At 74.4% G+C, this 54,559-nt stretch carries 59 protein-coding genes (1 of these 59 running past the window's edge); 17 read left to right on the top strand and 42 right to left on the bottom strand.

Going from position 1 to position 54,559, the window contains the following annotated elements:
* Positions 1 to 402: the 5' end (the start) of a CaiB/BaiF CoA transferase family protein gene (locus tag IEZ31_RS27955; protein ID WP_190252966.1), read on the bottom strand. It extends 762 nt beyond the left edge of the window; 402 of the gene's 1,164 nt are visible here — the first part of the coding sequence; it begins with the start codon at positions 400 to 402; the stop codon falls past the left edge of the window.
* 80 nt (positions 403 to 482) lie between these two features.
* Here IEZ31_RS27955 and IEZ31_RS27950 point away from each other — a divergent pair, with 80 nt between their 5' ends.
* The gene (locus IEZ31_RS27950) at positions 483 to 1,145 is read left to right on the top strand and encodes a GntR family transcriptional regulator (protein WP_190252965.1); all 663 of its coding nucleotides are present in this window, start codon (positions 483 to 485) and stop codon (positions 1,143 to 1,145) included.
* An 8-nt stretch (positions 1,146 to 1,153) separates the two neighbouring features.
* Here IEZ31_RS27950 and IEZ31_RS27945 read toward each other — a convergent pair whose 3' ends face one another.
* Positions 1,154 to 2,647, bottom strand: a complete 1,494-nt coding sequence (locus tag IEZ31_RS27945) for an aldehyde dehydrogenase family protein (RefSeq protein WP_190252964.1) — start codon at positions 2,645 to 2,647, stop codon at positions 1,154 to 1,156.
* A gap of 84 nt (positions 2,648 to 2,731) precedes the next feature.
* On the opposite strand from IEZ31_RS27945, the gene IEZ31_RS27940 reads away from it, so the two are divergent.
* Positions 2,732 to 3,871 (top strand): acyl-CoA dehydrogenase family protein, encoded by a 1,140-nt coding sequence (locus IEZ31_RS27940; protein WP_229835905.1) that lies wholly within the window; start codon positions 2,732 to 2,734, stop codon positions 3,869 to 3,871.
* 97 nt (positions 3,872 to 3,968) lie between these two features.
* Entirely contained in the window at positions 3,969 to 4,655 is a 687-nt protein-coding gene (locus tag IEZ31_RS27935; RefSeq protein WP_190252963.1) for a hypothetical protein, read from the top strand.
* A gap of 6 nt (positions 4,656 to 4,661) precedes the next feature.
* Here the strand turns inward: IEZ31_RS27935 and IEZ31_RS27930 are convergent, their stop codons facing one another.
* Positions 4,662 to 4,820, bottom strand: coding sequence for a hypothetical protein (locus tag IEZ31_RS27930; RefSeq protein WP_190252962.1), 159 nt, complete (start codon positions 4,818 to 4,820; stop codon positions 4,662 to 4,664).
* 76 nt (positions 4,821 to 4,896) lie between these two features.
* Here IEZ31_RS27930 and IEZ31_RS27925 point away from each other — a divergent pair, with 76 nt between their 5' ends.
* Positions 4,897 to 5,511: a TetR/AcrR family transcriptional regulator gene (locus IEZ31_RS27925; protein ID WP_229835904.1), complete on the top strand. Its 615-nt coding sequence runs from the start codon at positions 4,897 to 4,899 to the stop codon at positions 5,509 to 5,511.
* Between the two features lie 69 nt (positions 5,512 to 5,580).
* Here IEZ31_RS27925 and IEZ31_RS27920 read toward each other — a convergent pair whose 3' ends face one another.
* The 5 genes from IEZ31_RS27920 to IEZ31_RS27900 are packed head-to-tail and all read right to left on the bottom strand — an operon-like array spanning position 5,581 to position 8,244.
* Positions 5,581 to 5,988, bottom strand: coding sequence for a nuclear transport factor 2 family protein (locus IEZ31_RS27920; protein WP_190252961.1), 408 nt, complete (start codon positions 5,986 to 5,988; stop codon positions 5,581 to 5,583).
* A gap of 39 nt (positions 5,989 to 6,027) precedes the next feature.
* On the bottom strand, positions 6,028 to 6,489 hold the full coding sequence (locus IEZ31_RS27915) for a MarR family winged helix-turn-helix transcriptional regulator (RefSeq protein WP_190252960.1): 462 nt from the start codon (positions 6,487 to 6,489) through the stop codon (positions 6,028 to 6,030).
* Between the two features lie 37 nt (positions 6,490 to 6,526).
* Complete coding sequence (locus IEZ31_RS27910; RefSeq protein WP_190252959.1) at positions 6,527 to 6,928, bottom strand: (R)-mandelonitrile lyase; 402 nt, start codon at positions 6,926 to 6,928, stop codon at positions 6,527 to 6,529.
* A 10-nt stretch (positions 6,929 to 6,938) separates the two neighbouring features.
* A complete protein-coding gene (locus IEZ31_RS27905; RefSeq protein ID WP_190252958.1) occupies positions 6,939 to 7,961 on the bottom strand; it encodes an aldo/keto reductase in 1,023 nt (340 codons plus the stop codon).
* 28 nt (positions 7,962 to 7,989) lie between these two features.
* Positions 7,990 to 8,244: a hypothetical protein gene (locus IEZ31_RS27900; protein ID WP_229835903.1), complete on the bottom strand. Its 255-nt coding sequence runs from the start codon at positions 8,242 to 8,244 to the stop codon at positions 7,990 to 7,992.
* Between the two features lie 370 nt (positions 8,245 to 8,614).
* Here IEZ31_RS27900 and IEZ31_RS27895 point away from each other — a divergent pair, with 370 nt between their 5' ends.
* Positions 8,615 to 8,764 (top strand): hypothetical protein, encoded by a 150-nt coding sequence (locus IEZ31_RS27895; RefSeq protein ID WP_190252957.1) that lies wholly within the window; start codon positions 8,615 to 8,617, stop codon positions 8,762 to 8,764.
* A gap of 33 nt (positions 8,765 to 8,797) precedes the next feature.
* On the opposite strand, the gene IEZ31_RS27890 is transcribed toward IEZ31_RS27895, so the two are convergent.
* Positions 8,798 to 9,649, bottom strand: coding sequence for an LLM class flavin-dependent oxidoreductase (locus tag IEZ31_RS27890; protein ID WP_190252956.1), 852 nt, complete (start codon positions 9,647 to 9,649; stop codon positions 8,798 to 8,800).
* Between the two features lie 97 nt (positions 9,650 to 9,746).
* Between IEZ31_RS27890 and IEZ31_RS27885 the strand changes: the two genes are divergently transcribed.
* Entirely contained in the window at positions 9,747 to 10,211 is a 465-nt protein-coding gene (locus IEZ31_RS27885) for a MarR family winged helix-turn-helix transcriptional regulator (RefSeq protein WP_190252955.1), read from the top strand.
* 4 nt (positions 10,212 to 10,215) lie between these two features.
* Here IEZ31_RS27885 and IEZ31_RS27880 read toward each other — a convergent pair whose 3' ends face one another.
* The 3 genes from IEZ31_RS27880 to IEZ31_RS27870 are packed head-to-tail and all read right to left on the bottom strand — an operon-like array spanning position 10,216 to position 11,730.
* Positions 10,216 to 10,992 (bottom strand): DUF899 domain-containing protein, encoded by a 777-nt coding sequence (locus IEZ31_RS27880; protein WP_373294705.1) that lies wholly within the window; start codon positions 10,990 to 10,992, stop codon positions 10,216 to 10,218.
* Positions 10,989 to 11,318 carry an ArsR/SmtB family transcription factor gene (locus IEZ31_RS27875; protein ID WP_190252953.1) on the bottom strand — a complete coding sequence of 110 codons (330 nt, stop codon included), beginning with the start codon at positions 11,316 to 11,318 and terminating at the stop codon, positions 10,989 to 10,991. The genes IEZ31_RS27880 and IEZ31_RS27875 overlap by 4 nt, the downstream gene beginning before the upstream one ends.
* Positions 11,305 to 11,730 (bottom strand): SRPBCC domain-containing protein, encoded by a 426-nt coding sequence (locus IEZ31_RS27870; RefSeq protein ID WP_190252952.1) that lies wholly within the window; start codon positions 11,728 to 11,730, stop codon positions 11,305 to 11,307. The genes IEZ31_RS27875 and IEZ31_RS27870 overlap by 14 nt, the downstream gene beginning before the upstream one ends.
* Before the next feature lie 223 nt (positions 11,731 to 11,953).
* Here IEZ31_RS27870 and IEZ31_RS27865 point away from each other — a divergent pair, with 223 nt between their 5' ends.
* A complete protein-coding gene (locus tag IEZ31_RS27865) occupies positions 11,954 to 12,751 on the top strand; it encodes a methyltransferase domain-containing protein (RefSeq protein WP_190252951.1) in 798 nt (265 codons plus the stop codon).
* 108 nt (positions 12,752 to 12,859) lie between these two features.
* Here the strand turns inward: IEZ31_RS27865 and IEZ31_RS27860 are convergent, their stop codons facing one another.
* The 6 genes from IEZ31_RS27860 to IEZ31_RS27835 all read right to left on the bottom strand — a co-directional run bounded on the left by IEZ31_RS27860 (position 12,860) and on the right by IEZ31_RS27835 (position 18,872).
* Positions 12,860 to 14,008: an epoxide hydrolase family protein gene (locus IEZ31_RS27860; RefSeq protein WP_190252950.1), complete on the bottom strand. Its 1,149-nt coding sequence runs from the start codon at positions 14,006 to 14,008 to the stop codon at positions 12,860 to 12,862.
* A 63-nt stretch (positions 14,009 to 14,071) separates the two neighbouring features.
* A complete protein-coding gene (locus IEZ31_RS27855; RefSeq protein WP_190252949.1) occupies positions 14,072 to 15,331 on the bottom strand; it encodes a cytochrome P450 in 1,260 nt (419 codons plus the stop codon).
* Between the two features lie 50 nt (positions 15,332 to 15,381).
* Positions 15,382 to 17,055, bottom strand: coding sequence for an FAD-dependent oxidoreductase (locus IEZ31_RS27850; protein WP_190252948.1), 1,674 nt, complete (start codon positions 17,053 to 17,055; stop codon positions 15,382 to 15,384).
* A gap of 131 nt (positions 17,056 to 17,186) precedes the next feature.
* Complete coding sequence (locus tag IEZ31_RS27845; RefSeq protein ID WP_190252947.1) at positions 17,187 to 17,579, bottom strand: YybH family protein; 393 nt, start codon at positions 17,577 to 17,579, stop codon at positions 17,187 to 17,189.
* Positions 17,580 to 17,608: 29 nt separating this feature from the next.
* Positions 17,609 to 18,220, bottom strand: coding sequence for a phosphotransferase (locus IEZ31_RS27840; protein ID WP_190252946.1), 612 nt, complete (start codon positions 18,218 to 18,220; stop codon positions 17,609 to 17,611).
* A 334-nt stretch (positions 18,221 to 18,554) separates the two neighbouring features.
* Positions 18,555 to 18,872, bottom strand: coding sequence for a hypothetical protein (locus IEZ31_RS27835; protein ID WP_190252945.1), 318 nt, complete (start codon positions 18,870 to 18,872; stop codon positions 18,555 to 18,557).
* Between the two features lie 112 nt (positions 18,873 to 18,984).
* Here IEZ31_RS27835 and IEZ31_RS27830 point away from each other — a divergent pair, with 112 nt between their 5' ends.
* Positions 18,985 to 20,949 (top strand): sensor histidine kinase, encoded by a 1,965-nt coding sequence (locus IEZ31_RS27830; RefSeq protein ID WP_190252944.1) that lies wholly within the window; start codon positions 18,985 to 18,987, stop codon positions 20,947 to 20,949.
* Between the two features lie 2 nt (positions 20,950 to 20,951).
* The gene (locus tag IEZ31_RS27825) at positions 20,952 to 21,578 is read left to right on the top strand and encodes a response regulator transcription factor (protein WP_190252943.1); all 627 of its coding nucleotides are present in this window, start codon (positions 20,952 to 20,954) and stop codon (positions 21,576 to 21,578) included.
* Here the strand turns inward: IEZ31_RS27825 and IEZ31_RS27820 are convergent.
* From IEZ31_RS27820 to IEZ31_RS27800, 5 genes are all read right to left on the bottom strand, one after another.
* Complete coding sequence (locus IEZ31_RS27820) at positions 21,510 to 23,612, bottom strand: MMPL family transporter (protein WP_190252942.1); 2,103 nt, start codon at positions 23,610 to 23,612, stop codon at positions 21,510 to 21,512. The two genes, IEZ31_RS27825 and IEZ31_RS27820, sit on opposite strands and share 69 nt — an antisense overlap.
* A gap of 9 nt (positions 23,613 to 23,621) precedes the next feature.
* Positions 23,622 to 24,494, bottom strand: coding sequence for an RNA polymerase sigma factor SigJ (sigJ, locus tag IEZ31_RS27815; protein ID WP_190252941.1), 873 nt, complete (start codon positions 24,492 to 24,494; stop codon positions 23,622 to 23,624).
* 449 nt (positions 24,495 to 24,943) lie between these two features.
* The gene (locus IEZ31_RS58265; protein ID WP_190252940.1) at positions 24,944 to 27,760 is read right to left on the bottom strand and encodes a tetratricopeptide repeat protein; all 2,817 of its coding nucleotides are present in this window, start codon (positions 27,758 to 27,760) and stop codon (positions 24,944 to 24,946) included.
* Positions 27,761 to 28,072: 312 nt separating this feature from the next.
* A complete protein-coding gene (locus IEZ31_RS27805) occupies positions 28,073 to 28,813 on the bottom strand; it encodes an ABC transporter permease subunit (protein ID WP_190252939.1) in 741 nt (246 codons plus the stop codon).
* Positions 28,810 to 29,511 (bottom strand): ABC transporter ATP-binding protein, encoded by a 702-nt coding sequence (locus tag IEZ31_RS27800; protein WP_190252938.1) that lies wholly within the window; start codon positions 29,509 to 29,511, stop codon positions 28,810 to 28,812. Before IEZ31_RS27800 ends, IEZ31_RS27805 begins: the two co-directional genes overlap by 4 nt.
* A 119-nt stretch (positions 29,512 to 29,630) precedes the next feature.
* Between IEZ31_RS27800 and IEZ31_RS27795 the strand changes: the two genes are divergently transcribed.
* Positions 29,631 to 30,764, top strand: a complete 1,134-nt coding sequence (locus IEZ31_RS27795) for a sensor histidine kinase (RefSeq protein WP_190252982.1) — start codon at positions 29,631 to 29,633, stop codon at positions 30,762 to 30,764.
* Positions 30,765 to 30,828: 64 nt separating this feature from the next.
* Positions 30,829 to 31,494: a response regulator gene (locus IEZ31_RS27790; RefSeq protein ID WP_229835900.1), complete on the top strand. Its 666-nt coding sequence runs from the start codon at positions 30,829 to 30,831 to the stop codon at positions 31,492 to 31,494.
* Here the strand turns inward: IEZ31_RS27790 and IEZ31_RS27785 are convergent.
* Positions 31,491 to 32,714: an MFS transporter gene (locus IEZ31_RS27785; RefSeq protein ID WP_190252936.1), complete on the bottom strand. Its 1,224-nt coding sequence runs from the start codon at positions 32,712 to 32,714 to the stop codon at positions 31,491 to 31,493. The genes IEZ31_RS27790 and IEZ31_RS27785 overlap by 4 nt on opposite strands.
* Before the next feature lie 108 nt (positions 32,715 to 32,822).
* On the opposite strand from IEZ31_RS27785, the gene IEZ31_RS27780 reads away from it, so the two are divergent.
* Positions 32,823 to 33,767: a GlxA family transcriptional regulator gene (locus IEZ31_RS27780; protein ID WP_190252935.1), complete on the top strand. Its 945-nt coding sequence runs from the start codon at positions 32,823 to 32,825 to the stop codon at positions 33,765 to 33,767.
* Here IEZ31_RS27780 and IEZ31_RS58260 read toward each other — a convergent pair.
* The 3 genes from IEZ31_RS58260 to IEZ31_RS27770 form a co-directional block, all read right to left on the bottom strand.
* On the bottom strand, positions 33,764 to 33,892 hold the full coding sequence (locus IEZ31_RS58260; RefSeq protein WP_268241693.1) for a hypothetical protein: 129 nt from the start codon (positions 33,890 to 33,892) through the stop codon (positions 33,764 to 33,766). The genes IEZ31_RS27780 and IEZ31_RS58260 overlap by 4 nt on opposite strands.
* A gap of 95 nt (positions 33,893 to 33,987) precedes the next feature.
* A complete protein-coding gene (locus tag IEZ31_RS27775; protein WP_190252934.1) occupies positions 33,988 to 34,293 on the bottom strand; it encodes a hypothetical protein in 306 nt (101 codons plus the stop codon).
* 9 nt (positions 34,294 to 34,302) lie between these two features.
* Positions 34,303 to 34,611, bottom strand: a complete 309-nt coding sequence (locus tag IEZ31_RS27770) for a hypothetical protein (protein ID WP_190252933.1) — start codon at positions 34,609 to 34,611, stop codon at positions 34,303 to 34,305.
* 214 nt (positions 34,612 to 34,825) lie between these two features.
* Here IEZ31_RS27770 and IEZ31_RS27765 point away from each other — a divergent pair, with 214 nt between their 5' ends.
* Together IEZ31_RS27765 and IEZ31_RS27760 are read left to right on the top strand one after the other, a co-directional pair.
* On the top strand, positions 34,826 to 35,341 hold the full coding sequence (locus IEZ31_RS27765) for a SigE family RNA polymerase sigma factor (protein WP_190252932.1): 516 nt from the start codon (positions 34,826 to 34,828) through the stop codon (positions 35,339 to 35,341).
* Positions 35,341 to 36,048, top strand: a complete 708-nt coding sequence (locus IEZ31_RS27760) for a hypothetical protein (protein ID WP_190252931.1) — start codon at positions 35,341 to 35,343, stop codon at positions 36,046 to 36,048. The genes IEZ31_RS27765 and IEZ31_RS27760 overlap by 1 nt, the downstream gene beginning before the upstream one ends.
* On the opposite strand, the gene IEZ31_RS27755 is transcribed toward IEZ31_RS27760, so the two are convergent.
* The gene (locus IEZ31_RS27755) at positions 36,036 to 36,713 is read right to left on the bottom strand and encodes a GNAT family N-acetyltransferase (protein ID WP_229835899.1); all 678 of its coding nucleotides are present in this window, start codon (positions 36,711 to 36,713) and stop codon (positions 36,036 to 36,038) included. The genes IEZ31_RS27760 and IEZ31_RS27755 overlap by 13 nt on opposite strands.
* 94 nt (positions 36,714 to 36,807) lie before the next feature.
* Between IEZ31_RS27755 and IEZ31_RS27750 the strand changes: the two genes are divergently transcribed.
* The 3 genes from IEZ31_RS27750 to IEZ31_RS27740 are packed head-to-tail and all read left to right on the top strand — an operon-like array spanning position 36,808 to position 39,536.
* A complete protein-coding gene (locus IEZ31_RS27750; protein ID WP_190252929.1) occupies positions 36,808 to 37,770 on the top strand; it encodes an amino acid ABC transporter permease in 963 nt (320 codons plus the stop codon).
* Positions 37,767 to 38,528, top strand: a complete 762-nt coding sequence (locus IEZ31_RS27745) for an amino acid ABC transporter ATP-binding protein (protein ID WP_190252928.1) — start codon at positions 37,767 to 37,769, stop codon at positions 38,526 to 38,528. The genes IEZ31_RS27750 and IEZ31_RS27745 overlap by 4 nt, the downstream gene beginning before the upstream one ends.
* 15 nt (positions 38,529 to 38,543) lie before the next feature.
* On the top strand, positions 38,544 to 39,536 hold the full coding sequence (locus tag IEZ31_RS27740; protein WP_190252927.1) for a transporter substrate-binding domain-containing protein: 993 nt from the start codon (positions 38,544 to 38,546) through the stop codon (positions 39,534 to 39,536).
* 4 nt (positions 39,537 to 39,540) lie between these two features.
* Here the strand turns inward: IEZ31_RS27740 and IEZ31_RS27735 are convergent, their stop codons facing one another.
* From IEZ31_RS27735 to IEZ31_RS27670, 14 genes are all read right to left on the bottom strand, one after another.
* A complete protein-coding gene (locus IEZ31_RS27735) occupies positions 39,541 to 41,316 on the bottom strand; it encodes an AfsR/SARP family transcriptional regulator (RefSeq protein ID WP_190252926.1) in 1,776 nt (591 codons plus the stop codon).
* Between the two features lie 87 nt (positions 41,317 to 41,403).
* Entirely contained in the window at positions 41,404 to 42,339 is a 936-nt protein-coding gene (locus tag IEZ31_RS27730) for a Gfo/Idh/MocA family protein (RefSeq protein WP_190252925.1), read from the bottom strand.
* Positions 42,340 to 42,342: 3 nt separating this feature from the next.
* Positions 42,343 to 43,098 (bottom strand): inositol monophosphatase family protein, encoded by a 756-nt coding sequence (locus IEZ31_RS27725; protein ID WP_190252924.1) that lies wholly within the window; start codon positions 43,096 to 43,098, stop codon positions 42,343 to 42,345.
* Positions 43,095 to 43,610 carry a flavin reductase family protein gene (locus IEZ31_RS27720; RefSeq protein ID WP_190252923.1) on the bottom strand — a complete coding sequence of 172 codons (516 nt, stop codon included), beginning with the start codon at positions 43,608 to 43,610 and terminating at the stop codon, positions 43,095 to 43,097. The genes IEZ31_RS27725 and IEZ31_RS27720 overlap by 4 nt, the downstream gene beginning before the upstream one ends.
* Positions 43,607 to 45,085 (bottom strand): AMP-binding protein, encoded by a 1,479-nt coding sequence (locus IEZ31_RS27715; RefSeq protein WP_190252981.1) that lies wholly within the window; start codon positions 45,083 to 45,085, stop codon positions 43,607 to 43,609. The genes IEZ31_RS27720 and IEZ31_RS27715 overlap by 4 nt, the downstream gene beginning before the upstream one ends.
* Positions 45,086 to 45,087: 2 nt before the next feature.
* Entirely contained in the window at positions 45,088 to 45,684 is a 597-nt protein-coding gene (locus IEZ31_RS27710; RefSeq protein ID WP_229835898.1) for a 4'-phosphopantetheinyl transferase family protein, read from the bottom strand.
* Positions 45,681 to 46,814: an acyl-CoA dehydrogenase family protein gene (locus IEZ31_RS27705; RefSeq protein ID WP_229835897.1), complete on the bottom strand. Its 1,134-nt coding sequence runs from the start codon at positions 46,812 to 46,814 to the stop codon at positions 45,681 to 45,683. The genes IEZ31_RS27710 and IEZ31_RS27705 overlap by 4 nt, the downstream gene beginning before the upstream one ends.
* Entirely contained in the window at positions 46,807 to 47,961 is a 1,155-nt protein-coding gene (locus IEZ31_RS27700) for an acyl-CoA dehydrogenase family protein (protein ID WP_190252922.1), read from the bottom strand. Before IEZ31_RS27700 ends, IEZ31_RS27705 begins: the two co-directional genes overlap by 8 nt.
* On the bottom strand, positions 47,958 to 48,212 hold the full coding sequence (locus IEZ31_RS27695) for an acyl carrier protein (RefSeq protein WP_190252921.1): 255 nt from the start codon (positions 48,210 to 48,212) through the stop codon (positions 47,958 to 47,960). The genes IEZ31_RS27700 and IEZ31_RS27695 overlap by 4 nt, the downstream gene beginning before the upstream one ends.
* A gap of 10 nt (positions 48,213 to 48,222) precedes the next feature.
* Positions 48,223 to 49,425 carry a type III PLP-dependent enzyme domain-containing protein gene (locus IEZ31_RS27690; protein WP_190252920.1) on the bottom strand — a complete coding sequence of 401 codons (1,203 nt, stop codon included), beginning with the start codon at positions 49,423 to 49,425 and terminating at the stop codon, positions 48,223 to 48,225.
* Complete coding sequence (locus IEZ31_RS27685; RefSeq protein ID WP_190252919.1) at positions 49,415 to 50,893, bottom strand: class I adenylate-forming enzyme family protein; 1,479 nt, start codon at positions 50,891 to 50,893, stop codon at positions 49,415 to 49,417. The genes IEZ31_RS27690 and IEZ31_RS27685 overlap by 11 nt, the downstream gene beginning before the upstream one ends.
* On the bottom strand, positions 50,890 to 51,954 hold the full coding sequence (locus tag IEZ31_RS27680; RefSeq protein WP_190252918.1) for an acyl carrier protein: 1,065 nt from the start codon (positions 51,952 to 51,954) through the stop codon (positions 50,890 to 50,892). The genes IEZ31_RS27685 and IEZ31_RS27680 overlap by 4 nt, the downstream gene beginning before the upstream one ends.
* A gap of 59 nt (positions 51,955 to 52,013) precedes the next feature.
* Positions 52,014 to 53,180: an inositol-3-phosphate synthase gene (locus IEZ31_RS27675; protein ID WP_229835896.1), complete on the bottom strand. Its 1,167-nt coding sequence runs from the start codon at positions 53,178 to 53,180 to the stop codon at positions 52,014 to 52,016.
* Between the two features lie 29 nt (positions 53,181 to 53,209).
* Positions 53,210 to 54,487 carry a DegT/DnrJ/EryC1/StrS family aminotransferase gene (locus IEZ31_RS27670; RefSeq protein WP_190252917.1) on the bottom strand — a complete coding sequence of 426 codons (1,278 nt, stop codon included), beginning with the start codon at positions 54,485 to 54,487 and terminating at the stop codon, positions 53,210 to 53,212.
* Positions 54,488 to 54,559: the final 72 nt, after the last annotated feature.

Raw genomic sequence — 54,559 nt, 5'->3', positions numbered from 1 at the left:
GTAGTCGACGTCGTGGCCGGCGGTGGTGGCGAGCGGGCCCTGCTGGCCCCAGCCGGTCATCCGGCCGTAGACGAGCGCGGGGTTGCGGGCCAGGACCGCGTCCGGGCCGACGCCGAGCCGCTCGGCGACGCCGGGGCGCCAGCCCTCGATGAGCGCGTGGGCGCGACCGGCCAGGCCGAGCACGGTCTCGACGCCGCCGGGCCGCTTGAGGTCGACGGCGATCGAGCGTTTGCCCCGGTTCAGCAGGTCGCCGGCGGGGTCGGCACCGATCGGCGAGGCGGCGCCGACCCGGTCGACGCGGACCACGTCCGCACCGAGGTCGGCGAGCAGCATCGCGGCGAACGGGCCCGGCCCGATGCCGGCCAGCTCGACCACTCGGAGCCCGTGCAGCGGGCCAGCCATGCGATCTCCTCTCACGAGCGACAACCAGCGCCCGATAGTTTGATATTTGATACAGTAGGCCGCTTTCGGGAGGAGGCACCATGGCCGTGGAGCGGCCGCAGCTGTCCGACGAGGTGGTCGCGCACCTGCGGGACCGGATCATGTCGGGCGACCTGCGCCCGGGCGAGCGGATCCGGCTGGAGGACGTCGCCGACCAGCTCGGGGTGAGCATCACCCCGGTGCGGGAGGCGCTGCTGACGCTGCGCGGCTTCGACATGGTCGAGCTGCAGCCGCGCCGGGGCTACGTCGTGGCGCCGCTGTCCCGCCAGGACATCGTCGACGTCTTCCAGCTGCAGGCGCACATCGCCGGCGAGCTGGCCGCGCGGGTCGCCCAGCGGGTGACGGCGGCCGAGCTGGCCGAGCTGACCGAGGCGCAGCGGGCGATCCAGCGAGCCGCGCAGGCCCGGCGGGTCGCCGTCGCCGAGCTGGAGCGGCTGGAGTTCGAGTTCCACCGGGCGGGCAACCGGGTGTCCGGCTCCCGCAAGCTGTCGTGGCTGCTGCACTGGGCGACGCGGTACACACCCGCTCGCTTCCTCGCCTCGGACCCGGCCTGGCGCGAGGGGATGCTCACCGACCACGAGGCGGTGCTGGCCGCCCTGGCGGCGCACGACGCCGGCGCCGCGCAGGCGGCGATGGCGCGGCACTTCACCGACGGGGCGGACCGGCTCGTCAAGCACCTCGACGACCTCGGCATCTGGGCCTGAGGTCCCCCTCATCCGCGGGCGTGCCGCAGTTTGAACAGGCGGGACGCGCGCTCCAGCGCGGCCGGGCGGCGGTCGAGCCGCAGCAGGTCGATCGGCGCGGCGAAGCGCTGCCGGGTCACCGACTTCGGCCGGGCGAACTCGCGCAGCCCGTCGGCACCGTGGATGCGGCCGAACCCGGAGTCGCCGACCCCGCCGAACGGCAGCGCCGGCACGGCGGCGAAGCCCAGCACCGCGTTCACCGACACGGCGCCGGCCCGCAGCCGGCCGGCGAGCACGGCCGCCGTGCGTCCGCTGCCGGTGAAGACGGAGGCGGCCAGCCCGTAGCGTGACGCGTTGGCCCGCTCGACCGCCTCGTCCAGGTCGCGGACCGGGTTCACGACCAGCGTCGGGCCGAACGTCTCCTCGGTCACCGCCAGGCTGTCCTCGGGCACCTCGGCCAGCACCACCGGGTCGACGTAGGGCGGGCGCACCGAGGCCGGGCCGCCGACGACCGCCCGGCCGCCCTTGGCGATGGCGTCCGCGATGTGCGCGGCGACGACCGCCGCCTGGGTCGGCGTGGTCATCGGGCCGTACCGCGCGTCGGGCTCGTCGCCGGGCCGGGTCTCCTTCGCCAGCTCGCCCAGCCGGGTCAGGAACGGCTCGTAGGCCGACCGCTCGACGTACACCCGCTCGACACCGGCGCAGGTCTGGCCGGCGTTGCCGAACCCGCCGAAGGCGGCGGCGCGCGCGGCCGCGTCGAGGTCCGCGTCGGCGGCGACGATGAGCGCGTCCTTGCCGCCGGCCTCGACCACGACCGGGGTGAGCGTCTCGGCGCAGGCGGCCATGACCTTGCGGCCGGTCGCCGTCGAGCCGGTGAACGCGAGCTTGTCGACGCCGGCCCGGCACAGCGCCGCGCCGGTCTCGCCGCCGCCGGTGACCGCCTGGAGCACCGCCGGGCCAGGGACCGCCTCGGCCCACCGGTCGGCCAGCCAGCGGCCGACACCGGGGGTGTGCTCGCTAGGCTTGAAGACGACGGCGTTTCCGGCCGCCAGCGCGTATGAGATCGAGCCGAGCGGCGTGTACACCGGGTAGTTCCACGGGCCGATCACGCCGATGACGCCGAGCGGCTCGTAGCCGACGCTGGCCGCCTGGTTCGCGGCGAGCAGGCCGGACGGCACCCGGCGGCGGCGCAGCACGGTCCGGGCGTGCTTGGCGGCCCAGTCGAGGTGCTCGACGGCGAGCATCACCTCGAGGACGGCGTCGCCGTGCGGCTTGCCGGTCTCGGCGCGGATCTGCGCGGCCAGCTCCTCGATGCGGCCGGCGAGGGTGCGCTTCCAGGCGAGCAGGGCCCGGCGGCGGCCGGCGAAGCCCAGCCCGGCCCACCACTCGGCGGCCACGCGAGCCCCGGCCACCGCGGCGGCGACGGCACCCGGGCCCTCCGGTGCGGCGTGGTCGGGTGCCGCCGGGACCGCGGTGCCGACGGCACCCCTCGTCCCCGTCGGCTTCGCGGTCTCCGGTGGCATGGCGGACCCCCTCGCGGCAAGCACTGCAGATTTGATATTTGATATGCTACGTTCGCTGTCAATCCCCAGGCAGGAGTGGGCATCATGCTGGATCTCACCGACGAGCAACGCGCATTCGTCTCCGCCGTCGCCGACTTCTGCCGACGCGAGGCCGGCACCCGCCAGCAGCGCGACGCGCTGACCAACGGCGGCCGCGAGGCGCACAGCCCGGAGCTCTACCGCAAGCTCGCCGACCTCGGCTGGCTCGGCGTCTCGATCCCCGAGGAGCACGGCGGCGCCGGCGGCGGCATGGTCGACACGTGCCTGTTCCTGGAGACGACGGCCCGCGGCCTGGCCCCGATCGGCGGCTTCACGACGTCGATCATCGTCGCCGGGGCCTACGAGCGGTTCGGCTCCCCCGAGCAGCGCAAGACGGTCCTCGGCGGGGTCGCCGCCGGCCGGATCGAGTCGATCGCCATGTCCGAGCCGGAGGCCGGGTCCGACGTGGCGAGCCTGGCCTGCCGGGCCGAGGCCCGCGACGGCGGGTTCGTGATCAACGGACAGAAGACCTGGTGCTCCAACGCGCACCTGGCCGACGGCATCCTGCTGGTCGCCCGCACCTCCGGCGCGCCCGGCGAGCACGCCGGCATGACCATGTTCCAGGTCCCGGCCGACGCGCCCGGCCTGCGGATCAGCGGCATCGACACGATGGGCGGCCGGGAGGTCAACGACCTCTACTTCACCGACTGCCTCCTGCCGGCCGACGCGGTGGTCGGCACCGTCGACCAGGGCTGGAAGCAGCTCATGGCCGGGCTCAACGTCGAGCGGCTGATCCTCGCGGCGGTCATGCTCGGCACCGCGCAGCGCGCCTTCGACGACGTGCTCGGCTACATCAAGCAGCGCCGCCAGTTCGGCCGGCCGATCGGCAGCTTCCAGGTGCTGCGGCACCGGATGGCCGACCTGGCCACCGAGATCGAGTGCACGCGCCTGCTGGTGTACCGCACGGCCGAGCTCGTCGACCGCGACCCCGGCACGGTGCTGCCCCGCGAGACGTCGATGGTCAAGCTCAAGGCCACCGAGACCGCCCGCCGGGTGGCGCTCGACGGCATGCAGATGATGGGTGGCTACGGCTACGCCACCGAGTACGACATGGAGCGCCTGGTCCGCTCGACCATCGTCTCCACGGTGTACGGCGGCACGAGCGAGATCCAGCGCGAGATCATCGGGAAGACCTACGGCCTCTGAGCCGATCAGCCGGCGCAACGGGCCGCATGGCTGAAGCACACCGGTCGGCGGGCTGCCTATCGTGCGAGGGTTGCCCGCCCACCGGAGGTTCGCACTCGTGTCCCGGCTCGTCCGCCTGCTCGTCGTCACCATCCTCGCGGTCGCCGGCGCGGCGGCCTGCGGCGCGGACACGCCGGCGGGGCCTCCGGCGGCTCCGGCCGGCGCCGCGGCGACCGGCGCGACGGCCGCCAGGAGCACCGCGCCCGCGCCGCCGGACCGGCTGCCCACCATCACCGACGCCGACTCGGTCGAGCAGGTCATGCGCGACCTCGTCGCGCTCGCGGCACGGCACGCGGTCGGCGCCCCCGACGACGACCGCCACCCGGACGTCGCGGTCACCTCGGGGTCGGCCTGCGGCGTCAAGGTCAAGGCCACCGTCTGCCCGCCGAGCGGCGCCGACGCCAAGGTCACGGTCATCCTCAACCCCGGCATCACCTGGCAGCAGTACCGCCAGCCGGTCGGGCACGGCGGCGGTGACGAGGTCATGCAGAACAGCGTCCTGGGCGCGTACGCGCAGTACCTCGCCTACCGCGACATCCAGCGCAGCGACCCGTCCCTGCTCGACCTCACGCTGAACGACGCCGCCAAGACGGCCCGCGTCGCCCAGATCATGATGTGCAAGAACGGCGAGGTGTTCGGCGGGCTGCGCACCGCGATGCCGCCGGAGCTGGCCAAGACCTGGCAGGCGAACGCGAACACCAAGCAGGGCGAGTACTTCACCAAGGGCACGACCGGCGCCTGCTGACCGGCCTCAGTCGGGCGGGCCGGTGGGCCGCCGCTCGGCGAGGAGCTGCACGAACACGGTGAGCCCGAAGAACAGCCAGAACTCGGCCTCCCGGCGCAGCAGCAGCGCCACGAGGGCGAGCAGGAAGAGCAGCACCATAGCCACCACGTGCACCGCTTCGGGCATGCCCGGCATTATTCCATATCTCGCAGGTGGGTTTAGTCAAGATTCATTTCTCTAGCGGCCGCTATATCATCGCGCCGTGACCTCGCGACGCGGGCGGCCCCGCCAGTTCGACCGGGACGACGCCCTGCGCACGGCCGTCATGCTCTTCTGGGAGCGCGGCTACGAGGCCACGTCGATCAACGACCTGTCCGCGGCGATGGGCATCGGCGTGCCGAGCCTCTACGCGGCCTTCGGCAGCAAGCGGGAGCTCTTCGACGAGGTGGTGGCCGAGTACACCCGGCGGTACCGCGCCTTCATGGAGACGGCGATCGCCGAGGAGCCCACCCTGACCGCGGGCGTGCGGCGCCTGCTCAACGAGGCCGCCGCGGCCTGCACCCGCCCCGGCCGGCCGCGCGGCTGCCTGGTCGTCAGCGCCGCGACGAACACGACGTCACCCGAGGTCGAGCAGGGCCTGCGCAAGCTGCGCACCGACGGCGTCGACGCCCTGGAGGCCCTGATCCGCCGGGCCGTCGCCGACGGCGAGCTGCCGGCCGGCACCGACGCCCGCGGCCTGTCCCACTACGTATCCGCCACCCTGCAGGGCATCGCGCAGCAGGCCCGCGACGGCGCCGACCGGCCGACCCTGGAGACGATCGCCGCCCTGGCCATGCACGCCTGGCCGACGCCTTCCGTGGCGGTCGCTACCCATTAAGGCGGGTATGTGCCGGGCGTGGACCGCGGAGCAGGGGCGGCCCGGCGGCGGCCCATACCCGGGCGGCGGTCAGGCGGGGGGCTCGACCTGCTGGGAGCGGTCGAGGCCGGCCCGGGCCAGGGCCTCGTCGAGGGCGTCGTGGCGGGCGTAGAGGCTGATCCGGCCGTCGCTGAGCACGTAGCGCGAGGCGACGAGCGCGTCCTCGGTGAGCACCTCGCCGGTCGCGGGGTCGCGCCAGGTCACCAGCTCCTCCACGACCGCGCCGGCATGGCCGTCGGAGAACCAGCGCCGCGGCCGGTAGGACAGGCCGGCCCGGCGCAGCCAGTCGAGCAGGACCGTCCGGCCGTGGCCGGCGCCCCGCGGGCCGGCGACGGTGATGTCCTCGGTCGCCAGCTCGGCGAGGGCGGCCGCGTCGACCGCGTTGACGGCCGCGTGCCAGCGCTGGATCACCGCGAGCGGGTTCGTGGGGGTTGCCATGACCCGACCGTAATGCATGCGATTCGCATACACCACCCCTCAGTCGGCGGTCGCGGCGGCGCAGAAACGCACCAGCAAGCGGCCGAAGCAGGCGCGGTCCTCGTCGGACCAGTCCCGGGTGAACTCCTCGAAGACCTCGTACTGCCACTTGCGCGCCGCGGCCACCAGGGCCTCGCCCTCCCCGGTGAGCAGCAGCGCGGCGTGCCGGGTGTCGTGCGCGGCGGTGCTGCGGATGAGCAGCCCGGCCTGCACGGCGTCGCTGACCATCCGGCTGGCCCCGGAGTGGTCGATGCCCAGCGCCCGCGCGACGGCCGTCACGTCGACCGACCCGGCCTGCTCCCGCGCGGTCGCCACGGCTTCGACGACCAGGATGCGCGGCACGTCCCGGGCCGACCCGGTGGCGACCACGGCGCTGCGCTGCGGCGCCCGCCGGGCCCAGTGCCGGATGAGCCGGAACAGCGCGACTCCCGGGTCGCCGGACACGGGCTGGGTGCTTTCCATCCAGCAAGGATCGCACCCGCGGCGGATCGGCTGCCCGTCAGCCGCCGGACGCGCCGTACTCCTCGTCGGTGACGTGCTCCAGCCAATCGACGGCCCGGCCGTCGCGGATGCCACTGAGGGCGAGGTGGGTCATCGCCGACTCCGGGGCGGCACCGTGCCAGTGCCGGACCCCGGGCGGGCACCAGACCACGTCACCGGGCCGGAGCTCCTCGACCGGCCCGCCCTCCTCCTGCGTCCGGCCGGCCCCGTCGGTGACGACCAGCCGCTGCCCGGCCGGATGGGTGTGCCACGCCGACCGCGCGCCGGGCTGGAAGGTGACGTACGCACCGCTGTACGGCGCCGTCTCCTCCGCGCCGAACAGCGGCTGGACGCGCACGTCGCCGGTGAACTGCTCCGCCGGCCCCCGGCTGGCCGGCTGCGTGCCCTTTCGAATGATCATCTCTGGTACCTCAGCGTCGTCGGGCGGACGGTTGCAGGAACGGGCTGACCCAGCCGTTGTCGGCCGGGTTGAGCGTGACGCCGGGCGGCACGATCGCGTCGATGCGGTCGAGCACGTCGTCGGTGAGCCCGACGTCGGCGGCGGTGAGCTGGGACTCGAGGTGCTCCATGGTCCGCGGGCCGATGATCGCCGAGGTCACGCCCGGGTGACGCAGCACGAACGCGATGGCCGTCTCGATGAGGCTGAGGCCGGCGTCGTCGGCCAGCCGCGCCAGGGCGTCGGCGGCGTCGAGCTTGCGCTGGTTCTCGGGCAGGTCCAGGTCGAACCGGTTGGCCAGGCGCTGTCGCGCGACCGACATCGGGCCGCTCTGGTCGTCCCTGCGGTACCGGCCGGAGAGCCAGCCGCCGGCGAGCGGGCTGTAGGAGAGCACGCCCATGCCGTACCGCTGGGTCAGCGGCAGGACCTCGTGCTCGATGTTGCGGGTGAGGATCGAGTAGGTGGGCTGCTCGGTGACGAAGCGCTCGCGGCCCCGGTCCCGGGCGACGTGCTGCGCCTCGACGATGGCGGAGGCCGGGAATGTGGAGTGGCCGAGGTACCGGACCTTGCCGGCCCGGACCAGGTCGGTGAGCGCGCCGAGGGTCTCGTCGAGGTCGACGGCGGGGTCGTAGCGGTGCATCTGGTAGAGGTCGATATGGTCGGTGCCGAGCCGGCGCAGCGACCGCTCGACCTCGGTCATGATCCAGCGCCGCGAGCCGCCGCGATGGTTCGGGTCGTCGTCGAACGGCATGAAGAACTTCGTCGCGAGCACGACGTCGTCGCGGCGGCCTTTGAGGGCCTTGCCGACGATCTCCTCCGACTCGCCCTGGGAGTAGACGTCGGCGGTGTCGACGAAGTTGATCCCGGCGTCGAGCGCCCGGTGGATGATCCGGACGCTCTCGTCGTGGTCCCTGGTCCCCCAGGCCCCGAACATCATGGTGCCGAGGCACAGCTTGCTGACCGAGACGCCGGTGCGCCCCAGCGGACGGTGTTCCACGCTTCGCTCCCTTGCGCTGCGGGCCGTATCAGGGTCGGATGAGCACCTTGAGCGCGGTGCGGCCGGCCATCGCGCGGTAGCCGCCGGGCACCCCGCCGAGGAACTCGTGGCCGATCCGGTCCCCCTGCGGCGTGGCCGGCCGCGACCCGTGGGGCCACAGATCGCTGCCGCAGACGCACGACCGCACGACCCGGGCCGGCGCGTCCGTCGGTTCGCGCAGCACGGGGTCGGGCACGGTCCCGACCCGGACGTCGCCGGCGCCGTAGATCAGCGTTGCGCGCATCAGCATTTCCCTCCGACCGCCCCGGGCTACCCCGGTCCGCTCCATCCAACCCGGGCCGGGACCGGTGTGGGAGTGGCTGTCCTGCGTTCGCGTGTCCGCCAGGCCCTCGGCCATCAGGCGCCGCACGGTCCGCGCGCCCGGTGAGGGTGGCGGCCGGGCACGGCGCCGATGGCCTTACTCCTATCTTTTGAATAGGATTTCAGTCACCGGCCGTTGACACGGGCGGGCGGGCGCTGCTGCACTGGGCGCATGACTCGCCCGTCCCTGCTGTGGTCGCGCGACCACATCGACTTCGGCCGGGTGTGGTCGGCATCCTGTCGCGGTTGACACACGCCCTCGCCCTCTTTCCCGCGACTCCCGAGGAACCGTGATGTCGATCCCGCACGCCCGCCGCCGTCCGTCCACATCGGACAAACACCGCTACGACACCGCCTACGTGGTGGTCGCGATCCCCATCCCGGAGGCGCGCCCCGACGCCGTGGCGCCACCGCTCGTGTACCGCCTCCGGAAGCGCCCCTGACCGTGCGGCAGCCGGGTCGCCCTCAGCGCAGGCTCAGCGGCCCAGCGCGTCGGCGAGCAGGTCCACCTGGGCCGGGTCGGGGTCGTTGCCGGTGAGGATGAGCTCGTCGCACCCGGCCCGCTCGAACGCCGTGACGGCCGCGGCGAGCCGCGAGGGCGACGTCAGGGTGCCCGCGATGCCCTCGCGCACCCACTCGTCGCCGGCGAAGGCGTAGTACGGGGCGATCGCCCGCGCCGTGGCCGACGCGGCGTGCGGGCCGAGGGCGTACATCGCCGAGACGACGACGCGGGGCGCGCCGGGGCGGCCGGCCCCGGTCCAGGCCGCCCGCAATCCCGGCGTGAAGGCCCGCAGGTCGTCCACGGTCGCGGTGCCGGCCAGCCAGCCGGTGCCGCGGGTGGCGATGCGGCGCAGGGCGGCGCGGGACGTGCCGCCGAACAGCAGCGGCGGGCCGCCGGGCGTGGCGGGGCGCAGCCCTCCGGGGTCGTGCGCGGCCTCCGCCAGGGTCTCCAGCAGCGCCGCGAACGCCCGGCCCCGGTCGGCGTGGTCGACCCCGCTCGCGGTGAAGTCGTCCTCCCGGAAGCCGGCGGCCAGCCCGAGCCGCAGCCGGTCGGGGCCGGCGAGGTGGTCGAGCGTCGCCACGGTCTTGGCGAACAGCACGTGGTTCGTGCGCAGCGGGGCCAGCAGCACGCTGGTCAGCAGCCGGACCCGGTCGGTGGCGCCGGCGGCGGCCGCCAGGGTCATCAGCGGCTCCGGCGTCGTCCAGCGCAGCCGGTCGCTGACCGCGACGGTGGCGAAGCCGCGGGCCTCGGCGCGCCGCGCCCACTCCACGAGGTGCCGCCCGTCCGTCCAGGGCGCGTGACCGGGCAGCCCGATGCCGATGTCCACGGTTGACCTCCGCATAATTCACACGTGAACTGTTGATGTGTGCACGCTAGCGAGCGCGGAGTTCACTCGTCAACCGTTCGCCCGTACACTCCGCAGCATGGCGGGCGAGGAGCAGCTCGGGGCGTGGCGCGCGGTCTGGCGGGCCGACTCGCTGCTGTTCGCGCACCTGAACAACGCGCTGCGAGCGAGCGCCGGGATGACGTACTTCGAGCACGAGGTGCTCGCCGCGCTGGAGCGGGCCGGCGGGCGGCTGCGGATGGCGCCCCTCGCGGACGAGCTCATGATCTCGCGCAGCGGGGCCACCCGGCTCGTGGGCAAGCTGGAGACCAAGGACGCGTGGGTGGCCCGGGTGACGCCGCCGAGCGACCGGCGGGCCACCTGGGCCGAGCTCACGCCGGCCGGGCGGGAGGCGCTGGCCGCCGCGCGGCCGGTCGTCGAGCGCGTCGTGTCGGCCTTCTTCGCCGACCACCTGAGCCCGGGCGAGCTGGGGACGGTCGCCCGGGCGCTCAACCGCCTCGCCGACGCCAACCCCGGCAGCGCCGACAGCGAGTGCGGGCTCTGAGGCGTCAGGCGTCGTACTCGTCCGGCAGGCGCATCCCCGGGCCGCCGACCTGGCGGCCGAGCGGCTCGGCGCGGCCCTTCGGCTCCTCCCACGCCTCCTGGCGGCCCAACGCCGTCAGGTCGAGGTACCGGTAGCCGTTGTGGAACTCCTCGATGCCGCGCCCGTACGTGGAGTACGTGTGGAAGACCTCGTCGCCGACCCGCAGGAAGGCGCTGATCCCCGGCATCTCGGCGCCGTTCATGTCCGGCGTCCACGGGCCGCCGGTCCACGGCACGCCCGCGTCGCGCAGCTCGGCCTCGGTGCGGAAGTGCAGCTGCACCGGGGCCACGCGGTTGTCGAGGGTGGCGTGGTAGTCGTAGTTGAAGTCGCTGCCATACGACGAGTACCACGGGAACGTCCACCCCATCCGCTCCCGGAACGCGGCGAGCTTCGCATACGGCGCGCGGGACACCGCGACGAGCGTGGTGTTGCGCGCGTGCAGCTGCCGCAGGCCGGCGATGCCGTCGGCGGCCGACGAGCAGCTCGCGCAGGCCGCGTCCCAGTCCGGGGCGAACATGAAGTGGTGCACGACCAGCTGCGGCCGGCCGCCGAACAGGTCCGCCAGGCTCACCGTGCCGTCGGGGCCCTCGAACGCGTAGGGCTTGTCGACGCGGACCATCGGCAGCCGCCGCCGGTCGGCGTTCAGCTCGTCGCGGGCCCGGGTCAGCGCCTTCTCCTTGGCCAGCAGCGCCTTGCGGGCCGCGAGCCACTCTTCTCGTGTCACGACGGGTGGAGGATTCACCATGCTCCCTTCTGCAGGACGGCCAGCGGGCCGTCCCAGTCACGGGCCAGCGCGGCGAGGAACCGCTGCGCGACCCTCATCGGCCCGGACTCCAGCCGGTAGCGGACCCGGCGCCGCTCCCCCGGCTCGGCCACCACCAGGCCCGCCTCGGCGAGCAGGGCCAGGTGCTTGGCGATGGCCTGCCGCGTGATCGGCAGCCGGGCGGCCAGGTCGGTCGCGGTGGCCGGGCCGCCGGCCGCGAGCGCGGCGAGGATCGCCCGCCGGGTCGGGTCGGCCAGCGCGGCGAAGACCTCCTGCGCCACCAGCTCCGGATCACGCTCGTCCATCGAGGTAGGCGACCAGCTCGCCGAGCTCGTGCGTCCAGCCGCTGACGTTGCCCTTGTACGCCGTGTCGTCGGCCACCTGGGCGAAGCCGCTCTCGACCACGGTCAGCGTGGTGCCGTCACCGCTCGCTTCCAGTGTGAACTCCACGTAGGTGCGGCGCGGGTCGTCCTCGGGCAGGCCGTAGATCCGCCAGGTGTAGCCGAAGACGTGCGGCGGCTCGAGGCGCTCGATGGTGAGCGTGGCCGTGTCGCCGCTGTCCCAGGCGAGCTGAACCAGGCCGCCGACGCGCAGGTCGACCTCGGCCGCGTTGCCGAACCAGGTGCCCAGCCCCTCGGCCGTGGTGAGCGCGGTCCAGACCCGCTCCGGCGACTGGGAGAGCTCGACCGTCCGCTCGATCCGATCCGGGAATGCCATGTCCGCCTCCTAATAGCAACCACTTGGTTGCTACTCACGCTATCGCAACCAAACGGTTGCGCCAAGCCGGCGGCGGTACGGGCAGGTGGCGACGAACGCGTGAAACTCCTCATCGATGCCAGCCAAGGCCCCTCCCGTCCTCTCTCACCCGGTACGACCGCGGCACCCGGCCCGGAGGGTTGCATGCGATCGTGAACTCCCTGGTCGAGCGGACCCTGAGATGATGCGGGGTGTGACTGACGACGGCGGGTACCTGCTCGACAACCGGCAGGCCGAGGCAGGCGAGCGCTTCGACGCCCTCGCGGCGCTGTTCAACGCGTCCACCTTCCGGCACGTCGAGGCGCTCGGCATCGGGCCGGGCCGGCGCTGCTGGGAGGTCGGCGCGGGCGGCCCGAGCGTGCCGTCCTGGCTCGCCGCCCGGGTCGGGCCGGCCGGCCACGTGCTCGCCACCGACATCGACGTGTCGTGGATGACGGCGGGCGCCGGCTACACGGTCCGCCGCCACGACGTGGGCACCGACCCGGCACCGGACACCGGTTTCGATCTCGTGCATGCCCGGCTGGTACTGGTGCACGTCCCGCAACGCGCGAAAGCCCTCGCCACCATGGTGTCGGCGCTGCGCCCGGGCGGCTGGCTGCTGATCGAGGAGGCCGACCCGGCCCTGCAGCCGCTGGCCTGCCCGGACGAGCACGGCCCGGCCCAACGCCTGGCGAACAAGCTCAAGCACGACTTCCGCGCGCTGATGGCCGGGCGCGGGGTGGACCTGGCCTACGGCCGCACCCTTCCGCGCCTGCTCCGCGAGGCGGGCCTGACCGAGGTCGGGGCCGACGCCTCGTTCCCGCTCTCGGGCCCGGCCTGCACGACGCTGGAGGAGGCCACGGTCCGCCAGATCCGCGGGCGCCTCCTGGACGCCGGCCTGGCCACGCGGGAGGAGATCGACGAGCACCTGGCCAACCTGGCCGCGGGAAAGCTGGACGTGGCGACGTCCCCGATGGTGTCGGCGTGGGGCCGCCGCCCCTGACCGGCGCCGCGGATCCCGTCGCGGGGCTCCCTCAGCGGTAGGCGAGGATGGCGGTCAGGCCGTCGTCGAAGAGGTCGTCGTCGCTCCAGCGGGTCTCGTCCAGGTGCTTCAATGCATCACCCGGAACGCGCGGCGCAGCTGGTCGACGAACAGCTCCGGCTGCTCGAACGCGGCGAAGTGGCCGCCCCGGTCGAGCTGTTCGTAGAAGCGCAGGTCGGCGAACAGCCGCTCGCACCAGCGCCGCGAGGGCCGCGCGATCTCCTTCGGGAACACCGAGACACCGACCGGCACGCTCAGCTGCGGCACCTGCCGCCAGCCGCGGCGCGCGAACCCGTCCTCCCAGTAGATGCGCGCCGAGGAGGCGCCGGTCCCGGTGTGCCAGTAGACGCTGACGTCGTCGAGAATCTGGTCACGGGTCAGGGCGGTGAGCGGGTCGCCGGCGTGGTCGGTCCACGCCCAGAACTTCTCGGCGATCCAGGCGCACTGGCCGACCGGCGAGTCGACCAGCGCGTAGCCGATCGTCTGCGGGCGGGTCGCCTGCTCCACGGCGTAGCCGGTGCCCCATTCCCGGTGGTACGCCAGGTCGGCGAGGCTGTCGCGCTCGAAGTCGGTCAACTCCTCGGCGGTGTCCGCCGCGGAGGGTGGGACGGCCCCCGGCGCGAAGTTGAGGTGGATGCCGACGACCCGGTCGGGACACTGCGCCGCCAGTTCGGTCGTCACCGCCGCACCCCAGTCGCCGCCCTGCGCGCCGAAGCGGTCATACCCGAGCCGGCTCATCAGCACGGCCCACGCCGCGGCGATGCGGCGCGGTCCCCAGCCCGGCTCGACCGGCTTGCCGCTGAACGCGAACCCGGGCAGCGACGGGCACACCACGTGGAAGGCGTCGGCCGCGTCGCCGCCGTGCGCGACCGGGTCGGTGAGCGGGCCGAGGACGTCGAGGAACTCCACGACCGAGCCGGGCCAGCCGTGCGTCAGCACCAGCGGGAGCGCCTCCGGGTGCGGCGACCGGACGTGGAGCAGGTGGATGTCGAGCCCGTCCACCTCGGTGACGAACTGCGGCACGGAGTTGATCCGGTGCTCGAAGCGGCGCCAGTCGTAGCCGTCGGCCCAGTACTCGCACAGCTCCCGCAGCCAGCCGGCGGGCACGCCCTGGCTCCAGTCCGGCGCCGTCGCCGCCTCGGGCCAGCGGGCCAGGGACAGCCGCCGCCGCAGTTCGCCGAGTGCCTCGTCGGGGACGTTCACGGTGAACTCCTCCACGCCGCCACCGTAGGCCCCGGCGGGCGCCGCCGCCGGTTCGTTGCGGACCGCTCACCCGCCGGTCTATCCGGGTGCCGGTCGCAGGACGCGTTCGCGGGCCGCGGCGCCGGTCGCCGGGGCGACGCCGTCGATGTCGACGAGCAGGTGGCGGGGGCCGCGCAGCGTCGGGTTGGGCCGGTACGGCGGCGGATCGGCGACGAGGCGGGGGTTCACCAGCCGGTGCGCGAGCGCGGGCAGGGCGACCTGTGTCTCGACCCGGGCGAGCGGGGCGCCGTAGCAGTAGTGGATGCCGCTGCCGAAGCCGAGATGCACGTTGTCGGCGCGGTCGGGGTCGAAGCGGTCCGGGTCGGGGAAGCGGCCGGGATCACGGCTGCCGGCGGCGAGCATCAGCGTGACCGGTGAGCCCCGGGGGATGGTGGTGCCGGCGATGTCGATGTCCGCGAGGGCGCTGCGGCTGCTCAGGAGTTGCACCGGCGGCTCGTAGCGCAGCAGCTCCTCGACCAGCGCGACGATGACGTCGGGTTCGCGGCGCAGCCGGTCGAGGACGCCGGGGTGGCGCAGCAGGGTGAGCATGCCGTTGGCGATGAGGTTGACGGTGGTCTCGTGGCCGGCGACCAGCAGCAGCGCGCAGGTGCTGAGCAGGTCGGCGCGGGCCATCGGCGCGTATGGGCCGGTGTCGGTGAGCAGCCCGGAGATCAGGTCGTCGCCGGGCTGGCGGGCGTCGGCGGCGGCCAGCCCGTCGAGGTATGCGCCGAGCTCGGCGCTGATCCGGTCCCGCCGGTGCTGGCGCTCGGCGAACGTGCCGGTGGTCGGGTCGGCGGTCTCGACCTGCGCGTCGGCCCAGCGGTGGAAGCGCGGCTGGTCTTCGCGGGGGACGCCGAGCAGCCGGCAGATCGCGGTGACCGGCAGCGGGTAGGCGAAGTCGTCGACGATGTCGATGCGGTGCCGGCCGGCGAGGTTGTCGATCAGCTCGTCGGTGGTCTCGGTCAGCCAGGGGCGCATGCCCTCCACGCGGCCGGGGGTGCAGGGCGGCCCGAACGGCTGGGTGGCCAGGTCCCGCAGCCGGTCGTGCTCGGGCGGGTCGCGGGAGATGAAGGGCAGCGGCAGGCTGCGCGCGGCGCCGGCCAGTTCGGGCCGGCTGCGGGGGTCGGAGCTCACCCTGCGGTCGTGCAACAGCGCGACGATCTCGTCGTAGGTGCTGACGACGTAACTGCCGTCGGGCTGGCGCGCCACCGGAGTCTTGCGCAGCTCGGCGTACAGCGGGTAGGGGTCGGCCCGGTTGGCGGGGTCGAGGATCTGCTCGAAGATGCTGGCCTGTGCCATGGCGGTTACTTCCTGGGTGTTGCGACGCCGGCGGGCCGCCGGCCGGCACGTCAGTGGTGGTGGAGCAGCTCGGCTCGGCGCTCGCTGGGGTCGTGGCCGGTCACCGCGACGGTGGCGTGGCGGGTGCGGGTGCGGTCGTCGGGCAGCTGCGCCGCGACCGGCTGGCCGTCGGCCGGCTCGTCGACCCCGCGAAGCTCGGGCGGGAACGGTGCGCCGGCCTCGATCAGGCCCTGGTAGGACTCCAGCCACTTGGCCTGGTTGAACCCGACCGCGGCGGTGAGGCGGCCCCGGTAGCCGTAGGCGGCCACGAACCGGCGCTGGGCGACCGAGCCCTGGGCGATGACGACCTGGTCGGCGAGGGTCGGTACCCCGACGGACTTGATGTTGGTGTCGAACTGCGCCGACCAGAACACCGGGACGGCCAGGTGCGGCCAGCGCTCGGCCGGGACGCTGACCATGTTGTGCGCGGCGACCTGGGCCTGGGCGACGGCGTTGCCCCAGTGTTCGAGGGCCAGGAACTGGTAGTCGTACAGCGGATGCGGGAAGCGCGCCACGTCCCCCGCGACGAAGACGTCGTCGGTGACCACGCCGGCCGCGTCGAAGGCCCGGCAACCGGCGTCGCAGCCGACGCCCCAGTCGCCGACGGCCAGGCCGCAGTCGTACAGCCATTCGGTGTTGCGGACCGCGCCCAGCGCCACGACGGCCACCTCCGCGTCCACGGTGCTGCCGTCGGACAGGTGCGCGCGACGCAGCCGCCCGGCGGTGTCGCCCTCCAGACGGGTGACGGTGACCCCGCAGCGCAGGTCGACGCCGTGCTCACGGTGCAGGTCGGCGGCCACCGCGCCGATCACCCCGCCCAACGCTCCGACCAGGGGTGCGGGTCCGCGCTCGACGAGGGTGACTGCCAGGTCCCGGTCCCGGCAGGCCGAGGCGACCTCGGAGCCGGTGAAGCCGCCACCGATGATCAGCACCCGGCGGGGCCGGTCGGCCAGCCGGTGCTCCAGCCCGGCGGCGTCGTCCCGGGTCCGCAGCACGAACACGCCGTCGAGGGCTGCCTCGTCCGGGTTGAACCAGGGCCGGGCCCGGGTGCCGGTGGCGATCAGCAGGCGGTCGTAGTTGATCCTGCCACCGTCGCCGAGGTGTACCCGCTTGCCCGCCGGGTCCAGCCGGGTGGCGGGCACGCCGAGCAGCCAGCGAATGTCCAGCGCGTCGGCGCGGGGCAGCTCGGTGTGGCCGGCGGGCACCCATCCGCCGAGGACCTGCTTGGACAGCGGCGGCCGGTCGTAGGGGCGGTGCGGCTCGTCGCCGATCATCGTCAGGGAGCCGGTGAAGCCCTCCCGGCGCAGGGTCGCCGCGGCGGCCAGACCGGCGAGCGACGCGCCCACGATCACGATCCGGCCGTGCCGGCGCAGCGCCTCGATCGCCGCGTCGTGCCCGGCGGTTCGCGGCCACCCGGCCGGCGGCGAGGGTGCGGCCGTCCTCGCGGACACGGCCGGTCCGGTCGTCGCGGACTCCACGGCGGCCTTCTTGTCGTCGACGTGGTCGACCAGGATGGCCTGCACCGGGCAGGCTGCCGCCGCGCGCAGCACCCGCTCCCGCTGCGCGTCGTCGGGCCCCGGGTCGTACATCAACGCCTCGGCGCCGCGCATCCGGAACACCTCCGGCGCGAGGAAGGCGCACTGCGCGTAGCCCTGGCAGCGCGTAAGGTTCACCACGACGCGCATAGCCGCACCTCCCGACTCCGGGCGTCCGTGGTCTCCTGCCCGGCGGTCCTGCCGGCAAACCAGCAGGCTCGCCGAGCCGAGGTTGTCTGATCCGCGGACGCTGATCGGGTCGTTCGGCGCGCTGATCCTGCTCACTGCGCTGCTGCTGGCGCCTTTCGGGTGTTCTGGTCGGCCACGACCAGCCAGCGACCGTCGACGTGCGCGTACGTCAGCGTGAAGTAGGCGTTGGTGTCGGAGACGATCCGCCCGTCGGCGTCGACGGTGAAGAAGCGGTACTCGATGAGGACCCACCCGGTGCTGCCGACCGTCGTCACCGTGCGCACGGTGCGCTCCTGCGTCCAGCTGCCGTCGGCGAACAGCTGCCGGTGCAGCTCGACGACCGCCGGCTTCCCGGCCAGCACCTGCCCGTCGGGCAGGATGAGCACCACCTCGTCGGCGAGCGTCGCCGCATACGCCTCGAGGTCCTTCCGGTCCAGCGCCGCGAGATGCTCCGCGAGCGCCTCGTCCAGTCCGCTCTCCGCCACTGATCGTCCCCCTTCGGTATTGACGAGGATCATAGCGTGAAGAGCCATTCGAGACTGCGCCGGGCCGCCTGGGCATGCGCACCCCCGTAGGCGAGATCTTCGAGCGCCGCACAGCGTGCGAAGAACGCGATCCGGTCCATTCCGGGCCGTTGGTCACCGTATGCGTCGAGTACTTCGGCGAGCAAGCCGGGCCCGAAGTCGCGATAGAGCCGCGCGAAGTCGAGCGCGGGGTCGGTGATCGCGGCGTCGGTCCAGTCAATGACCCCGGTGATTTCCCCGTCGTGTTCCAGAATGTGTTCCGCCCCGAGATCGGCGTGCGCGAGCACCCGCCGTTGTGCCGGCTCAGGGATGGTTCGCAGCAGTACTGCGAGCAGTTCCTCCGGCCCTTCGAGGTCCGCCAGCCAATCGACCGGACGGGCGTCCTCTTCCGGCACCGCGGTGGTCTCGACGGCGTGCAGTTCGCGCAGGAAGCGCCCTATGCGCCGGCCCGCCCCGGCGGGCGCGGCCCGGCCCAGCAGCGGGCGCCCGGGGAGCATCGGATAGGCCAGCACGCCGATGCCGGGATCGGCGAAGCGCACCACGGGAACGGGCAACGAAACGTGCGGTCCGACGACGGCGAGAAGGGCGGACTCCTGCAGCACCGTAGCCCTTCCGCGACGCGGAGCACCAGATCACCGGCGAGAAATGCGGTGTTGTCCAGGCCACGGCCGAGCTCCCGGACCTCAGCCCGGGCCAACTCGGGCGCATGTTCTCGAAGCGCCCGAACGGCACGCGAACGCGCATCCACCGGGCGAGCCTAGCCTCCCCCGGGCGCCGCCGAGACCGGCCGGTTTGCGGTCCGCGCGTCGTTCCGGCGGCTGGCCGGGACCGGCGCCGGGATCGCGTGCTTCGGTCACGGCGCGCCGCTGTTGCGGGGCGACGAGTGAACGCCACCGTCACCCCGGTCAACAGCCGGCTTCGAGCCGGACGCCCGGCTCAGGCCTCCAGCGCGACCGGGCCGGCGGCCTTCGCGCGGCGGCGGGCGGCCAGGCGGCCGCCCAGCCACACCAGGCCCAGCCCGGCGCCGAAGATCACCGCGTTGACCACCAGGTAGGCGAGGACGTCGCCGCTCGACGCCCTCGGATACGGGCCGAACGCCTCGGCCGAGCCGCCCACCCACTCCACCAGCAGGTTCAGGGTCTGGGCCGTGAACACGAAGCCGTGCACGGCGATGTACGTGACGAAGGCCGCCAGCCGGCTGCGGACGAAGAAGCCGACCGGGAACGGCACGAGCACCATGAGGATGAGTTCCATGCGGTACAGCGTGGGCGCCGGCCGGTCGCCCGCCATCCGTGCCAGCGCCGGTCCCGGGTCTGTGTGCTGGCACTGATGCGTGCGGCGGGCCCGGTCCGGCAGCATGGTCGGCGTGACCGTCAGGCGCTGGCTCGGGCCGGCCGTGCTCGCGTACCTCGCGGGCGTGGCCCTGCTGTTCGCCGTCGCGTACGCCGGTCGCGCGCCGGACGCGGCGGTCGCGGCGGTGCCCGCGCTGGTCGCGCTGACCCCGACCGTCCTGCTCGGCCTGCTGGTGGCCTGGCGGCGGCCGGACAGCCCGGCCGGGCCGGCGCTCGTCGGGCTGGGTGCCGCGCCGGCCCTCACCTGGGCGCTTGAGGACTGGGGCGGGACCTACGCGACGGCGCACCCGCTGCCCGGCTCGCACGCCGGCGCGTTCCTCGGCGGCGGGGGCTGGGTGTTCAACTTCGCCGGGTTCGTCGGGCTGTGCCTGGTGTTCCCGAACGGCCGGCTGCCGAGCCGGCTGTGGCGGGCGGTGCCGTGGTGCTTCCTCGGGGCGGCCGCGCTCGTCATCGTCGTGATCGGGCTGGAGCCGACGGCGTACCAGGACCGGGGCGGGCCGCTGCCCGGCTCGGCGCCGCTGCCGCTCGGGATCCCGGCGTTCCGGGTGCTCGACGTCGTCGCCGGGCTCGCGCTGCTCGCGGTGCTGGGCTCGGCGGTCGCCGCGCTCGTCACGCGGTACCGCAGCGGCGACGACCTCACCCGGGTGCAGCTGCGGTGGCTGATGCTCGGCGCGATCTCGGTGCCGGTGCTGCTCGCCGCCGGCTGGGCCGCCGAGTTCGCCGGCGCCCCGATCGAGGTCGCGTACTCCGGGTTCCTCGCCGCGATGGTGCTCCTGGTGCCGGCGACCGTGGCGATCGCGATCCTGCGCCACGACCTGCTCGACGTCGACCGGCTGCTCAACGAGACCGTGTCCTGGCTCGTCACGTCGATCGTGTCGGCCGGGGTGTTCGCGCTCGTCGTGCTCGGCGTCGCGCAGGTGAGCGCGCGGGCCGACGACCGGGTCGGCATCACGGCGGCCGCGTTCGTCACCGCGCTGGCGCTGCTGCCGCTGCACCGGCGGGTGCACGGCGCGGCCGGGCGCCTGCTCGACCGGGAGCGGACCGTCATGGTGGCGTCGGTCCGGCGGTTCGTCGGCGCGGTGCGGGACGGGCGGGCCCAGCCGGAGGAGGTCGAGGCGGCGCTGCGGGCCGGTCTCGGCGACCCGGGGCTGCGGGTGCTGCTGCGGCTGCCCGGCGCCGACGGGTACGTCGACCTGGCCGGCGCGCCGGTGGCGGTACCACCGGAGCATCTGCTGCCGCTGGCGGCGCGGGACGCCGACGTCGGCGCGCTCGTGCTGGGCCGGTCGACCGCGCGCCGGCGGCGGCAGGCCCGCGAGCTCGCCGTGGAGGCGCGGCTGCCGATCGAGGTGAGCCGGCTGCGCGTCGAGCTGCGGCAGGCGCTGCAGGACGCGCGGACCAGCCGCGCGCGGCTGGTGGAGGCGGTCACCGAGGAGCGGCAGCGGCTGGAGCGCGACCTGCACGACGGGGCGCAGCAGCGGATCCTCGCCGTCGGCATGCGGCTGCGGTCGGTGCAGCGGACGCTGGCGGCGGACGGGCCGATCCAGGCCGAGCTGGACGCGGCGGTGGCCGCCCTCGAGGCGACGGTCGCCGAGCTGCGCCGCATCGCCCACGGCATGCGGCCGAGCCGGCTCGACGAGGGCCTCGCCGCGGCGGTCGGCGACCTGGTGCGCGACTCCCCCGTGCCGGTCGACCTGCGGGTCGACGGCGCCGACGTGAGCGAGGCGGCCGCCACCACGGCGTACTACGTGATCGCCGAGTGCCTCGCCAACGCGCTCAAGCACGCCGGGGCGACGCGCATCGGTGTCTCGGTGCGCCAGGAAGCCACGCGACTGCACGTCCAGGTCGACGACGACGGGCGCGGCGGGGCGGTGGCCGGGTTCGGGCTGACCGCGCTCGGCGACCGGGTCGCGGCGCTCGGCGGCCGCATCGAGATCGTCAGCCCGGCCGGGGCGGGCACCGTCGTGCGGGCCGAGGTGTAGCCGTGCGCATCGTCGTCGCCGAGGACTCGGTGCTGTTCCGCGAGGGCCTGACCCGGCTGCTGACCGAGGCCGGGCACGAGATCGCGGCCGCGGTCGGCGACGCCGGCGCGCTCGTCGACGCCGTGCGGGCCGAGCGGCCCGACCTCATCGTGGTCGACGTCCGGATGCCGCCGCAGATGACCGACGACGGCGCCCGGGCCGCCCGGCAGCTGCGCGCCGAGCACCCGGCGCTGCCGATCCTGCTGCTGTCCCAGCACGTCGTCCGGCAGCACGCGGTGGAGCTGGTGCCGACGGGCGCGTTCGGGTACCTGCTGAAGGACCGGGTGCTGCGCGTCGACGACTTCCTCGACGCGGTGCGCCGGGTCGGCGCGGGCGGCTCCGCGCTCGACCCGGCGCTGGTCGGAGCCCTGCTGCGCGACGACGGGCTCGCCGCGCTCACCGCCCGCGAGCGGGAGGTGCTCGGCCTGGTCGCCGAGGGCTGGTCCAACGCGGCGCTCGCCGCGCGGCTCGTGGTCACCGAGCGGACCGTCGAGACGCACATGCGGGCGATCTTCCAGAAGCTAGGGCTGGTGGACTCCGACGACACCCACCGCCGGGTGCTCGCGGTGCTCGCGTACCTCACCCGGTGAGGCCAGCCGGCTGGGCCACCACATGCGGTGGCCCACGTCGAGGGTCAGCGCGGTGACGAGGACCGAGCGGACGACCAGCGTGTCCAGCAGTACACCGAACGCCACCGCGAAACCGAGCTCCGCCGCGAACACCAGGGGCAGCGAGCCCATGGCCGCGAACGTGCCCGCCAGCACCAGCCCGGCCGAGGTGATCACCCCGCCCGTCGCCGAGAGGCCGGTCAGCGCGCCGCGGCGGGTGCCGTGCCGCTGAGCCTCCTCGCGCACCCGCGTCACCAGGAAGATGTTGTAGTCGATCCCGAGCGCGACCAGGAACACGAACGTCAGCAGCGGGAACGACGCCTCCGCGCCGCCGAAGTGGAACACGTGCGTGAACACCAGTCCGCTCACGCCCAGGGCGGCCGCGAACGACAGCACCACCGTCGCCATGAGCAGCAGCGGGGCGACGATCGCCCGCAGCAGCACGGCGAGGATGAGGAACACCGTCACCAGGACGATCGGGATGATGACCCGGGAGTCGCGGGCGGCGGCCGTCTGGGTGTCGAGCATGACGGCCGTGTTGCCGCCGACCTGCGCGTGCGCCCCGTCGACGCGGTGCACGGCAGCACGGGCTTGTTCGACCGTTTTCGATGCAGCGGTACTGCTGGGATCGTCCCGCAGCTCCGCGAGCAGCAACGCGGCGCCGTCCTTCACCACCGGCGGGGCGACCGCGGCGATCCCGGGCACGGAGGCCAGCGCGGCCCGCACCTGCTCCGCCTGCGCGGCGTTCGCGACCACGTACACCGGGTCGCCCGAGCCGGCCGGGAAGTGCCTCGCCTGGATCTCCCCGCCGACGACCGTCGACGGCCGGCCGGTGAACTGGTCGGCGGCGGACAGGCCGTCGGCCTTGAGCGCCGTCATGCCGAGCGCCATGGCGCCGAGGACGACGGCGGTGCCGATCCACACGGTGCGCGGCCGGCGTTCGATCGCGGCGCCGATGCGCGTCCATCTCCTGGCGGTTCCGTCCACCGGCTCCGTCGGCTCCGCCGGGTTCATTGGCTTCGCCGGCTTCATCGGCCAGAAGATCCAGCGGCCGCAGCTGACCAGCAGCGCCGGCATGAGCGTCACCATGGCGACCAGCCCGACGAGGATGCCGATCGCGCAGGCCGGGCCGAGCCCCTGCGTCGAGTTGAGCGAGGCGAGCAGCAACAGCAGCAGGCTCACGGCGACGGTCGCGGCGCTGGCGACGATCGCCGGACCGGAGCGGCGCAGCGCCTTGGCCATCGCCTCGTGGCGGTCCTCGTGGTGGCGGAGCTCCTCGCGGTACCGCGAGATGAGCAGCAACGCGTAGTCCGTCGCGGCGCCGAAGACGAGCACGGTCAGGATGAAGCTCGTCTGCGTGTTCACGGTCAGGCCGGCGTGCTCGGCCAGCAGGTAGATCACCGCCTCCGACGTCACCAGCGCGGCGCCGGCGGTGAGCAGCGGCAGCAGCGGTAGGAGCGGGCTGCGGTACGTGAGCAGCAGGATCGCCACGACGACCACCGCGGTGATGGCGGTGAGCCCGCCGCCCCCGCTGAACGCCTTGATCGAGTCGGACGCCTGGCCGGCCGGCCCGGTGACGTGGAAGCCGAGCCCGTTCGCGTCCGCCTCGCCGACCTCGGTGATCGCGTCGACGATCCGGCCGATGCCGGCCCAGCCCTCGCTGTCCTTGTGCACCTGCACGACGGTCTGGATGGCCTTGCCGTCGTCGGACGCGACCGGGCCCTGCGGCTGCCCCACGACGCCGTCGAGGCGGGTGAACGCCTCGGCATCGGCGCGGGCCTTGGCGAGGTCGGCGCCGGTCACCCCCGACTGCCGGTCGTAGACGACGATGGCCGGCACGGTGTCGGCCGGCTGGAACCGCGCGGCCCGCTCGACGACCGCGGTCGACTCGGCGTCGCCGGGCAGCCACGCCGCGTTGTCGTTCTCCTCCACGTCGCCGAGCCGGCCGGCCAGCAGCAGCGCCGGCACCAGCACGGCGACCCAGACGGCGACGACGACCCACTTTGCGATGCGCATGGACGGCTCCTAGTCGGCGTTGGTGAGTTTGTCGGGGTTGGCGACGACATAGATGCCGTTGACGTGCCGGCCGTCCGGCGTGAGGTCGAGGGTGACGACCGCGTAGGGCAGGTCCCCCGCGAACAGCAGCGCCGACGGTTCGCCGTTGACGCTGCGGTACCGCACGTCGAGCCCCTCGCCGGAGCGGGACGCGAGCCCCGCGATCAGCCGGGCGACCCTGTCCCGCCCCTGCAGCGGCCGCTGCCCGCCGGCCCCCTGCCCGTGACCGCCGCCGTCGCCCCAGAGGGTCACCTCGGGCGCGAGGATCTCCATGAGCGCGTCGAGGTCCCCGCCGAGCGCCGCGGCCAGGAACCGCTCGGTCGCCTCCTGCTGCACCCGCGGATCGGGCTCGAACCGGGGTCGCCGCGCCTGCACGTGCTCCCGCGCCCGGTGCGCCACCTGCCGCACGGCGGCGGCGCTGCGCCCGAGGATGTCGGCGACCTCGGTGTGCGGGTACCCGAACACCTCGTGCAGCACGAACACGGCCCGCTCGAGCGGCGTGAGCGTCTCGAGTACCACGAGCATGGCCATCGACACCGACTCCTGCTCGTCGATGCGCTGGTCCAGCGGCCGCACGATAGGCTCGGGCAGCCACGGCCCGACGTAGGTCTCGCGCCGCCGGCTGATGGCCGCCTGCTGAGCGAGCGCCCGGTTGACGGCGACGCGCACCAGGTAGGCACGGGGGTTCTCGACGGGTTCGCCCCCTGGGCTCCGCCCGGTCCAGGCCAGCCAGGTCTCCTGCAGGACGTCCTCGGTGTCGGCGACACTGCCGAGGATGTTGTAGACCACGGAGAACAACAGCTCCCGATGGTCACTGAACACCTGCGTGGTGGGTTCGCTCATGGCCCTGAGAGCGATCCAGCCCGGCCGAACGTGACGCGCCACCCCCCGGCTGTGACCGGCGTCTCACGGCTCGGCCCCCGGTGGGCCGGCTGCTGTGGGGCCTGGCCTACCAGCGCGTGCCCGGGACGATCGTGCTCATCGACCGGCCGCACCTTCACACCAACCCGTTCGACGCCGAGGCCGCGCCGGCCCTGCTCACGCCGTTCACCTACAAGGCCGCGCGCGAGCTGCGACGGCAGTTGCCGTTGCGCGGCGCCCCCGACGGGACCGTCCGTTGGCACACCCACGGCCTGGACGCCGCCGTCGCCGCCGAGCGCGCCCGGCGGGACGAGCCCGTGGGCAGCTGGCGGGCACCCTGGATCGGACGCCGTCAACCGGCTCGTCTGGGACCGCGGGACCGAGGTCCGCAAGCGCCGCCGCCCGGCCGCCGCCGGAGCCTAGGCTCGGTCCTACGCTCCGGCCAGCTCGCGCCGGATACGTTCGAGGCCCTCGGCGGCCTCGTTCGCCATGCCACGGTGCTCGGACGCCACCGCCCGCTCGTACCAGCGGACCGCCTCGGCCGCCCGGCCGTGCCCGTACTCCAGGTTGCCGAGAATGACCGCGGCCTGCGCCGCGATCAGCGTCGAACCGGACTGCTCGGCCGCCGTCACCAGCCACCGGTAGGCCTCGTCCGCGTCGCCCTGTTCGACCTCAAGCGCGCTGAGCTGCAGCATTGCTCTGGCGGCCAGTTCGGGGTGGTTGCCGCCGGCGGCCCGGGTCAGCCAGTGCCGGACCGCCCCGGGGTTGCCCTGTTCGCCCTCGAGGACGGCGAGGTTGAGCATGGCGATCGCGGCTGCCTCCGCGTGGTCGGTCCCGGCGGCGCGGGTCCACCACCGGCGGGCTTCGGGCACGTTCGCCCGCTGGTGCCAGACGGCGCCGAGATTCAGCATCGCCTTGGCGCCGAACTCCGGGTGCTCGGTGGCCGCGGCACGCAGCCAGCACTGCTCCGCCTCGAGAAGGTCCCGCCGCGCCCGCTCCAGGACACCGAGGTTGTACAGGGCGTGCGGCGCGTGCTCGGGGTCGCCGGTCTCCGCCGCACGAAGGAACCAGCGGCGGGCCTCGTCCGGGTCGTGCTCGTCCGACTCCAGGCCACCGAGGCTGATCATGGCCTTCGGCCCCTGCTCCGGGTGGCCGGTGCCGACGGCGGCCATGAACCAGCGGCGGGCCGCGCCCGCGTCGCCCCGGTCCCGTTCCAGCACACCCAGGTTGAACATGCACACCGGCGCCTGCTCCGCATCGCCGGTGTCGACGGCTCGCTCCCACCAGTGGCGGGCCTGGGCCGCGTTCCCACGCGCCTTCCACCAGTTGCCCAGATTGCGCATCGCGCGGGGTGCCACGTCCGGGTAACCGGTGCCGGCGGTGCGCTCCCACCAACGCCGGGCCTCGTCGTCATTGCCCTGCTCCCTCTCCAGGACGGCGAGGTCGCTCATGGCGATCGATGCCGCGGCCCGGTGCCCGGACTCGGCGGCCCGCCGGAACCAGCGACGAGTCTCATCGATCTGCCCCTGGTCCGAGGCGAGACCGCCCAACCGGACCATGGCCATCGGCGCGTAGTCCGGGTGACCGGTGTCGAGCGTGCGCAGCCACCAGCGGCGAGCGTCGGCGGGCCGGCCCTGCGCCTGCTCCAGGTTCGCGCGCTGGAACATGGCCTTGGGCGCGTATTCGCGATGCCGGGTCTCGATCGCGGCGGTGAACCATCGACGAGCCTCGTCGGTGGTGCCTGCGACGCGTTCCAGTTCGCCGAGGTTGGCCATGGCCGCGGGTGCGATGTCCGGGTGCCCGGTGCCGGCGGCGCGAGTCCACCAAGGACGGGCGCCGGCCAGGTCGCCGGCGAGGTACAGCTCGACGCCGAGGGTGAAGAACACGTTGGCCAGAGTGTTGCGGTCGGCCGGGTCGAGGCCGGTGTCGTCGACACCCGCCAGCAGCTCGCGGGTGTGCCGGTGGTCGCCGCGGTCGTAGGCGCCGAGCGCCACGCGGACCCGCTCGGCGCCGGCGAGGGTCTCGACGGCGTACTCCCAGACGGCGTCGGTCGTCTCCCAGCCGTCGCCGGGCGCGTCGGCGAGCACGCCGAGCAGGGGATGCGGCCTGGTGTGCCCGCCGGCGACCTCGTCGATCAGCCACGGGCGGCTGTCGGTGGGCCGCTCGGCCCAGGCGCGGGCGGCGCGGAACCGGCTTCGGGAGACCTGGGCGGCCGGGCCGGCGCCGGTCAGCTGCCGCCAGCAGCGGCCGTACAGGTCGAACAGGACCTTCCGGTCGAGGCTGCCGGGCAGGCCGATGCGCTGCCAGTCGGTCACCACCCGGATCAGCGCCTGCCGGTGCCGGCTGTCCTCGCTCCCGGTCAGCAGATCGTCGCCCATGGAGTCGAGAGCGACGAGCAGGCGGCCGAGCGGCGGCGGGTCCGGCTCGTCGAGGGCCGGACCGATCGACTGGTACGCCAGCAGGTCCCGCACCACTTGGCGTTCCGTCTCCGACAGCGGCGCCAGCCGGATCAGCGTCGCGTGCTCGCGCAGCGCCGCGGCGACGCGGGCCGGGACCTGCGTGCCGGTCACCAGGGTCGACTCGGCGGTCGCGCAGATCCGCAGCCCGCTTGGGAGCGTGCTCAGCACGGCGGCGTCCAGCTGGGCGACCTGGGCGGGGTCGAGCGCGTCGAGCCACAGCACCGCCCCGGGCGCGTCGGCGGCCCAGCGGGAGGCGTGCGCCACCAGCTGCGGGACGGTGACGTCGGGGTCGGGCCGATACACCAGCACCCGATGGCCAGGCAGCAGCCGCCGGGCGTGGTGGGCCAGGCTCCGGCTGGCCCCGGCGAGCCGGACCCCGTGCACGAGCACCACCGTGACCGCCGAACTGAGCGCGGCAACGATCTCCTCATCGACGTCACGTGCCGCGTACGGCGCCGCTTCCGGACCGACGTCGCGGGCCACGTCCCTGACGGCGTCGAAACGGTTGGGGTGCACGCCGAGCTCGGCGAGGCTCGCCTCGGACAGCAGGCGGGGGCGGCCACGCTCGTCGACGACGGCGAGCGCCGCCCGGGGCGGCACCCGCTGCTGCAGGGCGGCGATCCACACGCTGGCCGCGGCTGACACTGCCGCCCCGGCCAGCCACAGCCACTGGAGGCGGCCGTTGTCGTACGCCTGGTTGCCGAAGATCGCCATCGCGACCATGCCGGCCGCGGCGCCGCCGCCGGTCAGCAGCACCGTCCACCGTCGAGCCGTCCACCTGCGACGCACCGTGGCCCGCTCCCTCCCCGTGGCCGCGGCGAACCGCGGCGGGTCTGTCCACCATGGTGGGGATCGGCGGCACCGCCGGGCTCATCCGTCCGGCCCGCTTCCCGTGCCGCCCGGGCCACGCGTTCCGCGTCAGCGCCAGCGTTCCGCGTCAGCGCCAGCGTTCCGCGTCAGCGCCAGCGTTCCGCGTCAGCGCCAGCGTTCCGCGTCAGCGTCCGCGTTCCACGCCAGCATCAGCGTCCGGCATCGGCGTCAGCGCCAGCTTCCGCGTCGGCGTCGGCATCGGCATCGGCGGTGGCGGGGTTCCGCGTCGGCTCAGGCGTCGCGGTGGCGCACCAGTGCGTAGCCCGCGCCCGCCGCGGCCGCCGTCCAGGCCGTCAGGACCAGCGCGTCCGGTAACGGGTTCGTGGTGTCCATCATGCGCTGGCCCGCCTGGTCGGGCAGGTAGCGGGCGACCGCGGACACGCCCGGGATGCGGCTCAGGATGGGGCCGACGATGAAGAACAGCGGGATCAGGATGCCCAGCGTCAGCGCGCTGCTGCGCAGGATCGCGGCCACGCCCGCCGAGAACGCGCAGATCAGGGTGAGATAGACAGCCGCACCGGCCAGCGCGCGGGGCACGCCCGGCGCGGCCATCGAGGTGCCGTAGGGGCCCAGGCCGGCCTGGTTGACCGGCCAGGACACGAGCGCCGTGGCCACGGCGACCACCAGCGCGGCGGCGCACCCGACGAGCAGTTTGCCCGCGTATGCCCGGCCCCGCTGCGGGACCGCGGCCAGCGTCGCCCGCATGGTCCCGGTGCCGTACTCGCTCGTCACCAGCAGGGCGCCGAAGGCGATGAGCGCCAGCTGGCCGTACAACAGGCCCACGAAGCCGGAATAGACCGGGTCGAAGTCGGGGCGGACCATCGCCGCGTTGCCGCTCTCATACGCGTTGCGGACGGAGAACCCGCTGGCGGCCGCGAGACCGACACTGATCAGGAAGGTGAGCGCCAGGGTCCACACCGTGGAGCGGATCGTGCGCAGCTTCGTCCACTCGGACAGCAGCACGGCGGTCATCGGGCACGCTCCTGCAGCCGAAGGTATGCATCCTCGAGGGACGTCCCGTCACCGACGAACGACGCGAGCGGCGCGTCGGCCAGCAGACGGCCTTGACCGATAACGATCAGGTGGTCGGCGGTGATCGCCATCTCGCTCATGAGGTGGCTGGACACGAAGACCGTGCGGCCCTCAGCGGCGAGGGAGCGCGTCAGCTGGCGCAGCCAGCGCACGCCCTCCGGGTCGAGGCCGTTGACCGGCTCGTCGAGCAGCAGGACGGGTGGGTCGCCGAGCAGCGCCGCCGCGAGGCCCAGGCGCTGGCGCATGCCGAGGGAGAAGCCGCGGACCCGCCGCCGGGCCACCCCGTCGAGGCCGAGCTGGCCGAGCACCTGGCGGACCCTGGTGCGGCCGATGCCGTTGCTCTGGGCCAGCCACAGCAGATGGTCCGACGCGGTGCGGCCGGGGTGCAGGGCGTCGGCCTCCAGCAGCGCGCCGACGTGGGTGAGCGGGTGCGTGAGCCCCTCATACGGCCGGCCGCCGACGCGGGTCTCGCCGGCGCTCGGCCGGGCCAGGCCGACGATCATGCGCATGGTCGTGGACTTGCCGGCGCCGTTCGGGCCGAGAAACCCCGTCACGCGTCCCGGGCGGACGGTGAAGGTGAGCGCGTCGACGGCCTGAATCCGGCCATACCACTTGGAAACCTCGCGGACCTCAATCACGGGCCCAAGGCTGCCCGGCGGCGCCGCCCGGCACATCCAACCGTGGTCCGATTTCCGAAGTCCTACCGTGGTCCGACGCGCGGCCCGACCGCCCCGCATACGGTGAAGCGGTGGACGAGATGCACCGCCGCCTCCTGATCGCGCTCGACGGCCTGGCCGCCGCGATCGCGGCGGTCGCGTTCGTCCTGACCGCGGTCGCCGGTCAGCACGGCGCGGCGGCGTGGGCCCGGGGGCTGCTGGCGGCCGCCGCCGCGCTGCCGATCGCGGCCGTCCGGATCCGGCCGCGGCTGGTGTTCGGCGTCGTGCTCGCCGCGTCGCTGGGCTGGTCGATGCTGGACCTGGCGCAGCTGCCGTTCGCCGCCGCCGGATATGCGATGTTCCACTGCTCGTCCGTCACCCCGCGGCCGCGCCGCGTGCGCACCGTCACCGCGGTGCTGGCGAGCCTGGGCGGGCTGGGCCTGCTCACCGCGGTCGGCAGCCCGCGCGGCGTGCCCGGCTGGTGGATCGGCCGGCCGCAGGCGCTGGCCCTGCTCGCGGCGGTGCTGGCCTGCGCCTGGACGGCCGGGCAGATCGTCCGCGACCGGCGGCTGTCCGCGCAGCGGGCCGCGGAGCAGGCGGCTCGCGGCGCGGTCGCCGAGGAGCGGTTGCGGATCGCCCGCGAGCTGCACGACAGCGTCGCGCACAGCATGGGCGTCATCGCGATCAAGGCGGCCGTGGCCGGGCACGTGGCCGACCGGCGGCCCGACGAGGTGCGGGACGCGCTGCGGGTCATCGAGACCACCAGCAAGGGTGCGCTGGCCGAGATGCGATACCTGCTCGGGGTGCTCCGCAGGGAAGGCGAGCCCGAGACGGCACCGCCCGGGATGGCCGCCCTGCCCGCGCTGACCCGGCGGGCCGCGACCGCCGGCGTGACGGTCGACGTCACGCTGCGGGACACCGAGCGATTACCCGCCGCGCTGGAGCTTCCGGTGTACCGCATCGTGCAGGAGGCGCTGACCAACGTGGTGAAGCACGCGGCGCCGACGCGTTGCCGGGTGGGTGTGACGGCGGAGGAGCGGGAGGTGAGCGTCGAGGTGTGCGACGACGGCCGGCCGGAGGGCGGCGTGCCGCCTGGCCCGCGCCTCGGTGGGCACGGACTGGTCGGCATGCGGGAGCGGATCGCCGCGTATGGCGGCACGTTCAGCGCCGGTCCCCGGCCGGAGGGTGGTTTCCGGGTGCTGGCGACGATTCCGTACCACGAGGAGCCCGCGTGACGGCGTCGATGCACGCACTCACGGACGGTGGCCGGGCGCTGCTGCCCGTCGCCCGGGAGGTCGCGTGACGGCGTCGATCCGCGTGCTCGTGGCCGACGACCAGGCGTTGCTGCGGGGCAGTTTCCGGGTGCTGCTGGAGACGTCCGGCATGGACGTGGTCGGCGAGGCCGGCACCGGTGTCGAGGCCGTGCGGCTTGCCGAGCAGACGCGGCCCGATGTCATTCTGATGGACGTCCGCATGCCTGACATGGACGGAATCGAGGCTACCCGGGAGATCACCGCCACCTCGGCCGTCCGCGTGATCATGTTGACCATGTTCGATCTGGATGCGTACGTGTTCGCGGCGCTGCGGGCCGGAGCGAGCGGGTTCCTGCTCAAGGACGCTGCGCCCGCCGAGGTGCTGCGGGCGGTCGAGGTCGTGGCGGCCGGTGAGGCCCTGCTGGCGCCGGCGGTGACGCGCCGGCTCATCGACGAGTTCGCTCGGGCCGCCCCCGCCGTGCTCGCGCCGCCGGTCGAGTTGGCCGGGGTCACCGCCCGCGAACGTGAGGTGCTGGTGCTCATCGCTCGCGGGCTGTCGAACTCGGAGATCGGCGAGCGGCTGCACGTCGGGCAGACGACCGTGAAGACCCACATCGGGCACCTGCTGACGAAGCTGGGTGCGGCGACCCGGGCGCAGCTGGTGATGCTTGCGTACGAGTCCGGGCTTGTCGAACGGCAGGTGCGCCGCTAGGCGCGGCGGAGGCGGCGGACCGGGCGGATCAGCAGGAGGGCGGCGCATACGGCCGCGGTCACCAAGGTGGCCACCAGCAGGAGGTCGCGCGGAGCCACCACCGTCGATACCGGGCCGACCAGAGCCTGGCCGGCCGCGACGCCCGACACCGAGCCGGCCACCTCGTACGCGGTGACGCGGTTGAGCACCTCCGGGGCCACCAGGGTCTGGACGCTCGTCGACCACATCACCGACCAGAACGCCCAGGCGGCGCCGCCCAGGAGGTGGCCGGCGACCAGCGCGGGCAGCGGGGGTTCCAGGACGATGGTCAGCGGGATGGCCACGAAGCCGGTCAGGGCCAGCGCCCCGGCCGCGAGCGGGCGGGCCGGGCGGAAGCGGATCGCGACCAGGCCGCCGATCACCGTGCCGGCGCCCAGGCCGGCCATGGTCCAGCCGTAGGCGGCGTCGCCGAGACGGTCGCTGATGAGCGTGGAGCCCAGGGGGATGTACGGGCCGAAGACGAACAGGCCGAAGAAGACCCACACGACGATCACCGACCACATCCAGCTGCGGGAGCGGAACTCCTGCCAGCCGCGGCGCAGGTCGCGCAGCACCGTCGAGTCCCCGCGGTGACGGGCGGCGCAAGCGCGGCGGATCAGGGCGAGGCACAGGCCGCTCAGCAGGAACGTCCCCGCGTCGACGGCGTACACGGGGCCCGCGCCGGCGAAGGCCATCAGGAGGCCGGCCAGGACCGGGCCGGCGAGCTGGGTCACCGCGTCGGCGATCTTCAGGGTGCCGTTGGCTCGCTGCGGGTCGCGGGCGACCTGCGGGACCATGCCGTTGACGCCCGGCTGGAACATGGCGGCAGCGGTACCGGCGAGGGCCGAAGCGACCAGCAGCAGCCACATCGGCGGGGTGCCGGCGAAGAACGCCACGGCCAGGGCACCCTGCGTGACCACGCGGACGACGTCGGCGCCGACCATCATCGCCTGCGCGCCGATGCGGTCGGAGAAGACGCCGCCGAACACAACGAACAGGACATACGGGGCGGTCCAGACGGCAAGAACGTACCCAACGCCCGAGACCCCGTAGACGGCGCCGACCGCCAGCGCCGCCGCGACCGGCATCATCGCGTCGCCCAGCAGCGAGACCACGCGGGCGGTGAAGTACAACGTGAAATCCCTGGTCCAGAGCGCCTTCGGGGCGCGCGTGACCGGGCCGCGGTCGACGACAGCGGTCATCGGACGAACTCCATGATCAGCGATTCTCGTCGCGGTGGCCGAAAAGCACAGGCGCCGGGAGGGCCATCATTGGGTACATTCACGCCATGAGGAAGCCGTGACGAAGCCATGAGGAAACATCGGGTCGTGGCGCTGGTCGGCCGGGGCCAGGAGATGTACCCGGTGACCTGCGCGTCGGCCGTGTTCGGGTACCACGGGGAGGAGATCCCGCAGCACTACACGTTCCGGCTGTGTGCCGAGCGGCCGGGGCTGCTGCCGACGACGATCGGCGCCGACATCCTCGTCGGGGCCGGGCTGGAGGCGCTCGCCGCGGCCGACACGATCCTCATCGCGAGCTGGTGCCACGGGCCGCGGATCTCGCCCGAGCTCGGCGACGCCGTCCTGGCCGCGCACACCCGCGGCGCCCGCATCGTCGCGGTCTGCTCGGGCGTGTTCGTCCCGGCCAGCCTGGGCCTGCTCGACGGGCGCAAGGCCGCGGTGCACTGGGAGCTCACCGGCGAGCTGGCCCGGCACTACCCGCGGGTCCGCGCCGACGCGACGGTGCTCTACGTCGACCACGGCGACGTGGCGACGGCCGGCGCCTCGGCCACGACCGTGGACCTGTGCCTCAACCAGGTGCGGCGCGAGCACGGCGCGGCCCTGGCCATGCGCATCGGCCGCCAGCTGTCCGCGGCGCCGCACCGGGAGGGCCGCCAGCGCCAGTTCCCGGCGCTGCCGACGACCGGCCCGGTCCCCGACTCGCTCGCCCCGCTGCTCGACTGGATGATCGCGAACCTCGACCGGCCGCTGACGCTGCAGGACCTGGCGGCCCGGTCGGGCCTGTCACCGCGCACCCTCAACCGTCACTTCGCCGAGCAGCTCGGCACCTCGCCGGGCCGTTGGCTGCTCGACCGGCGCCTGGCGAGCACCCGGGCCCTGCTGGAGGAGACCGACCTGCCGGTCGAGACGATCGCCAAGCGCGTAGGCCTGTCCTCCGCGGTGAACCTGCGCCGCCGCTTCCGCGACGCCCTCGACACGACGCCGGCCGCGTACCGCCACGCGTTCCGAAGCTAGGCAGACGCCACGGCCGGGCGGCTCGGCGCGCGCCGCGGCACGGCCACGACGACCGGCCGGCCGTGGACCGTCACCGTCGCCGCGACGACCTCCTCGTCCGGCTCCGGCGCGGGCAGCGCGGCCACCCGGGAGCACCGCAGGACACCCGTCCGTTCAGGAGAACATCGCCGCGGCCGCACGGTCACCGGGATGTGCGCGGTGGCCGTGCGGCCCGATTCGGTCAGCAGGCCTGGATGGACCAGTTGTAGTCGAAATAAATGGTCGTCCAGGCGGCGTAACCCTTGGCCGGAATGGATTGGCAATACAGTTTGTGGCCCTGCACGACGATGCGCATCGACCACTTCTTAGCGCATTTGTTGCGCACGACGTAGTAGAAGCTGGTGTTGTTGTTGACGGCCGGCCCGGTGTCGCGCACCCCGCAGAAGCCGGAGTCCGCCTGAGCGGGCGAGCCCGGTGCCGCCACGCTCATCGCCAGACCGGTGGCGGCGACCGCCAGACCGGTGAGCACTTTCCTCGACAGGTTCACGGGCTCCCCCTAACAGTTGACGCCGGACCAGTAGGAATAGACCCTGCGAGAGGCGTACCAGCGGTGGTAGAGCCCGCTGATACTCAGGCACGACCCCTTCGATCCGTCGGAGAACACGATCTTGATCTTGATGGCCGAGCTGCAGATGTTCTTGATCTGGTACAGGTAGCCGTTCGGGACGTTGGAGATCGGCCCGGCGCCCGCCCGCCAGCAGTGACCGGGGTCTGCGCCGGCGGGCGTCGCACCGGGAACGATGAGTGCGCCGGCGATGAGGAGTGGGGTGATTGTCCTGATGAGCCATTGTCTCGACTTGGGCACAGCGCCCTCCATTGGCATCAAGAACCTGGAGTTGCCTTACTGGTCCGCGGATTGCGAGCAATCTATCGGACATCGTCGAGACAACGTTTTACGTCAATGCCGGGATTGACGAAATCTTGAGGCATCAGGAGAACCTTGCCGCCGGTGGGCGCTCCGGCGGGCCGGCGTCGCGGAGGATGACAACCATTGCGGCCGCCGGCACGTGGTGGATGGTATGAGCATGCCTCGCGTCGAGGTGCAGTGGTCCGGTGGGCGGGACGCGCAGTTCGCGGCGTTCGTCGCCGATGCCGGGCCGTACCTGCTCCGGGTCGCGCTGCTGCTGTCCGGCGACCGCGGCCACGCGGAGGACCTGGTGCAGACCGCGTTCGAGCGGACCTACCGGGCCTGGGACCGGGCCGTCGCCGCCGACCCGCGGGCGTATGCCCGCAAGGTCCTCGTCAACCTGCGCATCGACCGCTGGCGAAGCACGCGACGCGAGGTGCTGACCGAAGCGCCGCCCGAGCGCGCGGCGCCCGACCACGCCGGCGCGGCGGACGACCGCAACGAGGTGGTCGTGGCCCTCGCCGAGCTGCCGCTCGCGCAGCGGCGGGTCGTCGTGCTGCGGCACCTGCTCGACCTCACCGAGGCCGAGACCGCGTCCGAGCTCGGCATCTCGGTCGGCACCGTCAAGTCCCACAACGCCCGCGCCCTGGCCCGGCTGCGTTCCCTTCTCCAGACAGGGCGGCCGTGATGGAACCCACCGCCGACGACGCCGTCGTCGCGCACCTGCGTGCCCGCGCCCCGGGCCTGCCGGCCGTCCGGTTCGACGGCTGGGCCGTCACCGCCCGCGCCCGCCGCGCCGTGCGCCGCCGGCGCCGGCTGCGCACCACCGCGGCCGCCGCGGTGAGCGGGTCGCTCGCCTACCTCGTGCTGGCGGTCCTCGGCCCGATCCCGGTGCCCGGCGGCGCCACGGTGACCCTGCCCGGCAGCGCCACCGTGCGGGAGATGGTCGCCCGGCTGGTCCCGGGCGTGCCGCCCGAGCCCGGGCAGTGGCCGGGGGACGTGGACCGGCTCGACCGGACCGTCCGGCCGGTGGTGCAGCAGCTGCGGGTCTACTCCTGGCTGCAGGCCGGGGCGTGCCGAATCCTGGAGTACCCCCGCGGCGCCTTCAACGACGGGCCCGCGCAGTGCGGGCCCGGCATCGTGCCGTTCGACGCCCAGGCCAGGGCCGACTTCGACCGGGTGACGGACGCCGTCGAGCGCTCCGGGCTGCCGGTCGACCGCGTCCGCACCAGCGGCGGCGTCATCTACGTCCAGCTCCGGGACGCCTCGTGGCAGTACAACTACGAGTACGCGTACCTGGCCGATACGCCCCAGCCGCCCCCGGCCCGGTTCCCCGAGGAGCGGTGGACCCACATCCGCGGCGACTGGTGGTTCCACCGCGCTCACGACGACTGAGCGGGCGTTCGGTAGACGGCGAACGTCGTCTCACGGCGCAGCCGGAAGCCGAGCTGACGGTACAGGCGGATGGCGTTGGTGTTGCTCGCGGCCGCGTGCAGCAGCACCTGGTCGCCGCGCGAGCGGATGTTGTGGGCGACGGCGCGGACCAGCCGTCCGGCCAACCCTTGGCCGCGATGTCCGGCGTCGGTGCAGACCGCGCTGATCTCGGTCCAGCCCGGCGGGTGCAGCCGCTCGCCGGCCATCGCGACGAGCCGGCCGTCGCGGCGGATCCCGAGGTACGTGCCGAGCTCGAACGTGCGCGGGCGCCACGGGCCGGGGTTGGTCCGCGCCACCAACCGCGCCATCTCGGCGGCGTCCGCGGCGCCGAGCACGACGGCCTCCGGGTCGGGGCGGGCGTCGATGCCGTCGTCGACCATCTGCACGCCGGTGCCCTTGGCCACCGGCTCCCAGTCGGGCGGCGGCGCGACCTCGGCGCCGGTGAGCGGGATCTCGGCGCCGGGGCCGACGAGACCCGCGAGGTCGGCCCAGACACGCTCGTCGCGGTCGTCGGGGAGACCGACGAACACCGATACGTCCGGGTGGTAGCGGCGGGCCGAGCCGTTGGCCTGCGCGAAGTGCGCGTGGGGACCGGTCAGCGAGTACCAGGCGGGGTTGTCGAGCACGGCTGCCTCAAATGCTAGTTTTCCGATAGGGATTGACAACTTACCGCAGGGCTCCCTACTTTCCCAACAAGCCCCCAGTCGATGGAGCCCTCGCATGAGCGAACAAACGCTGCAACGTCCACCGATCAGCCAGGAGCGTGACCCGGAGCTCGCGCGGCGCCGGGTCACGCCGCGGCTGCGCCCGTGGCGCTGGATCGTCAGCGCGGCCGCGCTGGTGGTGCTCGCCCAGTTCGTCACCGGCATCTTCACCAACGAGCACTACGAGTGGCACAAGTTCGGGGCGTTCTTCACCCGCGAGTCGATCCTCGACGGCGTCGTCGTCACGCTGCAGGTCGTCGCCCTGAGCGCCCTGTTCGGGCTGCTGCTCGGCGTGGTCGTCGCGCTCGGGCGGCTGTCGACCAATCCGCTGATCGGCGGCCTCGCGTGGGCCTACGTGTGGTTCTTCCGGGCGCTGCCGCTGCCGTTGCTGCTCATCATCACGTTCAACTTCTCGTACTTCTACCCGAGCCTCGGCGTCGGCATCCCCTGGGGCCCGGTCTTTGCCCAGGTCCAGACGAGCAGCCTCACCCCGCTCGCGATCGGCGTCATCGCGCTGGGCCTCAACGAGGCGGCGTACGCGGCCGAGGTGATCCGCGGCGGCATCCTCTCCGTCGAGCCCGGCCAGATCGAGGCCGCGAACGCGCTCGGCCTGTCCAGGGCCCGCCAGCTGCGCCGCATCGTGCTGCCGCAGGCGCTGCGCTCGATCGTCCCGGCGTACGGCAACCAGCTCGTCGGCCTCGTCAAGGCCAGCTCGCTGGTGTACTACGTGTCGCTGCTCGACCTGTTCGGCGCGGTGTTCGTGCTGGAGTCGCGGCATCCCGAGTCGCTGGTGCCGATCCTCATCGTCGGCGCGACCTGGTACCTCATCCTGACCGCGGCGCTGTCGACCGTGCAGTTCTACGTCGAGCGGTACTTCGCCCGCGGCTCCGTCCACGCGCTGCCCCCGACGCCCGTCCAGCGGCTGCGCCGCCTCGCCGTCGACTCCTGGGGCCGTCTCGTCCGGAGGGCACACGCATGAGCACGGCGCTGGAGATCCGCAACGTCCACAAGTCCTTCGGCCTCCGCGAGGTGCTCAAGGGCGTCGACCTGACGGTCCGGCCCGGCGACGTCGTGGCCGTCCTCGGCCCGTCGGGCTCCGGCAAGTCGACCCTGCTGCGCACCATCAACCACCTCGAACGCCCCGATCTCGGCTACGTCGCCGTGCACGGCGAGCTGATCGGCGTCGAGGTCCGCGGCCACCACCTGCACGAGCTGCCCGAGCGCGCGGTGCGCCGGCAACGGACCCGGATCGGCTTCGTCGCCCAGAGCTTCAACCTGTTCCCCAACCTCACCGCCCAGGACAACGTCGCCGAGCCGCTGGTCGCCCACCAGCGGCTGGCGCGGCCGGAGGCGCGCGAGCGGGCCGTCGGGCTGCTGGCCGAGGTCGGCCTCGGCGACCGCGGCGACGCCTACCCGCGCCAGCTCTCCGGCGGCCAGCAGCAGCGTGTCGCGATCGCCCGCGCCCTGGCGCTGGAGCCGGGCCTGCTGCTGTTCGACGAGCCGACCTCGGCCCTGGACCCCGAACTCGTCGGCGAGGTGCTGTCGGTGATCCGGCGGCTCGCCGACAGCGGCACCACCCTCCTCATCGTCACCCACGAGATCGGCTTCGCCCGCGAGGTCGCCGACACCGTGGTGTTCATCGACGGCGGCGTGATCGTCGAACAGGGCCCGCCGGCCCGGGTCCTCGACCATCCGCAACAGGCCCGCACCCGGGAATTCCTCTCGAAGGTGTTGTAGAAACCAAGGAGATCCATGCGTACCGTCAGGACGTTCGCGGCCGCCGTCGTACTCGTCGCGGGACTCGCCGCCTGCGGCAACGGCGACGAGGCACAAGCAGAGGCAGGGGCAGGCAGCGGCACGGTGACCATCGGCGCCCAGGCGAAGGGCGTCGCCAAGCCGACCGAGCTCAAGGTCGAGCAGCAGCAGCGCATCGCCGACCTGGTCCCCGAGGCGATCAAGGAGGACGGCAAGCTCACCATCGGTCTCGGCGCGCTGCCGACCGGCTTCCCGCCGCTGGCCTTCGTCGGCGACGACGACAAGACGATCACCGGGGCGGAGCCCGACCTCGGCCGGCTCGTCGCCGCGGTCCTCGGCCTCACGCCCGAGTTCAACAACGACACCTGGGACAACCTCTTCGTCGGCATCGACTCCGGCAAGAACGAGGTCGGCTTCTCGAACATCACCGACACCGAGCAGCGCAAGGAGAAGTACGACTTCGCCTCGTACCGCCAGGACAACCTGGGCTTCGCGGTGAAGGCCGGCAACACCTGGAACTTCGACAAGGACTATACGAAGCTCGCCGGGCTCAAGGTCGCCGTCGGCGCCGGCACCAACCAGGAGAAGATCCTGGTCGCGTGGCAGGAGAAGCTCAAGGGCGAGGGCAAGACCCTCGACATCAGGTACTTCGCCGACACGCCCAGCACGTTCAAGGCCATCGTCTCCGGGCAGCTCGACGCCTACTTCGGTCCCAACCCCGGCATCGCCTTCCAGATCAGCCAGACGCAGGGCACCCCGGACGCGGTGCGCAACGCGGGCGTCTACTCCGGCGCCGGCGAGACCCTGCAGGGCCTCATCGCGGCCACCACGAAGAAGGACAACGGCCTGGTGAAGGCGCTCGCCGAGGCGATCAACCACCTCATCGAGACCGGCGTCTACCAGCAGTGGCTGGCGGCCTACAACCTCGACACCGAGGCGGTGCAGACCTCCCAGGTGAACCCGCCGGGCCTGCCGAAGTCGAACAAGTAGGCGGCTAGCGGGACTGCTCGCGGGCGACCAGCCGGAGCAGGTCCGACATCTCGTAGCGCTCCTCGTCGACCGGGGTGAGCAGGTTGTACTGCACGAGGCGCTCGACCACCCGGTCCGCCTGCGCCGAGGGAACGCCGAGCACGTCCGACGCCGTCGTGCCGGTGATCGGCCGGTCGGCCGTCCCGAGGGCGCGCAGGGCGGCGCGGGCCTCCGGGTCGAGCGCCTCGTAGCTGTCCAGGATGCTGCGGCGCACCGACATCGCCCCGACCGCCAGCTCCTCGAGCCGCCGCTCCTCGTCCTCCAGGCGCTCGGCCAGGTGCGGCAGCGCCATCCCCGGATGGCCGGCGAGGCGGGCCCCGACGATGCGGATCGCGAGCGGCAGCTCCTCGCAGGCGGCGGCGATGCGGTCGGAGGCGTCCGGGGCCGCCTGGACCCGCTGCTCGCCGGCGGTGCTGGCGAGCAGGGCCACGGCGTCGCGGTGTTCCAGCGGGCCCAGGTTGAGCCGCCAGCCGACCTCCAGATCGAGCAGGCGGGAGCGGCTGGTCACCAGCACCAGGCACCGGCCGGCGCCCGGCAGCAGCGGGCTGAGCTGCGCGCCGCCGGCCGCGTCGTCGAGCACGAGCAGCAGCCGCCGCCCGGCGACCAGGCAGCGGAACAGCGCGGCCCGCTCGCGGTAGCCCGCCGGGACGGCGGCCGGGTCGGTGCCCAGCTCCATGAGCAGCTCGCCGAGCAGGTCGGCCGGGGTGCGCGGGGCGGTGGTGCCGTCGAGGCAGGCGAACAGCTGCCCGTCGGGGAACAGGTCGGTGAGGTGGTAGCCGGCCGCCACGGCCAGGGTCGACTTGCCGACGCCCGGCGAGCCGGAGACGAGCACGACCGTGGCGTGGCCGGTGTCCCCGGTGTCCCCGGGGTCCCCGGAGGCGCCGGCGACGGACGCGGCGATCGAGCGGAGCTGGCCGAGCACGGCCTCCCGGCCGACGAACCGTGGCGGCTTCATCGGCAGGCCCTTCGGGCGGTGGGCCGGGGCCGCCGCGGGCGCGCCGCCGGCGAGCACCGCCTGCTGGGCCGCCTGCAGCGTCGGGCCCGGCTCGACGCCCAGCTCGTCGACGATGAGCCGGCGGGCCGCGCGGTACGCCTCCAGGGCATCAGCGGCCCGGCCCGCCTGGGCCAGGGCGGTGACCAGCTGGGCCTGGGTGCGCTCGTCGAGCGGCCGCTCGGCGACCAGCTGCCGCAGCCCGGGCAGCAGGTCGCCGTGCTGGCCGAGCCGCAGCCGGGCGTCGACGAGGGCCGACGCGGCCGCCCAGCGGTGCTCCTCCAGCGCCGTCGCCGTGGCGGTCACGGTCGCGCCGAGGCCGGGCAGGTCCTCCAGCGGGGTGCCGCGCCACAGCCCCAGCGCGCGGCTGAGCCGGTCCGCGGCCTGGCGCGGCTCGTCGAACCGCATGGCCCGCCGCCCGTCCTCGGCGAGCTGCTCGAAGCGCAGCAGGTCGAGCTCGCCCGGCTCGACCCGCAGCTGGTACCCGGTCGCCTCGTGCGCCAGCCGGGCCGGCGTGTCGCCGGCGCCGGCCAGGATGCGGCGCAGGCCGTGGACGTAGGTGCGGATGTTGTAGACGGCGGACGCGGGCGGCTCGTCGGGCCAGATCCCGTCGACGAGCCGGGCGAGCGGGACGGGCCGGCCGGCGTGGAAGAGCAGGATCGCCAGCAGCGCGCGGCGGCGGGAGCCGCTGATGGCGACCGGACCCGACTCCCCCACGACCTCCAGCGGCCCCAGCACCTTGAACTGCACCCTGCCTCCGTTCCCGAACCGTCCGCGAACCGGCGTAGAGCAAGCCGTCGATGTCTTGCCCAGATCGACGGATTCTGATCCAGGCCTTCAGATGGCGAGAGATTCCATCGAACCGGTAGACAATTCGGCGGCCTCCAGGGCAGCGACCGCGTCGGCGACCCCGGCGCCCGCCCCCCGGCCGGTGCGGACCAGCTCGGCGAACGCCGCGGCCTGCCGGACCAGCGCCGCGGTCATCGCCGCGTCGCCCTCGGCCGGGTCGAGGAACGGCAGCCGCACGTGGCCCTTCGTGCCGTACACCTCGATCCCGGCGAAGTCGCCGCCCGGGAAGTGCCGGCCGAGCGACACCAGCGCGGTCGCCCCGCCGGAGAGCGTCAGCAGGGCCTGCGCGCTGTCGACGTCGCTGCCGGCCGCCCGCACCTCGGGGTCGGTCACCGGCCCGGCGGCCACCGCGGACACCGACGTGATGTCCTGACCGGTGAGCCAGCGCAGCTCGTCGAACTCGTGCACGCCCATGTCGACGAAGATGCCGCCGCTGCCGGCCCGGAACGCGACGGCGGGCGGCGCGCCGTCCCACTGCGCGGCGGACGCGAACAGCACCTCCCCGAGCTCACCGGCGGCGATACGCTCGCGGAGGCACTGCAGCGCGGGGACGAACCGGCGCCAGTACGCGACCTGGAACGCCACCCCGGCCGCGGCGGCGGCCTCGCCGGACGCGCGGATCTGGGCCGGGGTGAGCCCCGCCGGCTTCTCGCACAGCACGGGCAGGCCGGCCTTCACGGCGGCGCCGACGACCTCGGCGTGGTAGCCGGTCGGCGCGGCGACGAGCAGGCCCTCGACGTCCGGCGGCAGGTCCCCGACCGCGGGACACACCGGGAGGCCGCACTGCGCGGCGGCCGCGGCGACCGGCTCGACGACGTGGGTCACGGTGACCTCGGGGTGGCCGGCGAGGGCGCGCAGGTGCGTGCGCCCCATGCGGCCGGCCCCGGCCAGGGCGAGACGGAACGGTGCGGACGGTGCGGACATGGGTCAGTTCCCTTCGAGGACGAGCCAGTCGGTGAGGGCGGCGACGACCGCGGGAGCGCCGGTGGCGAGCACGTCGACGCCGTCGGCCCGGCGCCGCCGGCAGGTCTGCCCGCCCGCGGCCTCGACGAGCGCGACCCCGGCGGCCACGTCCCACGGTGCCGGGTCGAAGCTCACGAACGCGTCGAGCTCGCCGGTGGCCACGGCGGCCAGGTCGCAGACGGTGGAGCCGTGGTTGCGCAGGTCCTGCACGCGCGGCGCGACACCGGTGAGCAGCCGGTAGGCGTGCTCGCGCGGACCGGCCGCGTTCGGCACCGCGAATGCGACGAGGGCCCGGTCGGGCCGGGCCGGCCGGGGCGGGGCGGACGGGAGCGGCAGGCCGAGCACGGCGCCGGTCGCCGGCTGCAGGATGGTCGCGGCGACGACCTGCCCGGCGCGCTCGTCGGCGACGGCGACGCTCACCGCGTAGCGGGGCAGGCCGTGGGAGAAGTTGACGGTGCCGTCGAGCGGGTCGACGATCCAGCGCAGCCCGGACCGGCCGGGCGTCAGGCCGTCCTCCTCCCCGAGGAAGGCGTCCTCGCCACGGTACCGCGTGACGAGCGCCCGGATGGCCCGCTCGCTCTCCCGGTCGGCGGCCGTCACCGGGTCCTGCGCCCGGCCGTCCTTGAAGGCGACGCCGGTGCGCCGCTCGGCGAGCACCCGCCCGATGGCCGAGCTCCCGGCCTGCGCGGCGAGCAGCGTGAGCTGCTGCAGATCGGTCACAGTTGCTCCCCCAGCCCGGCGTAGTGCCCGTCGACGAACAGCAGCGGCGGCTCCCGGCGCAGCAGCCCGGCGGTGCGCACGGCGCCGATGAGCACGAGGTGGTCGCCGGCCTCGACGACCCGTTCGGTGCCGCAGCCGAAGTACGCGACCCCGCCGGTGAGCAGCGGGCAGCCGGTCTCCCCGTCCGGGCGCACCGGCATGCCGGCGAACTCGGCCGGGCCGCTCGGGCGGCGCGGGTCGGCGAACCAGGCGGCGCAGTGGCGCTGGTCGGCGGCGAGGACGGTGACCGCGAAGCAGCCCGAGCGGTCGACCGCGCCGAGCAGCCGGCAGTCCCGCTTGAGACAGACGAGCAGCAGCTGCGGGTCGAGCGACACGGTCGTGAACGAGTTCACCGTCATGCCGATCGGCCCGCCGTCGCCGCAGGAGGTGACCACGGCGACGCCGGTGGCGAACCGCCCGGCGATCGAGCGGAACCGGCGGCTGTCGGCCGCTTGCGCGGCCACGGCGCTCACCGGGCCTCCCCCGCGCCGACCAGCTCGGCCAGCCGGCGCCGGTCGGTCTTGCCGTTGGCGTTGGTCGGCAGCGCGTCGAGGTGGCGCACCTGCGCCGGGACCATGTACGCCGGCAGCCGCCGCGCGCAGTCGCCGGGCAGGTCCGCCGCGGCGGCCGGGTCGCCGGTGTACACCGCCCGCAGTACTGTCGAATCCCCCGCCTCCACGGCGAGCACGACGGCGTCGAGGACGCCCGGGTGCGCGCGCAGCACGGTCTCCACCTCGCCCAGCTCGATCCGGTAGCCGTGGACCTTCACCTGGTCGTCGAGGCGGCCGCAGTGCAGCAGCCCGCCCTGTCCCGGCTGTCCGCGGCGCACCCGGTCGCCGGTGCGGTAGTAGCGCACGCCGCCGCGGGTGACGAACCGGCCCGCGTCGTGGGCCGGGTCGAGGTAGCCGGCGAAGCACTGCGGTCCCCCGACGCACAGCTCGTCGTCGAGGACCCACGCGTCGAGGTGCGGGTGGACCTCGCCGATCGGCACGGTGCCGTTGGCGGTGTCCGGCCAGTCCGCGCGGCGGGCCGGCAGGCGGTAGCCGGTGCAGGTGACGGTCAGCTCGGTCGGACCGTAGAGGTTCTCCACGATGCTGGCGGGCGCCGCGTCGGCCCACGCGCCGGCCTGGTCGAGGGTGAGCGGCTCGCCCGCGAAGAGGCTGTACCGCAGCGACGGCATCGCCCCGGGCGACAGCATCCGCAGCCGCCGGGCCAGCGACACGACCGACGGCACGGAGAACCAGTGCGTGATGCGCCGCTCCCGCACCCAGCGCACCGGGGTCAGGATCTCGTCGGGCTGCGGCACCACCAGGGTCGCGCCGCTGCCCCAGGCGACGAACATGTCGAACACCGACGGGTCGAAGGTGAGGTCGAACGTCTGCGAGATCCGGTCGCCCGGCCCGGCCTCGTACCGGTCCAGGCAGTACGCGAGGTAGGCGTCGGCGTTGCGGTGCCGGATCGGCACGCCCTTGGGCCGGCCGGTCGACCCGGACGTGAACAGCGTGTAGGCGACGTCGTCGGGCTGGGCCGACCCGGCCGGCGGCGGGGCCGCGCGCAGCGGGGCCGAGCGGGTCCAGCCGCCGGCCAGGTACAGCGTGCCGGCACCCAGGTCCAGCCGCACGTCGTCGGCCCGCTCGGCGCCGCGCTCGTCGACGACGATCAGCGACACCCCGGCCGCGCGGCACATCTGGGCGTTGCGCACCGGCGGGAACGCGGGGTTGAGCGGCACCACGACCGCGCCCGCGCGCAGGGCGGCGAGGTAGCCGGCGTAGGCGGCGAGGCTGCGGGCGGCGAGCAGGCCGACGGCCGCGGGACCGGCGCTGCTGATCGCGCCGGCGAGGCGTTCGACGATGTCGTGCAGCTGCGCGTAGGTGTACGTCTGCCCGCCGACGTCGAGCGCGGTCGCGTCGGGCGACCGCTCGACGGAGCGGCGGAACCAGTGGTACATGGTCACGGCGATCCCTTCCGGTTCGGTTCGGCGTAGGCACAACTGAGGGGCAGCCGGCAGTGGCCGCGCAGGGTGCGCCAGCGCAGGCCCCGCCAGGCGCCGGCGGTGGCGCCGGGCGGGACGGGGATGGTCCAGGGCCGGGCCGCCAGGCCGGTGCCGGTCGCCTTCGCGCAGGCCTCCTGCACGGTCCAGACCCAGGCGAGCTCCTCGGCCCGGTCGGCCGGCGGGAGGCGCAGCAGGGCGGGGCAGCAGCGGCGGGCCAGGCGGTCCCCGGCCGGGTACGGCGCCTGCACGTCCACGCCGACCATCCCGCCGCCCGTGTGGACGGCGGCGGCGACGAGGCCGCCCGAGTGCGAGAGGCTGACGGTGACCGTTTCGCCGATGAGGTACGGCTGGCCGCGTACCCGGGTGCCGAGGTCCGCCCGGGCCGCGTCGGGGCCGGCGACCGCGGCCAGGAGGCGGCGCAGGACGGCCCGGGCGGCCGCCCGCTCGGCCGCCCGCCACCGGCGCACCGCCCCCGGCCCCGCCGTCCGGGGCGGCTCCACCGGCCCGGCCCCGACGGCGACGAAGACGCCCGGCGCGACGGCGAGGGCGTTCACGACCCCGCCCCCGACGACAGCAGCTCGTCGGCGTGGTCGGCGAGGCCGGCCAGCATCGCGCCGGTGGCACCGCCGGCGATGGCGAACATGGCCGCCTCGGTGCGCAGCTGGGCCTCGCCGCCGTCACGGAACGCGTCCGCGCCGCGCAGGTGCACGCACTCGGCGAGCACCCGCTCGACGGTCTCGCCGGCGGCCGCCTTCAGCAGCATCCCGGTGGCCGGGGCGACCGGCCCGGCGCCCGGCGCCAGCAGCGGCTCGCTGATCGCGTCGAGCTGGGCCAGGGCGAGCACGCAGCGGGCGAACCGCTCGCGCACGGCCGGGTTGTCCCAGAGCCGCCCGCCGCCGGCCGGCCGGTCGCGCAGCCACGCGTGCAGGCCGGTGAGCTGCCGCCGGCACAGCGCCCGGGCCCACAGCGCGCCGGCCAGGCGTTCGGTGCCGATCTGGCGGGCGAACGCGGCCATCGCCCGGCCCGGGCGCCCGGCGAGGTGCCCGGCGTCGAGGGCCACGCCGGTGAACCGCAGGTGCCCGGTGCCCGCCCCGGCGAACGCCGTGCGGGACGCCGGGTGCACGACCACGCCGGCCGCGGCCATCGGCACGAGGACCCAGCAGAAGCTGGTGAAGTGCCGGGCCGGGCGGTGGCGGGCGAGCACGAGCGCGTGGTCGCACAGGGTGGCGTTGGTGATCCAGTCCTTGCCGCCGTCGAGCCGCACCGCGTCCCCGGTCAGGGTGGCGCCGGTGGCGGCGTCGAGCAGGTCGGAGCCGGACCCGGCGGCGTCGGTGACGGCGAGCGCGACGACGGTCTCGCCGCGCAGCAGCTCGCCGAGGATCCGTTCGGCGCGCGGCCCGGCGGCCTCGGACATCAGCGGTACCACCGTGGCCACCTGGACGCAGACGGACAGGACCACGCCGAGGGGGAACCGGGCGTCGAGCTCGCGCAGCAGCAGCGCGAGCCGGCGGCGGTCCGGTTCGAGCCGGCCGCCGGGCGGGTAGAGCGCGGCGAGCACGCCGTTGGCACCGAGGGCCCGCCAGACCGCGTGCGGGTGGTCGTGGTGGACGCAGTCCAGGGCGATCCGCAGCGCGGCGTCGAAGTCGTCCGCGACGGGCGCCTCCCGGTCCAGGGTCTCAAGCAAGGCGCACCCCCTGGTCCAGGGCGGTCAGCGCGCCGTTGGCCAGCCGCAGCCGGTCGTTGCCGTAGTTCAGCGACGCCGAGCGCAGGTCGCGGAACGCCTGCTCCAGGCCGAGCGGCGACCCGGTGAGGTAGCCGTGCCGCAGCCCGGCCAGCTCGACGGTCTCGTGGACGGCGGCGAAGCACTCGTCGGCCGCCCGCACCTTGAGGGTGTTGAGCACGAGTTGTACCGGCGGGGCCGAGCGGTCCGGCGCCGCCCGCACGACGGCGAGGGTGTGCCGCAGCAGGGCGTTGACGACGTCGAGCCGCTCGCGGACGCCGGCCAGCCGCAGCCGCACCAGCTCCGAGGTGAGGTCGAACTGGCGGCGCCCGGCCGGGCCGCGGGCGTGGCGCAGCAGCCGCGAGTACGCACCCGCGGCGGTGCCGAGCCAGGCGGCCGACCAGCCGAGGTGCGCGAGCGGGCCGAAGACCGCGGTCGTGATGTCGCGGAACGCGCCGTGGCCGCCGATGACCTGCCACTGCGGTGCCGCGCCGCGCAGCCGCATCGGCACGCTGTGCGTGGCCCGCATGCCGAGCGGCTGCCAGTCGCCGAGCACCTCCAGGTCGAGCTGGTCGCGGCCGGCGTAGACGAGGTCGACCTGGCTGGGGGCGGTGGCGCCCGGCGAGCGGGTGGTGACGAGGAACCCGTCGGCGTGGAGGCCGCCGGTGACGATCGGGGCGTCGCGGTCGATCCGCAGCACGCCCTCGTCCTCGGTCACCTCCGACTCGCTGGTGAGCAGGTGGCCGCCCTTGCCCGGCTCGGTGGTGACCGAGGCGAGGTACACGTCCCCGGCGGCGACCGCCGGCAGCACCTCCTCGCGCAGCTTGTCGCCGCCGTAGCCGTCGAGCGCGGCGACCTGCTGGCAGTGCATGGTGAAGACGAGCGCGACCGACAGGTCGGTGCGGCCGAGCCGCTCGGTGACGTCGACGAGGTCGTCGAGGCTCGCGCCGAAGCCGCCGTACCGCTGGGGCACGGTCAGCCCGAGCAGCCCCGAGCGGCGCATGGCGGCCAGCGCCTCGACCGGGAACTGCGCGGACCGGTCGGTGTCGGCGCGCCCGGCCTCGGCCGCGGCCTCGACCCGCTCGACGGCGTCCACCCATTCGGCGGTCATCGGCGCTCACCCCCGACCGGCGTGCGCAGCTCCTCGATGACCGCCCACAGGCCGCCGCCCGTCTCGAACGTGCTGTCGACGAGCTTGTCGTCGGGCACCTGCACGCCGAACGTGTCCTCGACGGCGAACAGCAGCTCGATCTCGCGCATCGAGTCGAGGCCGAGGTCGCGCAGCCGGGACTCGGGGCGGATCTCCTGGTCACCGGCGAACTTCAGGAACGGCCGGAGCATGGCGACGAAGTCGGGGTTCACGGGGTACCTCCTAGATGGACTCACGGACGATGCAGAGGCGGGAGGCGGCGACGACGCGGTCCCCGTCGACCACGACCTCGCTGGGGGCGGGGTGACCGAGGAAGGCGAGGAGGCTGGCGGTGAGGCCGTAGGCGCCGACGTTGGGCACGCACAGCAGGTCGCCCGGCCGCACGGCGGGCAGGTTCGCCGCTCTCGCCCACGTGTCCAGGGGCGTGCACAGCGGACCGGCGACGATCGCCGTGGTGAGGCCGTCGGCGTGGCCATCGGTTTCGGCGACCAGGTCGGGCACCAGCGGCGGGAGGCGGCGCAGGCCGGACATGCCGCCGAGGTGGTTGATCCCGGACTCGAGGACGACGACCGGGGTGCCGTGCGACGTCTTCACGTCGAGCACGCGGGTGTAGAGGCGGCCGGCGGTGGCGGTGAGGTACCGCCCGGACTCGAACGCCACGAGGGGCTCCTCGTGCCGCCAGCCGGGGAAGGCCGCGTCGAGGCGGGGCTCGACGAGCGCGGCGAGCCCGTCGAGGGCGGCCCGCTCGCCGTGCCGGCCGAACGGCGCGCCGAACCCGCCGCCGAGGTTGAGCAGCCGCAGCTCGCCGCCGAGCAGTCCGTGCAGCCGGTGTGCGGTGCCGATCGCGGTGGCGAACTGGGCGGCGAGGGCGTCGACGCCGTCGATATTGCTGCCCATGTACAGGTGGAAGCCGCCGATCCGGGCGTGCGGGCGGGACCGGAACCGTTCGGGCTCGGCCTCGACCCACTCGGCGTCGGCGCCGAACTGCGACGCGACCCCGGTCATGGTGAGGCCCTGCCCGGCGGCCGGGACCTTGTCGTTGACCCGCAGCAGGACGTCGACGGTCGCGCCAAGCCCGGCGGCGACCCGGTCGAGCTGGTCGAGGGCGTGCGGCGAGTCGGCGGAGAACCAGGTGACGCCGGCCTTGACCGCCTCGGCCAGCTCGTCGGTGCGGCGGCCGGGGCCGGTGTACAGCATCCGCTCGGGCGGCACGCCGGCGCTCAGGGCGGCGGCCAGCTCGCCGGTGGAGCACACCTCGGCGCCTTGCCGGGCCAGCTCGGCGACGATCGCCGGGTGGGGGTTGGCCTTGAGCGAGTAGTACAGCCGGCTCGGCACCGGCAGCGCGGCCCGCAGCGCGGCGTGGTTGTCGCGCACGACCGCCAGGTCGTAGACGTAGGCGGGCGTCGTCAGGTCGTCAGGCCGCATCGCGATCACCCGCCACGGCGGCGGCGAGGGCCGCCCGGTCGACCTTGCCGTTGGTGGTCAGCGGCAGGCTCGCCACGACCAGGCAGCGGGACGGGACCTTGAGCGCGTCGAGCTGGTCGCGCAGGCCGCTCAGCACCTCGCCGGGCGCGAGGTCGCTCACCACGACGAGCGTGGCGCCGGCGGTGCCGGTCGCGGCGGGTGGCAGTACACCTGCCGCATGCACGCCCGGAACGCGGTATGCGGCGGCCTCGACCTCGGTCGCGCTGACCCGGGTGCCGTTCTCCTTGTACTGGTCGTCGCGGCGGCCCTCGAAGTAGACATAGCCGTCGGCGTCGACCCGGCCGTGGTCGCCGGTGCGCAGCTGCGGGAACAGCCCGTCCTGGCGCGGGAAGCGCTGGGCGGTCAGCTCGGGGCGGCGCCAGTAGCCGGCCATCACGTGCGGGCCGCGGACGACCAGCTCGCCGGTCTCGCCCGCCGGGAGCCGTCCCCCGTCCGGGCCGGCGGCGTAGATCTCGGTGCCGGGCAGGGCGCGGCCGGTCGCGCCGGGGCGGCGCAGGTCCTCGTCCGGCGGCAGGATGGCGGCCCGCTTGCACTCGGTGAGGCCGAACATCAGCTGCACCCGCAGGCCCGGCAGGCACTCCCGCAGCCCGGCGAGCACGTCGGGCGGCATCGCCGCGCCGGTGTTGGTGAGCAGCCGCAGCGCCGGTCGTGCCGTGGTGGGCCGGCGCAGCAGCCGCAGCAGGTTGATGGCGACCGACGGGACGGCCGGCAGGACGGTGGCGCCGGCCTCGGCGAGGGCGGCGGCGAGCCGCCGGCCGTTGTCCTGCTCGGCGCCGAGGTGCAGCCGGCAGCCGGCGAGGGTGCACAGGAACAGCTGGTAGAGGCCGTAGTCGAAGGACGGCGGCAGCGGGCCGTAGACGACGTCGCCGGGCTCGTAGCGCAGCTGGGAGTGGATGGCGGTGGCGGCGAAGACGACCTGGGCGTGGGTGGAGACGACGGCCTTGGGCATGCCGGTGCTGCCGGAGGTGTAGATGAAGCAGACCGGGTCGACCGGGAGCGGGCCCGCTCCGGTCCACTGTGGACCGTCGAGCTGGTCGGGGCCGCAGGCCGGGATGCCGCGGGCCTCGGCGAGCGCGCGGGCGCCGGCGTCGGTCGTGACGAGCAGCGCCGGCTCGGCGTCGTCGAGGACGTGCGCGACCGTGACGTCCGGGGCGGGCACCTTGGTCACGGCGAACACGGCGCCGGCTCTTGCGATGCCGTAGAGCAGCGCGGCCAGGCCGGCGTCGTTCGGCACGGCGACGACGACCCGGTCGCCCCGGCGGACCCCGAGCCGGTGCAGGCCGGCGGCGGCGCGGCGGCTGGCGTCGCGCAGCCCGGCGTAGGTGAGGGTGGTGCGGCCGTCGGTGACGGCGACCGCGTCGGGCCGCTGCCCGGCGGTGTGGTCGAGGAGGTCGTGCAGGACCGTCATCTGCCGCTCCTTCCGGCGGTGGCGAACATGGCGCACAGCGACCCGACGTCGCGGAGGTTCTCGGCGGTGAGGGCGTCGCCGGGGACGGTGACGCCGAGGTCGTGCTCGACCCGTTCGATGACGTCGACGAGCCGGAACGAGTTGAAGCCGGGCAGGTCGCGCAGGGTGCGGGCGGCGCGCAGCCGCTCGTCCTCGATGTCGAGCGTCTCCCGCAGGGCGGTGAGCACGGCGGTCTCGACGTCGAGGGCTCCGAGCAGCTCGGCCAGCTCGTCGACGAGCGCGGCGTTCGGCCTGCCGCGGCGCTGGGCGAGGTACGTGCGGGCGGCGAGCTGCTGCCAGCGCTCGCGCTGCGATTCGGTCGGTCGACCGACCGAGGCCAGCCAGTCCTCGTGCAGCTGCTGCTCCCGCCCGAGCAGCCAGACGTCGAGCACGAGCCGTTCCTCCGCCGTGCCCAGCGCCTCGCGGGTCCGGGCCAGGAACGCCTCGACGGCCGGCCGCGCGCGGTCCTGCCGCTCGGCCTCGCCGGCCAGGATCGCGTCCGGGTCCAGGCGGGGCGGCGGGCCGGCGGCCACGGCGAGCACGTGCGCGCCGCCTTCGAGGGCCGCGTCGAACGCCTCGGCCGTGAGGCGCCACACGCCGGGGCGGGCCTCGCCCCAGGCGGTGTCGTTGTGGTACGCGTCGACGACCGTGACCTCGTCGCCGGCCGCGCGGGCCAGGAAGCTGTGCCGCATGTGCTCGTGGCCGGCGTAGGGGCACCAGGGCAGGTCGAAGGCGTCGGCGCTGACGTAGAGGAAGTCCTCGGCCAGGCGCCGGGTCTGCGGCCCGGTCAGGCGCAACCAGCGGCCGTCGACGCGCAGCCCGAGCAGCGCCTCGGCCTGCGCGGCCCGCTCGTCGGGGGTGGCGGGCCGCCCGCCGTCGCGGAACGGCCGGGCGGCGCCCAGGGCGAGGTGGGTGCCGGCGCCGTGGGCCGCGTCGGCCAGCAGCGCGAAGCTGGTCTGCAGGCAGTCGAGCGCGCTCGCGTGCAGGTCGCGCAGGATCGGGGTCCAGACCGGGTCGGACATGTGGTGCTCCCGGGGTTCGGGCCGGGGCCGCGCCGGTCGCACGGCCCCGGCGGAGCGGATCAGAGGCTGTTCGCCCACTCGGCGAGGATCCGGCCCTGCTCGGCCAGCGCGTGCTCGTCGGAGTCGATCGGGTCCTTGAAGAAGAAGCCGAGCTGGCGGACCGGTCCGGCGTGGCCGGCCGCGTGGGCGGCGGCGGTGAGCCGGGCCAGGTCGAGCACGAGCGGCGCGGCGAGGGTCGAGTCGACGCCGCTCCAGGTCAGCTGCATCGACATGCGCACGCCGAGGAAGCCCTCGAACGACACGTGGTCCCAGGCCGTCTTGTGGTCGCCGAGGTCGGGCACGTTGTCGATGTGCAGCGGCGCGGTGACGTCGTGGCCGAGCATCGCGGGCAGGACGCCCGACTTCGAGCTGAGCTTGCTCTTGGCGTTGGCCGGGTCCTCCAGGGTGGCGCCGTCGCCGCCGCCGAGCAGGTTGATGCCGGCCCAGGACAGCACGTGCAGGGCCCGCACGCTGAACATCGGCGCGAGCGCGGTGCGCAGGAGGGTCTCGCCGGTCTTGCCGTCGGAGCCGGCGAAGGGCACGCCCTGGCGCTGGGCGAGCCGCTCCAGGGCGGGCAGCCGCGCGCCGGTCGACGGGGTGAAGTCGACGAACCCGCAGCCGGCTTGGAACGCCGCGTAGGCGGCCAGGGAGCTGCCCGGCAGCACCTGCCGGCCGGGCTCGCGCAGGGCGGCCTCGAGCGCGTCGAGCTCGTCGTGGGCCGGGTCGTACGCCGCCGGCGGCTCGGTCGAGGAGACGTTGACGACGACGACCCGCGACAGGTCGTGCCGGGCGCGGAAGTCCGCGATGTCGGCGGCGAGCCGCTCGGCCGCACCGGCCTGGGTGCCGGTGTCGTTGCGCGCGTCGTAGCCGGGGCGCAGGTCGGCCTCGACCCCGGCCAGGCTGCCGCGGACGGCCTCCAGCAGCGGCCCCGGCACCACACCGCTGTCCACCAGGGACTCGGCGCGCTTCTCCAGCGGCGTGTCGACGATGTCGTGGCCGCCGATGACGATGTCGGTCCACGGGGCGAGCGGCGCGTCCCGCAGCAGGTCGGTGTCGGTGACGCAGCCCGTCGAGCGGGTCAGGCCGGCGCGCAGGGCCAGCAGGCCGGCGATCGCCGTGGTGGCGACGGAGCCGCGGGCGCCGTTGAGCCACAGGCCGATCGGCCGGTCACAGTGCGATGCGGTCACGGAGGGTCCTTTCCTGGGTGGGCGGGTCGTCACCGGACGGTGAGGACCTTGGCGATCGCCTCGGCGACGTCGTGCATGTCGCGCTCGCCGCCGAGGAAGGTGCTGTGGTGGGTCTGGACGGAGCGGTCGGCGAGCCGCTCCGTGTTGGGGTAGCGCCGGTCGCGGTGCAGCTCGACGAACCGCTCGGCGAGCGGGGCGAGCACCGGCTTGGTCCACGGGCGCAGCAGCACGCTGCGGTGCAGCGGCTCGTCGGTGACGTAGCAGCGCTTGCCGAGCTCGGCGGTGAGCGCCGCGGCGACGTCGGCGTTGGTGCGCCCGGGCGGCAGCTCGTCGAAGATGATCGTGCCCTCGTAGATGGACATGCGGGTCTGCCGCGGCGGCGGCTGGAGCAGCCGGACGCCGGGCACGTCGGCGAGGAGTTCGGTGAGGAGGGCGTAGTTGGCGTTGCGGACCGCGTGCTGGGCGTCGAGGCGGGTCAGCTGGGCGCAGAGCACGGCGGCGTTGAACTCGCTCATGCAGAAGTTCGCACCCTGGACCGACGCCGACTCCTCGAGGTCCAGTTCTCCGCGTGGGGTGCTGTCCCGGCGGTACCGCCGGGAGTCCGCCCGCAGCTCCTCCAGCACCGGCGCCAGCTCGTCGTCGTCGGTGACGACCGCGCCGCCCTCGCCGCCGCTGAGCACCTTGCCGTGCTGGAAGCTGAAGCAGCCGAGCCGCCCCATCGAGCCGGCCTGGCGGCCCTCCCACGTCCCGCCGTGCGCCTGCGCGGCGTCCTCGACGACGGCCATGCCGTGCCGGTCCGCGGCGGCGACGAGCGCCGGCACGTCGGCCATGACCGAGGCCCAGTGCACGGCGACGACCGCCCGCGCGTCGACCGAGGTGTCGAGCTGGTCGGGCCCGACGCAGCCGGTGAGCGGGTCGACGTCGACGAGAACGGGCACCAGCCCGGCCCGCAGCGCGGCGGTGGCCGACGCGGTCCAGGTCAGCGCCGGCACCAGGACGGTCGAGCCGAACGGCAGCCGCAGCGCCTCCAGGGCGACGACGAGCGCGCTGGACCCGTGGTCGACGGGCACGCAGTGCCGGCTGCCGACGTACCGCGCGAAGTCCCGGGCGAAGCGCCGCTCGAACAGCTCGGCGCCGTCGACGGCGGGGCTGCTGATCGCCCACCGTCCACTGTGGAGGACCTGGGCGAGGTTGTGCTCGGCGCCGGGCGCCGGCTCGGGCCAGCGGGGCCACGGGCGGGTGGGGTCACGGACCGGCGGGCCGCCGTCGACGGCGAGCCGTGCGGTGGACTGCGATGTGGTCGTCATGCGTCCAACGCTGGCCCGGCGGGATACACGCCCGATACACGCCCGATACGCCCCCACGGCCCGTCAGAACGC

Source organism: Dactylosporangium sucinum (assembly GCF_014647515.1).
In the GTDB taxonomy this organism is placed as follows: Bacteria; Actinomycetota; Actinomycetes; order Mycobacteriales; family Micromonosporaceae; genus Dactylosporangium; species Dactylosporangium sucinum.
Note: the sequence above shows the minus strand (reverse complement) of the source record. Positions and strands in the feature narration are given on the sequence as shown.

Bases quoted from the DNA above. Each gene is read 5' to 3' on its own strand.
- IEZ31_RS27730 (WP_190252925.1), bottom strand. From the start codon at position 42,339: ATGTCCGCACCGTCCGCACCGTTCCGTCTCGCCCTGGCCGGGGCCGGC.
- IEZ31_RS27740 (WP_190252927.1), top strand. From the start codon at position 38,544: ATGCGTACCGTCAGGACGTTCGCGGCCGCCGTCGTACTCGTCGCGGGA.
- IEZ31_RS27690 (WP_190252920.1), bottom strand. From the start codon at position 49,425: ATGCGGCCTGACGACCTGACGACGCCCGCCTACGTCTACGACCTGGCG.
- IEZ31_RS27885 (WP_190252955.1), top strand. From the start codon at position 9,747: ATGGCGGGCGAGGAGCAGCTCGGGGCGTGGCGCGCGGTCTGGCGGGCC.
- IEZ31_RS27785 (WP_190252936.1), bottom strand. From the start codon at position 32,714: ATGACCGCTGTCGTCGACCGCGGCCCGGTCACGCGCGCCCCGAAGGCG.
- IEZ31_RS27795 (WP_190252982.1), top strand. From the start codon at position 29,631: ATGCACCGCCGCCTCCTGATCGCGCTCGACGGCCTGGCCGCCGCGATC.
- sigJ (WP_190252941.1), bottom strand. From the start codon at position 24,494: ATGAGCGAACCCACCACGCAGGTGTTCAGTGACCATCGGGAGCTGTTG.
- IEZ31_RS27835 (WP_190252945.1), bottom strand. From the start codon at position 18,872: ATGGAACTCATCCTCATGGTGCTCGTGCCGTTCCCGGTCGGCTTCTTC.
- IEZ31_RS27820 (WP_190252942.1), bottom strand. From the start codon at position 23,612: ATGCGCATCGCAAAGTGGGTCGTCGTCGCCGTCTGGGTCGCCGTGCTG.
- IEZ31_RS27870 (WP_190252952.1), bottom strand. From the start codon at position 11,730: ATGGCATTCCCGGATCGGATCGAGCGGACGGTCGAGCTCTCCCAGTCG.
- IEZ31_RS27940 (WP_229835905.1), top strand. From the start codon at position 2,732: ATGCTGGATCTCACCGACGAGCAACGCGCATTCGTCTCCGCCGTCGCC.
- IEZ31_RS27895 (WP_190252957.1), top strand. From the start codon at position 8,615: ATGTCGATCCCGCACGCCCGCCGCCGTCCGTCCACATCGGACAAACAC.
- IEZ31_RS27700 (WP_190252922.1), bottom strand. From the start codon at position 47,961: ATGACCGCCGAATGGGTGGACGCCGTCGAGCGGGTCGAGGCCGCGGCC.
- IEZ31_RS27875 (WP_190252953.1), bottom strand. From the start codon at position 11,318: ATGGACGAGCGTGATCCGGAGCTGGTGGCGCAGGAGGTCTTCGCCGCG.
- IEZ31_RS27850 (WP_190252948.1), bottom strand. From the start codon at position 17,055: ATGCGCGTCGTGGTGAACCTTACGCGCTGCCAGGGCTACGCGCAGTGC.
- IEZ31_RS27715 (WP_190252981.1), bottom strand. From the start codon at position 45,085: ATGTACCACTGGTTCCGCCGCTCCGTCGAGCGGTCGCCCGACGCGACC.
- IEZ31_RS27865 (WP_190252951.1), top strand. From the start codon at position 11,954: ATGCGGGGTGTGACTGACGACGGCGGGTACCTGCTCGACAACCGGCAG.
- IEZ31_RS27930 (WP_190252962.1), bottom strand. From the start codon at position 4,820: ATGCCCGAAGCGGTGCACGTGGTGGCTATGGTGCTGCTCTTCCTGCTC.
- IEZ31_RS27750 (WP_190252929.1), top strand. From the start codon at position 36,808: ATGAGCGAACAAACGCTGCAACGTCCACCGATCAGCCAGGAGCGTGAC.
- IEZ31_RS27920 (WP_190252961.1), bottom strand. From the start codon at position 5,988: ATGGCAACCCCCACGAACCCGCTCGCGGTGATCCAGCGCTGGCACGCG.
- IEZ31_RS27685 (WP_190252919.1), bottom strand. From the start codon at position 50,893: ATGACGGTCCTGCACGACCTCCTCGACCACACCGCCGGGCAGCGGCCC.
- IEZ31_RS27805 (WP_190252939.1), bottom strand. From the start codon at position 28,813: ATGACCGCCGTGCTGCTGTCCGAGTGGACGAAGCTGCGCACGATCCGC.
- IEZ31_RS27760 (WP_190252931.1), top strand. From the start codon at position 35,341: ATGGAACCCACCGCCGACGACGCCGTCGTCGCGCACCTGCGTGCCCGC.
- IEZ31_RS27910 (WP_190252959.1), bottom strand. From the start codon at position 6,928: ATGATCATTCGAAAGGGCACGCAGCCGGCCAGCCGGGGGCCGGCGGAG.
- IEZ31_RS27950 (WP_190252965.1), top strand. From the start codon at position 483: ATGGCCGTGGAGCGGCCGCAGCTGTCCGACGAGGTGGTCGCGCACCTG.
- IEZ31_RS27745 (WP_190252928.1), top strand. From the start codon at position 37,767: ATGAGCACGGCGCTGGAGATCCGCAACGTCCACAAGTCCTTCGGCCTC.
- IEZ31_RS27855 (WP_190252949.1), bottom strand. From the start codon at position 15,331: ATGGCACAGGCCAGCATCTTCGAGCAGATCCTCGACCCCGCCAACCGG.
- IEZ31_RS27945 (WP_190252964.1), bottom strand. From the start codon at position 2,647: ATGCCACCGGAGACCGCGAAGCCGACGGGGACGAGGGGTGCCGTCGGC.
- IEZ31_RS27915 (WP_190252960.1), bottom strand. From the start codon at position 6,489: ATGGAAAGCACCCAGCCCGTGTCCGGCGACCCGGGAGTCGCGCTGTTC.
- IEZ31_RS27765 (WP_190252932.1), top strand. From the start codon at position 34,826: ATGAGCATGCCTCGCGTCGAGGTGCAGTGGTCCGGTGGGCGGGACGCG.
- IEZ31_RS27900 (WP_229835903.1), bottom strand. From the start codon at position 8,244: ATGCGCGCAACGCTGATCTACGGCGCCGGCGACGTCCGGGTCGGGACC.
- IEZ31_RS27670 (WP_190252917.1), bottom strand. From the start codon at position 54,487: ATGACGACCACATCGCAGTCCACCGCACGGCTCGCCGTCGACGGCGGC.
- IEZ31_RS27780 (WP_190252935.1), top strand. From the start codon at position 32,823: ATGAGGAAACATCGGGTCGTGGCGCTGGTCGGCCGGGGCCAGGAGATG.
- IEZ31_RS27680 (WP_190252918.1), bottom strand. From the start codon at position 51,954: ATGTCCGACCCGGTCTGGACCCCGATCCTGCGCGACCTGCACGCGAGC.